The sequence below is a fragment of the Streptomyces sp. NPDC008092 genome, assembly GCF_042957285.1.
Classification (GTDB): domain Bacteria; phylum Actinomycetota; class Actinomycetes; order Streptomycetales; family Streptomycetaceae; genus Streptomyces.
In genome coordinates this window covers 337,155-385,828 of sequence record NZ_JBIBHY010000011.1, presented here as the reverse complement: position 1 = coordinate 385,828, position 48,674 = coordinate 337,155, and the positions used below count along the sequence as shown (strand labels likewise).

The window sequence follows — 48,674 nt, the reverse complement described above, 5'->3', positions numbered from 1 at the left end:
CCGAATAGTCCTTCATCGCCATCGGCGGTCTTCTCGCTTCCTCCGGATCAAGCAGATCCAGTATCAGCGTGTCCACCACTCAGGGGGAGGCTCCATCTTCCGAAGTTCGGCCTGCGCCTCGGGGCGGAAGACGGTTCGGTACTCACTCACCGCGCGCCAGCGTCTCCCTCATGATGTGCTCGATCGGGATGCCGGGTGCGGGGTTGGCCATGCGCTCGTCGATGATGCGGTTGATCTCGCGCTCTTCCCACTCCTGGTATTTGCGTAGCACCTCGATGGACACGACGGCGGCGACTTCCTTGCCCCGGCGCGTGATCACTGTGGGCACGTCGTCGCGGTCTGCGCGCTCCACGACCTCTGCCAAGTGTGCGCGCACGTCGCGGATGGACTCTATGGGCAGTGGTAGCGTCATGCATCCAAGCGTACCGGGTGTGCCATGTGTACACAATGGGGTCGTGTCGTGGTAGGTCACTCGACGGGGCTGTGCGTGCTGGATGAACGCGGACCGTGCTGGATCGGTGCTGGATATGGACCTCGGAAGCGTCGTTTCCGCAGGTGGAAGCGCTGCATGGAACGTTCCGCTTCAACGTGTGATCCATTCGTCACCGCGCGCCAGATTTTGCGCCAAGTGCGCAGACCAGAAGGGGCCGAGTTCCGGTGAGCCCGGCCCCTTTGCTGTTCCCGAGCCGATGTGGTGCTGGCTTCTAGTTGCCCTGCGGTGGGGTGAGCTTGTCGAGATCCAGGCTGATCTCGAAAGGCACGGGGCGCTTCAGGGTGCCCCGGAAGATGCCCGCGGGTGCGTAGGCACCGGTCGGTTCGTCGAGTTCGTAGGCGTGCACGACAGGGGCGCCGCCTTCGTCCTCGATGCACCAGTGGTGCGGGATGCCTGCCTCCGCGTATTTACGGAGCTTGACCGTGCGGTCCCGGTGCGCGGACTCGGGTGAGACGACTTCGATGACGAGTCGTACCTCGTTCGGCGCGAACCAGGTTCGGTCACCGTCTTAGTCGGCGGTTGTCACCAGCAGGTCCGGCTCGGGCCGATTTCGCTCGTCCAGTTTTACGGTCATCCCGCGGCCGACCCTGACATCGCCGGGCGCCTGCTCCATGAGGGCGACGGTGAGCATGGTGACGAGGTGGCCGTGCCGCCACCTCTGCGGCGACATCATGAAGACGAGGGCCCCGTCGATCAGCTCGGTGTGGCGGGGTGCCTCGGGGAGGCGGTCCAGGTCATCCGCGAGCCAGCCTTCCTCGCGCGGAGGGCGCATCCAGTCGGGCAGTGCGGTCATGGCTGAACCGTGGCCACTCGGCATGCCCGGACCACGAGATGGCCGACGCCTGGCCGCCTTGTCCGCAGGACCGTGTGCACGGGACCCGCCGCCCTACCGCCCTTCCCGCGCGGAGCGGCCGAGACCAGACAGGACTCGAACCTGCTGGCCCACCTGGTCATGGTCGACGCGATCGCCGTCCCGCGCGGCAGTTCGCGCGTGGACCTGTGCCGGCTCGATCGGCTGGCTGTTCGGAATCCCGCCTGAGGCATGGTGAACCGGACCCGTTTCGCGGGGGCCGGGCGGGCGCCTGTCTCGTCCACTGTCCGGGCGGCGTCCAGAGCGGCCCAGCCGCCGGAGGAGGACGGCGGCGGTGCGGGGGTGCGTCCGGCAGGGCGATCCGGTCCAGGTCGCCCGCTTCGATGCCGAGTTCCAGTGTGCTGGTCGAGACGATCACACAGTCCCGTGTCCCGTCCCTCCCAGCGCACCGACGCCGTCCGGCCGGGCGATGCGGTTCAGCGTCACGGAAAGCCCGCTGGACACGCGGACAGGTACATCACTGGTGCGCACGCCGCGCCAGGACAAACCGTCAGACCGGGTACCCGTCCGGCACGCGTCGGTCGCCAATCCCTGGAGCGTGCCTCCGGGAACCGGTATCAGCCCGGATGCGGCGGCGGGCGCCACCTGTGCCAAGTGCGCAACTTCTTGGCAGGCTGACTCATCGTCGATTACTCCCAGTGCAACGTTCGGGCCACGGTGTCGAACAGCTCCACCATCTGGTCCGCGAGCGGATCGACCGGAGTGGAGAAGTTCAGCATCAACCACCGCTCGCTCGCCGGAATCGGTACGTAGTAAGTGAGAGTCGTCGTAGGCATGGTGTTGCCGAGCTGCGCCTGGGGGTCCGCATCCTCCCTGCGCCGGGACCGCACCGCTTTGCCGGCTGCCGGAAGCTGTGCCACACCGACGTCGTCGTACCTGCCCTGGCCACTTCCGGCCAGGTGCTCCGCGAGCTCCTCGGCGTCGGAGGTGCGCGGCCACTCGTCCGGCGCCGGGACGCTGACCAGCAATGAGGAGGCGAGCGGCACCGGTCCCACGGAGAGCGTGGACAGGTACAGCTCGGTTCCCCCGACCTTGTAGGCGTCCTTCGCCTTCCGCTGGATGTCCCGCATGAGCTGCTTCTTGAGGTGCGGCGCATTGTCCACGCCGCGGAACGTCAGATCCGCGAGGGCCACGATGGCACGGTCACGGTCGTCCGGCGGATCGAGCGGGAGCTGGAACCAGCCGTCCGGCACGATGACGCGGTAGTCCTTGGGCGGCGAGGAGAACTGCTCTGCTGTCTTCATGCGGCCCCTCCGTCGGCCGGGGCCGTCGAGCCCCCTGTGGAGAGCAGAGTGATCCGCATGGAGCGAACGGCCTCGTCGGCCAGCTCCGTGATCTCCTCGGTGCGGGCGATCTTCTCCCAGGTCACCGTGACAACGACCAGGGTCTCCATGCGGGGCGGGAAGACGGCGTAGCGAACGAACTCGGTCAGCTTCCGGCCGAACCCGAGCCTGCGCTTCACCTCCAGCATGGACTGGACCCGGACCGCCGGTCCGGCGGGCAGATCGAGACGGGTGATCTGCGGCTCACCGGTGACCCGGGCATTCCCCCACTCCAGCAGCAGGGGGGTGACCTCCTCGGCGGTGGGCCGGGGGACGCCCTCATCGCCGTAGCCGTCGACCATGAGGTCGGCGAGTGCCTCCCCCGTCTCCGCGTAGTAAGCCGCCGCGAGGACCGGTACATCGTCGTTCAGGTCCATGGCCCGTTCGACCATGTCGTCGAAGACCGCGCTTTTCTCGATCTCCAGGCCGAGCGGATCGAGGCGATTCACCGTCTCTGTGGCCAGGGCCTTGGCTTCGGCCTTCGTGCCTTCCTGGAGCGTCAGGTCGATCCAGCCCGGTTGGAATTCGAAGGTGCACTCGAAGGTTTCGGCCAGCGGGGCGCCCTCGTTCGATGTCGTCAAGTCTCTCCCTTTCGGCGAAGCATGGTCGTCCGCTCAGCCCAGGAGCGGGTCGAGGTTTCCGTCCAGGCCCATTCCGCCCAGCGTAATGCCGGCCCCGACGACCGACATGCGGCTGGCAGTCCGCGAGATCCGATTCAATGCGTTGGTGTCGAATTGTCCACCCAGAGCCGCCGTTCCCATTTTGACCGACTTGAGGTCGGACGCCACACCCGGATCGGCCATGGAGAAGGACTTGGGAATTCCCTTGAGCAGGCTTCCTCCGCCCCGCGCGCGAAACTCGCTCCAAGCCTGGTTGTAGTTCCCGTTTCCGGGCTTCAGGGCCTTGAGGTTGTCACTCCAGGCCCCCTTGGAGAACGGCTCGGTGAAAGGCTCCTTGAGAGACTTCCAGACATCGCCCTTGTCCAACTTGAACTGCTTTCCGGACAGTCGCCGAATGTTCTTGTTGGCCCGACTGATCTGGCGGGCGGTACGAGCACTGCCAGCTGTTCCCAGCCTGCCCAGCGCACCCTTGGCGAACTTTCCGGCAATCTTGGAGAAGCCCTTGCCGACCCCCATCATCAGGAACCCGAGGGCGGCCATGCCCAGGTCCATCCACTCCGCGTTTCCCTGCAGCACCTCGACGAAGGTCGCAATGAAGTTGATGAGGGTCGCGATCATCGCAATGGCGCCCAGGACGCCGGCCAGTGCTTGCCCGATCACCGGGATCCAGCCGACAACGAGGGACAAGATTCCGCAGACTGTGGCAACCCAGGATGTGATGTCCGCAATGTCCTTGACCAGTGTGTCCCAGAAACCATCCTTCAGGGAGTCATGGTTGATGATCGCGTCGACGGAGTCGGCGGCGCGCTTGGCCGCGTCATCGCGGATCTTCTTGGCCTCGCTGATTTTCGCGCGGGCAGCCTCGATCTCGTCCCTGGCAGCGTCCCGCCTCGCCTCGTAGTCCTTACGGTCCTTGGCTACGTCTTCTTTCTTACGCCCCTTGTCGGACAGGCCGTCCAGCGTTTTCTGCGCGGCTCCCTTGCGCTCCTCGGCATCCTGGGCATCCGTCAGGGCAGCGCCGGCGATCTCCTGGGCGCGGTTCAGATCCGAGGCGTAGTTCCGGGGACTGGCGTGCAGCTTGTCCTCGTAGCCACCGCCCACTTCGACGACCGCGGAGCCGATTGCTGTCGCCGCGGTGTCGTACCGCTTGAGGGCGGCCTCCAGTTTCTTGACGTTTCCTCTCGCCTTCTCGCGGAACTCCTTGCCCGCTTTGCTGTCCCAGGCGTCGACCTCGGCAACCGCCTTCAGATTTCTGATCTGACGCTCAAGCTCGTCCGCCGTCTTGCGCAGAGTCCTGCCCAACGACGCCAACCGGTCAGGGTCTCCGGGAATCGGATCGCTCTCCGCCACCGGATGCCAGTCGCGTGGCCTTCCTCCCACGGCCTACTTCCCCTTCTCCTTCGGGTCCTGAGAACCCCGGATGGCCTCTGCCAGCTGATGATCGATGTCTTCGTAAGCCTTCGCAGCCGCCTTCGCGATACTCGCCAGCGCGTCGACTTCCCCGGTCAGCTTCTCTCTGCTGATCTCCCAGTTGTCGGCGAAGTCCTTGAACTTGTCGGCGAGATGCTCATTGCCGAAGTCGTCGGAGTAGTCGTCGAGTTTCCCGATCCCGTCAAACGCCCCCTTGATGCTGCTCAGTCCCTTGCCCATGCTCTCGATCACGTCGAGATCAAGCCGTTGGTGATCGCCTTCGCCGGCCACAGCGCCCCCAAGATGTCGATCCACCGGCCTCATGGCCGATGACGCAGAACCGATGTGGTGTGTCAGGACGCGCGTCTTGTCGCACCCTTGGTGAGGTCCTCGATGGACTCGTCGTACCTGGCGCACGCCGTCGATCGCCGCCCGGCCTCCCCGTCCGCATGAGCAAAGAGCTTAGGGGTGGGCTACTGGGATGACCCACGCTCCGACGCCGGGACGGACGGCGGTCCTGACAGCCCGTACCGGTCTGCGAAGGGCTCAGGGGGCCATGAAGTGGAGGAACACCTCGGTGCCCTCCCGGAGGAGGAGGTGCGCGAGCGCACACTGACGGCGAGCGCGCCGCCGCCTGGCAACGAATCCCGGCCGCTCAACGGACTTTGAGCTTCACCCTCAAGGTGCGCCGGACCCCGTCGCCAGTGCGGACCCCGCGGCTGTCAGGACCGTTCGGGTCTGGAGTGCCACCTGGTGGTGGACGGGTGTCGGGCGCAGTCGCAGGGTCTTCTCGAAGTCCGTGCACCAGGTGGTGAAGAGGTCGTCCAGGTCGCGGTGCAGGTCCGGGGCGGCGGGGTGGTCCGCTGCCGTCAGCAGCCGCAGCAGGAGACCCGCGGCGCGCAGCGGCTGGCGCCGGGCCACGATGTCCAGGGCGCAGACCTGGGCCGTCGTCACCCCCCGTGGATCGTCGGCCGCCTGGCGGGCGAGGGGTTCCCAGGAGTCGGCGACCAGGTCGTAGAGGCCGCCGGCCATCCATTCCAGGACGCGGCGGGGCGGGCTGTCCTGCGCAGGCGGCAGGAAGGCGCGGGCCCTGTCGAGGACGGCGGTCACCTGACGTCCGCCGTGCCGTACCAGGCCGGCCAGGTCGCGCAGCGCGGCGGCGGCCTCCGGGTGCGGGGACAGGTCGGCGGCCAGGTCGCTCGCCCACATCGGCACTTCGACGATCGCGGTGACGCCGCCGTACCGCTGCGGGGCGCACCAGGTGGACAGGCCGATCTTCTCGGACCCGGCCGCCAGGCGGGCCGTGCTCTGCGGCGGCGGCAGTACGTAGATCCCGGGGCCGGGGTTCTCCCAGTACAGGGCGTCGAACGTGCCGCGCTGGACCGGGATGCCGAGTTCCGTGGCGGAGGTCCGGAAGGGGACGGCGAGTCCGGGGAGGGCGTCGGTCAGCTGGACCCAGCTGCCGCCCGCCTCGACGCCGTGCAGGGAGCACTGGAGGAACGGCCTCAGCTCGTCGATCACATCGAACAGTGCCTGGCTCTCGGGGAGCCCGCCCGACTCAAGCGGCGCCCACTCCGGCTGTTCCGCCGCGACCGGGCGGTAGGCGGTGCGGTAGTAGTCGTACACGGAGGGGGCGGGCCCCGCCGTGGCCTCCTCAAGCCCCTGGCTCAGCGCGGCGCCGTCCGGGTCGAGGCACAGGACGAAGTTCCAGGTGACGACGCCGGTGTCGGTCGCCGGGGACGGACGGTCGCCGCGTGCCACCCGCTCCGCCAGGGCGAGTGCGGTCGTGCCGCCGACCGGCTCGTCGGGGTGCGGCCGGGCGACCACCAGGACGTGGCGCGGCCCGTGCCCCACGGACAGCATCTCGATCGGGCGGCCCGCGCGGGACGTCCCGATCCGGCGCAGCCGAGCGGTTCCCGGGTATCGGGACACCAACTGCCGCGCCGAGTCGGTGACTTCTGCGACCGTGAGGTACCGGTCCATCATCCGCGTCTGGTCACGAGCCGCCGTTGCCACCGCTGTCGCCCGTGGTCTCCTTCTTGTCGAGCGGCCGTATCTCGATCTTGTTCGCCATGTCGTGTCCTCCTGTCACCGGCTGTGGTCCGCCGTGGTCGAGGTGCTCTTGTCAGAGTTGGCTCGTCCGACAACTCTTGTCAACGTCCGTTTGTGCGCGGGTAGTTGGGACTGATGAGATTGGCGCGAAGATGACGGTGCGCACCATGCGACGGCCTCGGATCAAGCCGGAACACCGGGCCTACCGGACCGTCGACGGCCATGTCCGGATCGGGAGCGTCGTCCACGGCATCGGCGCCGAGATCCTGGATCCCGACGGCTGGGTGTGGACGCTGGTCGAGGCCATGGACGGGACGCGGGACACCGCGGACGTCGTCGCCGAGGTGTCCCGCCGCCACCCGGAACTGCGGTTGCCGGAACCGGACGTCGTCCAGGCGATGACGGACCTGGCCATGGCCGGGCACGTGGAGGACGCCGGTGCCGCACCGCCCGCGGAGCTGTCCGCGCGGGAACGCGAACGCTACGGCAGGGGCATGGCTCTGCTGCGCTGGATGGACCGGCGGCCCAGGGAGAGCGCCTGGGAGCCGCAGCTCCGGCTGCGCCGGGCCCAGGTGCTGCTGGTCGGCGTCGGCGGCACCGGCGGAGCCGCCGCACGGGACCTGGTGGCCTCCGGGGTGGGGCGGCTGCACTGCGTCGAACCGGACGTCGTCGAACTGTCCAACCTCAACCGGCAGACCCTCTTCCGCGAGCGCGACCTCGGTACGCCCAAGATCGACGCAGCCCTGACGGCTCTGCGCGCCCTGAACTCGGACACGACGGTCACCGGCGAGCGCCGCGAGGTACGCGGCCCGGCGGACCTCGAAGACCTGCTGGCCGGTGCCGCCGGCGAGCAGGTCCACGGTTCGGCCGGAGGTCCGAGGTACGACGTCCTCCTCCTGGCCGCCGACCGGCCCGCGGTGATCCGCAGATGGGCCAACCAGGTCTGCCTGGCCACCGGCACGTCGTGGGCCGAAGCCGGTTACCGCGGTCCGCTGGTGAGCGTCGGGGTCTTCACGCCCGGCCGGGGCGCGTGCTGGGAGTGTCTGCGCAGCGCCGAGATCGAACGGCGCGACCTGCGGCTGGCGCCCGGCCAGGACGAGGAGGTCGCCTCGCCCCGCATGCCGTGGAATCCGGTCAACGCCGTGACCGCGGGCCTGTCCGGCAGCCTGCTGGCCCATGCCGCGCTCATGCTGCTGTGCGGGATCCCGCCGATCGAACCCGGATACCGGTCCGGCCTCAACCTCATGATGCCCGGCGACCCGGTCATGCAACGCTCGGAGCGCCGCCCCGACTGCCCCGCCTGTGGGACGACCGGGATCGCAGGGATCGCAGGGATCGCAGGGGTCGCAGGGGCTGCCGGGGCTGCCGGGGCTGCCGGGACCACAAGGGAAGCAGAGGCAGCCGCGGCAGCCGCGGCAGCCGCGGCAGCAGAGGCAGCCGGGGGCCTCCCGTGACGGACACCGCGGCGCGGGACCCGTTGCCGGTCGAGCCGTCGGCCCGTGTCCTGCTGCACGACCTGGGGATGCGGCAGGACCGGGACGAGTGGATCGTCGGCCGCATGGCCACCCGGACCTTCGTCGCCCTGCCGACCGTCGGCGCACGTGCGGTGGAACTGCTGGGCGAGGGGCTGACCGTGACCCGCACCGCGGAGATCCTGCGGGCCGAGACCGGTGCGGAACTCGACATCGCGGACTTCGTCAGGGACCTGGCCGCCCTGGGGTTCGTGGCAAGGATCGGGGACCGCCCGGTCCCGGACACCGACCCGCCGCGCGCGTCCCTTCCGCGGCTGCGTCCCCACCACGTCCGGTACGCCCTGCACCCGGCGCTGCCCGTCCTCGTCGGAGTACTGCTGCTGGCCGCCGGTGCCGTCCTGACCCGCCGCCCCGACCTGCTCCCCGGCTACCGCGACCTGCTGTGGAGCCCGCACGGCAGCCTGGTCCTGCTCACCGGGGCGGCCGCGGGCTGGACGCTGGTGCTGGCCCATGAACTGGCGCACCTGGTCACCGCCCGCGCAGCGGGTGTGCCGGGGAGGATACGGCTGGGCACCCGGCTCCAGTTCCTCGTCATGCAGACCGACATCAGCGGCATCGAGCTGGCACCCCGCCGGCACCGGCTGACGGCCTACCTGGTCGGCATCGCCCTCAACCTGTCCGTCGCGTCGGCCGTGGTCCTGGCCCTCGCCCGCACGGACACCGCGACGACGGCCCACCGGCTGCTGGCCGCGTTGCTGCTGCTGGCGCTGTTGCCGCTGCCCTTCCAGTTCATGGTGTTCACCCGCACCGACCTGTACTTCGTCCTCCAGGACCTCACGGGCTGCCGTGATCTGTACGGCGACGGACTCGCCTACGCCCGGTACGTGTTCCGGTGGAGGAGGCGGTGGAGGAGGCGGAGGCGAGGGCCGGGCGGCGGTGCCGCCGGTGACCCGAGCGCACGGCTGCCCGCGCACGAGCGCCGGGCCGTCCGCCTCTACAGCGTCGTCCTCGTGGCCGGGACGGTGGCCTGCCTGGCGTTCATGGCGGCCGTCACCCTGCCCGCCGACGTCACCCTGCTGCTCCGCGCGGTGCGCGGACTGGGACCGGGCCACGGCCTCGCGGGCAACGCCGACTCGGCGGCGGTACTGGTCGTCCTGGGCGGCGTCAACGTCCTGTGGCTGGTCACCTGGTGGCGCAACCACCGCGCGCGCCGTCCCGGACGGTCCCGAACGGGCTGACGGCAGCAGCCAGCCGTCGCCGAGGGCAGGGAGACGCCCGACGCCGAGGGCAGCAGCCAGCCGACGCCGAGGGCAGGGAGACGCCCGACGCCGACGGCAGCAGCCAGCCGACGCCGAGGGCAGGGAGACGCCCGACGCCGACGGCAGCAGCCAGCCGACGGCAGCAGCCAGCCGACGCCGGCAGCCAGCCGACGCCGACGCCGGCAGCCAGCCGACGCCGACGCCGGCAGCCAGCCGACCCCGACGGCAGCAGACCGCCGACATCCGGCCCGCCCCGCCCCCTACCCCGACTCCCGCACCCGCAGCTCCGCCCCCACCTTCAGCTGGTCGGCGGGCAGCGGGTCGCTGTCGGTCAGGAGGCGGGCCGCCTGTTCGACGGCGAGTGCGCCGAGGCGGCGGGTGTCCAGGGCCACCGTGGTCAGCGGGGGGTCGACGAGCGTACCCAGCTGCAGACCGTCGAAGCCGACCACCGCGAGGTCCCGGGGGACCTGCCGGCCCATCCGGCGCGCGGCGCGCAGCGCGCCTATGGCGATGATGTCGTTGAAGGTGAACACGGCGGTGAGGTCCGGGTGCCCGGCGAGGAGTTCCTGGAGCGCGCTCTCGCCGCCCTCGACGCTCTGGTCGGCGCGGGCCACGGCGCCCGAGTCCAGCCCGCACGCGGACATCGCGGCGTCGAACCACCTGTGCCGGATGCTCGGTTCGGACCGTTCGGCATGTTCGAGCATGCCGATGTGCCGGTGTCCCGCCGCGGTCAGATGGCTGATCGCCGCGTGCACGCCGCTCTCGCCGTCGATCCGGATCGAGCTGAACCGCTGGGTGCGGTGCTCGCGGTCGATGAGCACCACGGGGAGTCCCCGGGTCAGCCTGTCGATCTCGTCCTCGGGCAGGCTGAGGTAGCCCACGACGGCGTCGACCTGGGAGGCGATCACCTCCAGCGTGCCCCGCTCCTCCTCGGTCCGGTCGCCGGTGTCGTAGACGACGACATGCCAGCCGCGGTCCCGGGCCGCCTCCAGCGCGGCCGCGGCGACCTCGGTGAAGAACGGGTTGAGCAGGTCGGGGATCACCAGGCCGACACTTATGGTGTCCTGCCGGACGAGCCCCCGGGCGAACCGGGACGGGCGGTAGCCGAGCGCCAGGGCGGTGTCGAGGACACGCTGCTTGGTGGAGACGCCGATCTCGCCCTTGTCGTTGAGCGCCCGCGACACGGTCTGCCGGGACACGCCCGCGGCCTGGGCCACATCGTCGATCGTGACCCTACGGGGTCCGGTCCCCGACGACGCCATCACTCACCTCCGCGTAATTGCCGACGCGCCAGCGTCGCAGGGACACCGAGTATGCCCCGATGCGTAGAAACCTTGACACTCTGGCGTTCGGAAGCCCACACTCCCAATCACTTCCCGTTACCGCTCCCGTGAGCGCTCACGTTACCGCTCACGGAACCCAATTCCAACCAGAAGGCATCCGCCTCCAGGTGTCAACGTCGACCCGCCTGGGCCCGTAACCAGGCGTTCTCTGGAACGGAAGATATGAGAAGCACAGCCACGCGCACCCGCCTCGCCGCAGCAGCCGCGACCGCAGGCATCGTCGTACTCGCCGGGTGTTCCTCGTCCGGCTCGTCGGACAAGGCGTCCGCCGCCTCCTGCGAGCCCGCGAAGGGCAAGGTCACCCTCCAGTACTGGAACACCGTTCCGGGCATGGACCAGGTCGTCGACCTGTGGAACAAGCAGCATCCGAACGTCCAGGTCGAGACGAAGAACATCTCCAACGACCAGTACGGCACCCTCGGCAACGCCCTCAAGGCGAACAAGGCCCCGGACCTCGCCCAGGTCGGCTACGACGAACTCCCGAACCTGCGCACCCAGAGCGCCTTCGTGGACGCCTCCGCCTGCAAGGCGGCCACCGCGGCCGAGTCGAAGTTCGTGCCCTGGACCTGGTCGCAGACCAGCTTCGGCGGCACCGGCGTCTTCGCGATCCCGCAGGACACCGGCCCGATGGCGCTCTACGTCCGCAGCGACCTGTTCAAGAAGTACAACGTTGCCGTGCCCACCACCTGGGACGAGTACGCGACGGCCGCCGAGAAGCTGCACAAGGCGGACCCGTCCCTCGACATCACGTTCTTCGACCCGAACAACGCCGAGTGGTTCAACGGGCTCCTCTGGCAGAACGACGCCAAGATGTACGGCTACTCCGGCGACAAGTGGCAGGTCAGCGTCGACTCGGCGCAGAGCAAGCAGGTCGCCGACTACTGGCAGAAGCTGATCTCCGAGAAGGTCGTGCGCACCGACCTCGCCCACGGCTCGACCCAGATGTACGCGGCGTACCAGAAGGACCAGCTCGCCACCTACGTCGGCGCCGCCTGGGGCTACAGCATGTTCCGCGACAACCTGCCCAAGCAGGCCGGGAAGTGGACGATCGTCCCGATGCCGACGTGGGGTTCGAACGGCTCCTCCGGCGACTGGGGCGGCTCGACCGTCGCGTTCATGAAGGGCAGCAAGCACCTCTACGAGTCGGTCGAGTTCAACACCTGGCTGAACACCGACCCGGACGCCCTGGCGCTGGAGAACAAGCTCGGCGGTCTCTACCCGGCGGCCACCGCGGGGCTCGACCTGCCCGCGCTGAAGCAGGGCGTGCCGTACTACAACAACCAGAAGATCTTCGACGTCTTCGCGGACGCCTCCAAGAAGATCGACACCAGCTTCGCCTGGGGCCCCACGCAGAAGACCGTGAACCTGGCGCTCCAGGACGCGATGGCCAAGGCCGCGGCCGGCAGCGGGACCCTCGACGACGCGCTCGCGACCGCCCAGGCCGCCGCGCTGAAGTCGATGAAGGACCAGGCGATCCCGGCGACGGCGGGCAAGTGACCGCGGTATGACCGACCTCGCAACCCGCTCGGCCGGCGTGCGAACCACGCCCGGAGGCCGCCGCCGCCCGAACGGCGGCGGCCCCCGGGCGGCCACCGTCGCCGCCTTCGTGACCCCGTTCTTCCTGCCGTTCCTGCTCTTCTACCTGGTGCCGGTCGGCTACGCCCTCTGGCAGAGCTTCCGCGTCGTACGCCGCTCCGGCGGCCAGTACGGGACGTCGTACACGACGTTCGGCGGCTTCGAGCAGTACGGGCAGGTGCTCCAGAACCACGAGTTCTGGTCCAGCATCGGCCGCATAGGGCTGTTCGGCATCGTGCAGGTGCCGGTCATGCTGTTCGTGGCCCTGATCATCGCGCTGCTCCTCGACACGCCCCTGCTGCGGGCCAAGGGGTTCTTCCGCATCGTCGCGTTCATGCCGTACGCGGTACCCGGTGTGATCGCCGCGATCATGTGGTCGTACCTCTACTCGCCCCAGCTCAGCCCGGTCGTCGACCTGCTGAACGGCATCGGGCTGCACCCCGACTTCCTCGGCCCGGGTGCCGTCCTCTGGTCGGCCGCGAACGTCTCGACCTGGCTGTGGACCGGCTACAACATGCTGATCATGTTCTCGGCGCTGCAGTCGATCCCGCAGGAGCTCTACGAGGCCGCGAAGCTCGACGGCGCCTCCAACTGGACGATCGCCTGGCGGGTCAAGGTGCCGATCATCGCCCCGTCGATCGTGCTGACCACCGTCTTCTCGATCATCGGCACGCTGCAGCTGTACGCCGAGCCGGCCGTGCTGCGGCAGATCTCGTCGAACATCTCCAGCACGTTCACGCCGAACATGCTGGCCTACACGGTGGCCTCCGGGAACAACTACCAGCAGGCCGCGGCCATCTCGGTGGTCATCGCCGTCATCACCTTCGTCTTGAGCTTCGGGTTCATGCGACTGACCTCGAAGAAGGCCGGACTGTGAACAAACCGACCACCGACCGCGAGAGCCGGGTCAGCCGTACGGCCGCCATGGGGCTGATGCTGCTCCTGGCCGTCTACTTCCTGCTCCCGGTGTACTTCCTGGTCGTCGCGGCGACCAAGCCGCAGGGCGACCTCGCCGCCACCAACGGGCTGGCGTTCTCGCACTTCAACCTGTTCGACAACCTGCACACCCTGTTCACCCGCAGCGACGGCATCTTCGGCCGCTGGGCCCTCAACACCGTCCTGTACGCGGTGCTGGGCGCGGCCGTGGGCACCCTGATCTCCGCGCTGTGCGGCTACGCCCTCGCCAAGTTCCAGTTCCGCGGCCGGGAGTTCCTGTTCTCCGTCATCCTCGGCGGCGTCCTGGTGCCCACCACCGCGCTCGCCCTGCCGCTGTTCCTGCTGTTCTCGGCGACCGGGCTCGTCAACACCTACCTCGCGGTGTTCCTGCCCAGCATCGTCAGCCCGTTCGGCGTCTACCTCGCGCGGATCTTCGCCAACGCCTCCGTGCCGCAGGAGCTGATCGAGTCGGCGCGGCTGGACGGCGCCGGCGAGTTCCGGACCTTCTTCTCGGTGGCGTTCCGGCTGATGACCCCGGCCCTGGTCACCATCTTCCTGTTCCAGTTCGTGGCCATCTGGAACAACTTCTTCCTGCCGATGGTGATGCTGCAGAAGGAGTCCCTCTTCCCGATCACCCTCGGCCTGTACGAGTGGAACGGCCAGACCGCCCGCTCCCCGCTGCTGCAGGAGTCCATCATCACCGGCTCACTGGTGTCGATCCTGCCGGTGATCGTCGTCTTCATCCTCCTCCAGCGGTTCTGGCGCACCGGCCTCTCCGCCGGCTCGCTCAAGTGACCCCCCACGCACGGCCCCCCGCACGGCCCCACGCACAGAAGGTGTTCCCCACCATGCCCAACCCGGCTGTCTTCGTGCCCCACTTCCACTGGGACCGGGAGTGGTACGAGCCGTTCCAGGTGTTCCGGCACCGGCTCGTCACCGCCCTCGACACCGTGCTGGAGACGGCCGAGGCCGACCCGGACTTCCGGTTCACCGTCGACGGGCAGATGGCCGCCGTCGAGGACTACCTGGAGATGCGGCCCGAGAACCGCGAGCGGGTCGCGGCCCTGGTCCGGGAGGGCCGGCTGGCCGTCGGGCCGTGGCTGATCCTGCTCGACGAGTTCCTCTGCTCCGGCGAGACCATCGTCCGCAACCTCCAGATGGGCTGGGCGGCCGCCGAACGCCTCGGCGGGGCCATGCCGATCGGCTACCTGCCGGACATGTTCGGCCACGTCGCGCAGATGCCGCAGATCCTGGCCCGGGCCGGCATCGAGCACGCGGCGCTGTGGCGCGGGGTGCCCGGCACGGTCGACGGGCACGCCTTCCGCTGGCGCGCGCCCGACGGCTCCGAGGTGCGCACCGAGTTCCTCTTCGACGGCTACGACAACGGTCTCGACGTCCTGCTGGTACCGGACCGGATCCGGCACGCGCTCGGCGAGTACGCCGGGATGACGGCGGAGCGGTGGGGCGGCGACCCGGTCCTCGCCATGGCCGGCACCGACCACAACGCGCCCGACCCGCTCCTCGGGGAGTGGCTGCGGAAGGCCTCCGGCGAGGAGCGGCCGATCACCGTCGCCACCCTCGACGAGTACATCCTGGGGCACGCCCGGGACGAGGTGACCGCCGTCGTCACCGGTGAGCTGCGCAGTCACGTACGGGGCAACATCCTGCCGGGCGTGCTCTCCGTGCGGCTCGGGCTCAAGCAGCGGATGGCCGCCGCCGAGCGGACCGTCGACCACGCCGAGCGGATGAACGCCCTGTGGTCCGGCCGCGACGACTCCGCCTTCCTCGCCCTCGCCTGGCACAAGATCATCGAGTCCACCGCGCACGACTCCGTGGTCGGCTCCGGCACCGACGAGACCTGCGACCAGGTCGCGGCCCGCCTCGCCGAGGCCGCCCAGGCCGCCCGCGCCGTCCGGGACGCGGCCCTCGCCGAGCCCGCCGCCGGGGTGCCCGCCGACGCCTACCTGGTCGCCAACCCGCTGCCGGCGCCGCGGACCGCACTGGTCGAGGTCGACGTCGTCGCCGCCCCGGAAGGAAGCACGCTGGTCGCGACCACCGCCGACGGCACGACCCACCCCGTACAGCCGGTCTCCCAGGCCCCCACCGTCCTCAGCGACGAGCGGCTCGACGCCTCCCAGCTGGAGCGGGTGCTGCGCCGCATCCACCGCCGCGAGCTGTTCGGCCTGTTGATCAACGGCTACGAACTCACCCCGCACTCCCTGGTCTTCCACCTCGCCGAGGTCCCGGACGGCCCCTTCGACCTGATGACCCTGCGCGGCGAGGTCGCCGCCGCGGCCGCCGCGCACCCGGGGGAGTGGCGGGTGCGGACCCTCGCCCAGGCCCGGGCCACCGCGCTGGTGGCCGTACCCGTCCCCGCCGCCGGACTCGCCGCCTTCCGGGTCGGGGCGGCCGGCCTGCCCGCCGCCCCGGCGATGCAGGGCGCGACGGCGACGGCGGACCGCCTCTCCAACGGCCTGGTCGAGGTCGCCGTCACCGCCGACGGCACCCTGGACGTGACCGGCGTCGACGGCACCGTCCTGTCCGGCGTCGGCCGCCTGGTGGACGGCGGCGACCGCGGCGACAGCTACAACTACGCCCCGCCGGGCCATGACGTCCTGGTGTCCGAGCCGACCGGTGTCGCGGTCGAACTCCTCGAAAGCGGCCCGCTGCGGGCCCGGTTGCGCGTCACCCGCGTCTACGAGTGGCCGGAGGCGCTCGCCGACGGCGACCGGGACCGGCGCGGCGGCCGTACCGTCCCGACCCCCGTGGACATGCTGGTGGAGGTCCGTGCGGGCGAGCCCTTCGTCCGGATCTCCACCACGTTCCTGAACCGGTCCGCCGACCACCGGCTGCGCCTGCACGTCCCGCTGCCCCTGCCCGTCACCTCGTCCGCGTCCGCCGGGCAGTTCGCCGTCACCGAGCGCGGCCTGACCGCCGAGGGCGGCTGGGGCGAGTACCCGCTCCCGACCTTCCCCGCGAGCACCTTCGTGTCGGCGGGCCCGGCCACCGTCCTGCTCGACCACTCCGCCGAGTACGAACTCGTCGACGACGGCTCCGCCCTCGCCCTCACCCTGCTGCGCGCCATCGGCTCCATCAGCGTCAACATCCACCCCCTGCGCGACGAGCCCGCCGCGAGCGAGATCCCGGCGCCCGGCGCCCAGGACCTCGGCATGCGCGTCGAGAACCGGTTCGCCGTGCTGCCCTGGGCGTCCGGCTGGCAGGGCGCCAACGCGGTCGCCCTCGCCGACGAGTTCCGCGGCGACGCCCTCGTCACCCGCGGCACGGCGCCCGCCGGCGGCCCGCTGCCCGCGGACGCGGCCGGCGTGCAGGTCGAGGGCCGGGACGTGCACGTGTCCGGCATCCGCCGGATCACCGACGCGGAACACGGGCCCGGCACCGAACTCCGGCTGGTGGCGATGCGGGACACCGCGACGGCCGTCCGCGTGACCGGCGCCTTCACCGAGGCCACCACGGTCGACCTGCTCGGCCGGCCGATCGGCGCCGAACCGGTGCGCGACGGGCTCGAACTCGACCTCGGTCCCTGGGAGATCCGCACGGTGGTGCTCCGCGGGTAGGCCGCGATCCGCTGTCTGCGGCGCCGTCGTGGCTGGTCGCGCAGTTCCCCGCGCCCCTTCGGGGCGCTGCCACCCCCCCGTCTTGAAGAAAGTTGTGACGCCTTGTCCTCCGAGCCCACCGCGTACGTATCGGACCCCACTCCCTGGCACGGCGCCCTGCGCCCGGCCCGCTCCTGGCTGCACTCCGACGCCCCGTCCCTGTCGCTGAACGGCGACTGGCGCTTCCGGCTGTCGCCCACGGCGGCCGTGGTGCCGGACTTCGCCGCAGAGGACTTCGACGACCGGGTCTGGGACAGCATGCCGGTGCCCGCGCACTGGGTGCTGGAGGGCGACGGCGCCCACGGCCGGCCGGCGTACACGAACATCCAGTTCCCGTTCCCGATCGACCCGCCGCACGTCCCCGACGAGAACCCCACCGGCGACTACCGCCGCCACTTCGAGCTGCCCGCCGGCTGGCCGGACGCCGAACGCGTGCTGCTCCGGTTCGACGGCGTGGAGTCGCTGTTCAAGGTCTGGGTCAACGGCGTCGAGATCGGCAGCGCGAGCGGCAGCCGGCTGGCCCACGAGTTCGACGTGACCTCTGCCGTGCGCCCCGGCGACAACGTCGTCGCCGTCCGCGTGCACCAGTGGTCGGCCGCCAGCTACCTGGAGGACCAGGACCAGTGGTGGCTGCCCGGCATCTTCCGGGACGTCACCCTGCTCGCCCGCCCGGCCGGGGGCATCGAGGACGTCTGGCTGCGCACCGGGTACGACAACGGGCGCGGGCGCGTCGAGACGGAGCTCACCGCCGATCCGGCCGCGTTCCCGGTCACCCTGCGCATCCCCGAACTGGGCGTGGAACAGGTCTGGGAGACGGCGGCCGACGTGGCGCCCGTCGACGTCCCGGAGGTGGCGCCGTGGTCGGCCGAGCTGCCCCGGCTCTACGAGGTGACCGTGTCCTCGGCCGCGGAGAGCATCGCCCTGCGGGCCGGGTTCCGCACCATCGAGATCCGCGGCGACCAGTTCCTGGTCAACGGCCACAAGGTCGTCTTCCACGGCATGAACCGGCACGAGGCCCACCCCGAGCGCGGCCGGGTCTTCGACGAGGCGCACGCCCGCGCGGACCTGGCCCGGATGAAGCGGTTCAACGTGAACGCCATCCGCACCAGCCACTACCCGCCGCACCCCCGGCTGCTCGACCTCGCCGACGAACTCGGCTTCTGGGTCGTCCTGGAGTGCGACCTGGAGACGCACGGCTTCGACAAGGTCGGCTGGACCGGCAACCCGACCGACGACCCGGCCTGGCGCGCGGCCTGCCTGGACCGCATCGAGCGCACCGTCGAACGGGACAAGAACCACCCCGGCGTCGTGATGTGGTCGCTCGGCAACGAGGCCGGCACCGGAGCCAACCTCGCCGCCATGTCCGCCTGGGTGCACGCCCGCGACCCCGAGCGCCCCGTCCACTACGAGGGCGACTACACCGGCGACTACACCGACGTCTACTCCCGGATGTACGCGACGGTGCCGGAGACCGAGCAGATCGGCACCGACGGCTCCACCGCGCCGCTGCTCGGCTGCACCCCCGCCCAGGGCGCCCGGCAGCGCACCAAGCCGTTCCTGCTCTGCGAGTACGCCCACGCCATGGGCAACGGCCCGGGCGCCCTCGACCAGTACGAGGAACTGGTCCACCGCCACCCGCGGCTGCACGGCGGCTTCGTCTGGGAGTGGCGCGACCACGGCATCCTCGCCACCGCCCCCGACGGGACCCCGTACTACGCCTACGGCGGCGACTTCGGGGAGGTCGTGCACGACGGCAACTTCGTGATGGACGGGATGGTGCTCAGCGACGACGTGCCGACGCCCGGCCTGCACGAGTTCAAGGCGGTCGTCCAGCCGGTGCGGTTCGCCTTCGACGGCGACAAGCTCGACATCACCAACCTGCGGCACTCGGCCGACACCTCCGACCTGCGGTTCCGCTGGCGCGTCGAGTTCGACGGCATCCCCGTGGAAGCGGGGGAGCTGGAGACACCCCTGCTCGCGGCGGGCGAGTCGGGACGGGTGCCGCTGCCCGCGACCGCGGTGGCCGCGGACGCCGAGACCTGGCTGACCGTCGAGGCGGTGCTGGCGACGGAGACCGCCTGGGCCCCCGCGGGCCACGAGGTCGCCACCGCCCAGCTGGACCGCTCGGTACGGCGGCCGGTGCCCGCCGTCCGCCCCCGGTCCGGCTGGCGGCCCGGCGAGGGGACCCGCACGCTCGGCATCGCCGAGTTCACCGGCGGATCCCTCACCCGGCTCGCCGGGCGGCCCGTGACCGGGCCGCGGCTGGAACTGTTCCGCGCCCCGACCGACAACGACGAGGGCACCGCCGACCGGCTGGAGGGCAGCGACGCCAGCGCCGAAGGGGTCTCCAGCGCCGAACTGTGGCGCCGGGACGGACTCGACCGGCTCGTCGCCCGCCGGATCGGCGTGGAGCAGACCACGGACGCCCTGCGCACCGTCGACCGGGTCTCCGCCGCGGACTCCGCGCTCTCCGTGATGGTGGAGTCGGTCTGGTCGGTCGAGGACGGCGGACTGGAACTGCGCGTGGAGATCGAGCCCGCGCGCGGCTGGGCCACGGTGTGGCCGCGGATCGGGGTGCACTTCGAACTCCCCGACGGCACCGCCCCCGTGGACGGCGCCGAGTGGTTCGGCCTCGGCCCGCTGGAGTCCTACCCCGACAGCCTCCGCGCGGCCCGCACCGGCCGGTTCTCGGCAGGCGTCCGGGACCTCTCGGTGGACTACGCGCGCCCCCAGGAGACCGGCCACCGCTCCCGACTCCGCCGGCTCACGCTGACCAGCGGCGGCACCGAGGTGCTCCACGTCGACGCCCTCCCCGACACCCGCGGTCGGCGCCCCGGCTTCACCCTCGCCCGCCACACCCCGCAGCAACTCGCCCGGGCCGCCCACCCCTTCGAACTCCCGGAGTCCGCCACCAGCCACCTCATCGTCGACGCGGCCCAGCACGGCCTCGGCTCCCGCGCCTGCGGGCCGGACGTGTGGCCGGAGTTCGCCCTGCGCCCCGAGGCCCGCACGATCAGGCTCCGCTTCACCACGGGGGCCTGAGCCACCGGACCCGACAGCTCTTTCACAGTCCGTACCCACGCCGTCCACGGCCGGGAGGTGGACGGTCACCGGCCATGAAGTTATCCACCGGTACCCCACGGATCCTGGTCGTGGACGACGAGAAGGACCTGACCGACCTGCTGGTGACCGTGCTGCGGGCCGAGGGCTGGCGGACCGAGCCGGCGCCGGACGGCGCGACGGCGGTGCGGGCGGCCCGCGGCTTCCGGCCCGACGCGGTCGTCCTGGACCGCGGACTGCCCGACCTGGAGGGCCTGGAGGTGCTGCGGCGCCTCCGGGCCTACCGCCCGGACCTCCCCGTGCTGTTCCTGACCGCCCGGGAGAGCGTCGAGGACCGGGTCGCCGGCCTGTGCGCGGGCGCCGACGACTACGTGCCCAAGCCGTTCGACCTCGACGAGGTCGTGGTCCGGCTGCGCGCCCTGCTGCGCCGCTGCGACGCGTTGCGGCCGGACGCCTCGCTGCTCGTCGTCGACGACCTGACCCTCGACGAGGAGACCCGGCAGGTGCACCGGGCCGGCACCCCGGTCCGGCTCACCGCCCGCGAGTTCGAGCTGCTGCGCTACCTGATGCGGCACACCGGCCGGGTCCTCGGCCGGGCCGAACTCCTCGACAACGTCTGGGCCGGCGAGGCCGACCGCCACCTGAGCATCGTCGAGAGCTACGTCAGCTACCTGCGCCGCAAGATCGAGCGCGACCGTTCCGTCCTCATCCACACCGTGCGTGGCGTCGGCTACCTGATGAAGCCCGCCGAAGCGAAGCGATGAGACGCGGCCCGCGCCGCCCGCGGAGCCTGCGCTCCCGGATGATCCTCTCCAGCAGCCTGCTGCTGGCCGCGCTCTCCGTCGTGATCATCGCCATCACCGGGCTGACCATGCGGACCTACCTGATGACCGGACTGGACCAGCGCCTCGACGCCCTCGCCGAGCACTCGTCGGCCGCCCGCGGCCAGATCGGCGCCCCGACCAGCGGACTGCCCTACCTCAGGGCGTTCGGGGTCCCGGCGGGCACCATCGGCGTCTCCGTGGCCGGCCGGCACGGCTCGGGCACCGTCCGGCACGCGGCGGTCGTGACCCGCTCCGGCGAGCTGACCGCCCCGACCGCGGGGCAGCGGCGGCTCCTCGCCACCGTCGAGGCCGACGGCCATCACCACACCCTGGACCTGCCCGGCCGCGGCACCTACCGGGTCAAGGCCGTCCGCGCCGACACCCGGAACACCGAGATCACCGTCGTCACCGCGCTGTCGGTCCGGCCGGTGGACCGGATGCTCGGCCGGCTGCTGGCCGTCGAGTCGGCGATCGCGGCCGCCGCCCTCGCCGTCGCCGCGCTGATCGCCGCCACCGTGATCGGCCGTCAGCTACGGCCCCTGCAGCGCGTCGCCGCCACCGCCACCCGCATCTCCCGCGAACCCCTCGGACACGGCGCGGTCCGCGCCCTGGAACGGGTGCCGGACGCCGACCCCGCCACCGAGACCGGCCGGCTCGCCGAGGCCGTCAACCGGCTCCTCGGCCACGTCGAGAACGCCCTCGCCGACCGCTACGCCACCGAACTGCGCATGCGGGACTTCCTCGCCGACGCCGGCCACGAGCTGCGCACCCCGCTCGCCTCCGTCGCGGGACACCTCCAGCTGGTGCGGCGGGCCCCGAAGCAGGCGGCCCCGCAGGCCGAGTACGCGCTGGGCCGCATGGAGTCCGGCATCGGGCGGATGCGCACCCTCGTCGAGGACCTGCTGCTCCTCGCCCGCCTGGACACCGGCCGCCCGCTGGCCCGCGAGGAGGTCGGGCTCGGTCCGCTGCTCGCCGAGGCGGTGGCCGACGCCCGTGCGGCCGGACCCGGCCACCGCTGGGAGTTCCTGATGCCGGGCAACCTGGTGCTGGTCGAGGGCGACCCGGACCGCCTCCACCAGGTCGTCGCCAACCTCCTCGCCAACGCCCGCACCCACACCCCGCCCGGTACCAAGGTCACCGTCACCGTCCGGACCACCGACGACCAGGCGCTGATCCGGGTCGCCGACGACGGGCCCGGCATCCCGCCCGACCTGCTGCCCCGCATCTTCGAACGCTTCGCCCGCGGCGACGCCTCCCGCTCCCGCGCCACCGGCAGCAGCGGCCTCGGCCTCGCCATCGTCGCCGCCGTCTCCGCCGCCCACGGCGGCTCCGCCGAGGCCAGCAGCGAACCGGGCCGCACGGTCTTCACGGTACGGCTGCCGAGGTGCCCGGCGTACGCCGGTGAGGTGAACCCGCCGCGGAAACCCATTGGACGCGAACTCCCTTACGGATGAGGCTGGTTGGCTGTACCGGCAGCGGAGAGCGGCAAGGAGACGGGACATGTCGAGGATCTGGCTCATCACCGGCGCGAGCAGCGGCTTCGGCCGGGCGCTCGCCGAGGCCGCGCTCGCCGCGGGCGACACCGTGGTCGGGGCGGCCCGGCGCCCCGAGGCACTGGCGGAGCTGGCCGCCGCCCACCCCGGCCGGGTGGACCCGGTCCGCCTGGACGTCACGGACACGGCGGCGATCGGGCCGGCCGTGCAGGACGTGATCGCCCGCCACGGCCGGATCGACGTCCTGGTCAACAACGCGGGCCGCACGCACGTCGGCGCCTTCGAGGAGACCACCGACGCCGAACTGCGCGACCTCTTCGACCTGCACGTGTTCGGCCCGGCCGCGCTGGTCCGGGCGGTGCTGCCGCACCTGCGCGCGCGGCGCTCGGGAGCCGTCGTCCAGATGAGCAGCATGGGCGGGCAGATGTCCTTCGCCGGCTTCTCCGCCTACAGCGGCACCAAGTTCGCGCTGGAGGGCATGTCCGAGGGGCTCGCCGACGAGGTGAAGGAGTTCGGGATCAAGGTGCTGATCGTGGAGCCGGGCGCCTTCCGCACCGCGCTCTTCGACACGAGCCGGGCCGGGGCCAGCTCCGACACCGGCGTCTACGCCAAGGTCGCCGAGACCCGCGGCTTCGTCGAGGGCGGCGACGGCAGCCAGCCCGGCGACCCGGCCAAGGCGGCCGCCCTGATCCTGGCCGCCCTGGACGCCGAGGAGACCCCGCTGCACCTCCCCCTGGGCGACGACGCGGTGACCGCCGTACTGACCCAACTGGACGTCGTACGCTCCGACATCGCCGCCTGGGAGAAGCGCACGCGGGCCACGGACTTCGACTAGGCGCTCCGCGGGGTGCGCCGTCGTCCGTCCGCGGGCGCGCGGGGGCCGGCCGCGCAGTTCCCCGCGCCCCTGAAAAACAGGGGGCTGCACGAGCCCCTTCAGGGGCGCGGGGAACTGCGCGAGCAACCCCCACGCAGCCGCAGACGGACGACGGCGCATCGCGGCCCCTACGGCTCGCCCACGACCGCCGGCTCCGTCACCCACCCCGCCGCCAGCACCAGCCGCGTCTCCCGGTGCACGGCGAGAAAGCCGAACGGCCGGTCGAAGGCGGCCCGCACCACCGTCGACTCGTGCCGGTACCGCGGCGGCTCGCCGCCCGGCGCCGCCACCACGGCGGTGACCGCGGCGGCCCGGAAGCCCAGCGGCCCGAACTCCGCGACCGCGGACTGCCCGGCCGCCCCGATGGCCAGTGGCGCGGCGCAGATCCCGGGGAAGTGCCCCTCGCGGGCGTCCGCGGCCGTGGTGAGTCCGAACAGCCCGTGGAGCTGGAGCAGATCGTGGTTGGCGCGGACCGTGAAGCCCGGGGTGGTCACATCGAGCCGGACCGGGTCCGGCTCGACCGACGGCTGCCGCTCCACGACCACACCCGGCCCGGCGGGCCCGTAGGGGAGCTGTCCGCCGGTCGTCACCGGCAGGGCCCGCTCCAGGACGCCGATGCCGGTGTGCAGCACCTGCCCCGGAGCCATCCCCTCCGCGCCGAGCACCAGATGCACGTCGAGACCGTTGTCGCCGAGGATCTTCACCGTGGTGACGGTCCCGTCCGGCCCGGCGGCCACCCCGATCCGGTCCGGCCGGACACTGCTGCGGTGCAGTCCGGCCAGGTCCCGCCCCTGCCAGGGCCCGGCGCCGGGCCGCAGCACCGTCTCCCGGAACGGGTGCTGCCAGTCCGTGCGCAGCGCCAGCGCGGTCGCCAGCACCATCCGGGCGCCCTCGGCCAACTGGACCGGCAGCCGCTCGACCAGCCCCTCCGTGCGCTTCGCCGCCCACGCGTCCAGCGCCTCCCGGGAGGCCGCGGGATCGGCGCCGAGCACCCCGTGCGCGTCGGCCGGCAGCCCCGCCGCCCACGGCCCGCGCAGCTCCAGCGCCCCGTCGGTCCACAGCCCCAGAGCCGCGCCGACGCCCGGCATCGAGTCGAGCCCCGTGAGTAACTCCCGTGCACCGGCGGCAGCTTGATCGGCTTGCCTGCCCACGGCCCGGGTCAGCTCGTCCCGGGCCGGGCCGGCGGCACCGTCGGCGAGGAGGGCCAGCAGCGGCCAGACACCGGCGGCCGAGAAGACCGTGCCCTGTCTGGTCTGCCGCGCCCAGCGTGCGGTGAGCGCGTTGACGGCGCCGACGGTCTCGTTCATTCGTCGTCCTCCCAGGGGTACTCGGGCAGGGGCAGGGGATCCGTGACCCAGCCCGCCGCAAGGACGAGCCGGGAGTGCCGGTGCAGGGCGAGGAAGCCGAAGGGGCGGTGGTCCGCCAGGAGGCCCGGCGCGCGGTCGGCGCTATCACCGCGCACGGCCGCCTTCCCCACCCTCATTCCGCCCCCGTTCACGGCGCGCTTACGATGCGCGCAGTCGTACGTCAGTTCAGTCGTCCGTTTCCGCGCGGCCCGACGCCCCCTCAGGAGCACGGTACCGGTGTCCATACCTCCGCCCCCCGGCCCCCACCAGCCACAAGGGCCCTACCCACCGCCCCAGTCGGGCCTGCCGCAGTACCCGCAGGCGGCGTACGGGCAGCAGCCGCCGTACCCGGGGGCGTACCAGCCCTGGGGGCAGGGCTACGGCTCCTACGTCCCGCAGCCGCCCGTCAACGGGCTCGCCATCGCCTCCCTCGTGCTCGGGCTGCTGTGCTGCCTGCCGGGGGTGGGGCTGGTGCTGGGGCTGGTCGGGCTGGGGCAGATCCGCAGGCGCGGGGAGCGCGGCAGGGCGATGGCGGTGACCGGGTCGGTGCTCTCCGGACTCGGGCTGGCGCTGTGGGTGCTGGTGCTGGCCACCGGCGGGGCGGCGGATTTCTGGGAGGGCGTCAAGGAGGGCGCGAGCGGCAGCTCCAGCCTCTCCCTCGCCACCGGCGACTGCTTCGACACCCCCGACGGCACGCTCACCGGCGACCTGGTCTCCGACGTCGACGTCGTGGACTGCGCGAAGGCGCACGACGGCGAGGTCTTCGCCACCTACAGGCTCAAGGGCTCGGACTACCCCGGCGACGACAGCGTCGGCGACTCCGCCGACCGGCGCTGCTACGCCCTGGAGGACGGCTACGCGATGGACGGCTGGGCGGTCCCCGGCGACGTCGACGTGTACTACTTCACGCCCAGCGAGGACAGTTGGGGGTACGGCGACCGGGAGGTGGCCTGCGTCTTCGGCAGCACGACCGAGGGCAAAACCCTGACCGGCTCGCTGCGCAACGACGAGAGCGTGCTGGACGCCGACCAGATCGCCTACCTCGGTGCCGCGCACGTCCTCAACACCGCCCTCGGCACCGTCCCCGAGGCCGAGTACGTCGAGGACGACCTGCCCGGCTACCGGCAGTGGGCGGACCGGGTGACCACGGCCCTCGGCAAGCAGACCGCGCTGCTGCGCGCGCACGACTGGGCCCCGGACGCGAAGCAGCCGGTGCACGACCTGGTCGCGGACCTCGACCGGGCGAAGGCGGAGTGGGCGAAGGCCGCGCAGGCCACGGACGCGGACACGTACTACGCCCATTACGACAAGGGTTCGGCACTGCTCGACCCGAAGCGGGCCGTCACCGCCCGCAAGGCTCTGGGCCTCGCCACGACCCCGCCCTCGTACGACGACGGGGGCGGCGGCTCCGGCAGCGGAGGAAGTGGCTCCGGCGTGGAGGTGTGATCGCGGCTATAGCGGGGAGAAAGTGCCTGCGTAAAGCATCCCCGGGCCACATGTCATCACATCGAGTGATTCTCTGGCCTTTGCTTGCACGGCTCAACCCACGGTTGCCACGCTGTTGCTGTCTGTACAACCTGATGGGAGCGGCCAGTGACTTTCGGTGAGCAGCCGGCGTATCTGCGTGTCGCGGGTGATCTCCGCAAGAAGATCGTCGACGGTTCGCTGCCGCCCCACACCCGGCTGCCCTCGCAGGCCCGCATCCGCGAGGAGTACGGCGTCTCGGACACGGTGGCCCTGGAGGCCCGCAAGGTGCTGATGGCCGAGGGGCTGGTCGAGGGCCGGTCCGGCTCCGGGACCTATGTGCGCGAGCGGCCCGTGCCCCGGCGGGTGGCCCGCTCCGGGTACCGCCCGGCCGGCGGCGCCACCCCGTTCCGGCAGGAGCAGTCCGACGCGGCGGCGCGCGGCACCTGGGAGTCCAGCAGCGAGCAGACCGGGGCGGGCGCCGCGATCGCCGACCGGCTCGGCATCCACGTCGGCGACCGTGTGATGTGCACCCGGTACCTGTTCCGGGACGCGGGCGAGCCGATGATGCTCTCCACCTCCTGGGAGCCCCTGGCCGTCACCGGCCGCACCCCCGTGATGCTGCCCGAGGAGGGCCCGCTCGGCGGGATGGGCGTGGTCGAGCGGATGCGCGCCATCGACGTCGTCGTGGACAACGTGACGGAGGAGGTCGGCGCCCGCCCCGGCCTCGCCGAGGAACTGCTCACCCTGGGCGGGGTCCCCGGCCATGTCGTCCTGGTGATCCAGCGGACGTACTACGCCTCCGGCCGCCCGGTGGAGACCGCCGACGTCGTCATCCCGGCCGACCGCTACCGGGCCTCCTACCATCTGCCGGTGCGGTAGCGGGCGTACCACCTCTTCGTGAAGTAGCGCACACCCTTGCGATGGTTGACGCCTTCACGATCTGGGTCCGGACCCGGGCCCGCCGTTGGGATCCGGCCGTTCTCCCAGGTGGCCCGGCTGCCCTCGCCATGCCCGCGACCCGAAGTGCGGGGCGCGCGAACGGCGCATTCGTTGTCGTGCGCCCCCACCGTTCTGGCTGGTTGCGTACCTCTTTGTGAAAAGGCGTATTCGCTGCGTAAAGGTTAGGCGTACGCTCGGGCATATGCGGAGTGCGGTTTCCTTAGCGGGGCGGGGATGGACGGGAGCCGGGAGATGCGGAGGGGCGCGATGACGGAAGGCACGGTCTCTCTCCCCTGGCTCGTCATACGGCAGGACGACAACGGCAATCGCTACCGCGTCGGCCGGTACGCGACCCGGGCCGAGGCGCAGAAGATCGCCGACAGTCTCGACGACCGCGGGCACAAGCAGCTCTACTGGGTCGAGCGCATCGGCCACAGCAACGGCAACGGGGACGGCGGCACCCGTAACTGAGCCTCCCGTAGGCTCCGGCCCATGAGCGAACGGATCGTGGTGGTCGGAGCCGCCCTGCTCGACGCGGGCCGCCTCCTCGCGGCCCGCCGCAGCGCACCCCCGGAGCTGGCCGGCCGCTGGGAGCTGCCCGGCGGCAAGGTCGAGCCGGGCGAGACCCCCGAGCACGCCCTCGTCCGCGAGCTGCACGAGGAGTTGGGCGTCGAGGCGGAGACGCTGACACGGGTGCCGGGGGAGTGGCCGCTGCGCGAGCCGTACGTCCTCCAGGTGTGGACCGCCCGCCTCCACCCCGGCTCCCCCCGGCCCAAGCCCCTTCAGGACCACGACGGGCTGAGATGGCTGGCGCCGGAGGAGATCTGGGACGTGAACTGGCTGGACCAGGACGTGCCCGCGGTGCGTGAGGCGGCCGCGATGGCAGGTTGGAGGGGGCAGGGGCGAAGCCCCGCCTCCTCCAGGGGCGCGGGGAACTGCGCGACAAGCCCCCATGACGCCGCACCCGCCCGACAACCGCACCCCCCGAGCTCCTAGGCGCACGGCCCCCCCCGGCGTAAGCCGTTCGCACCACAGTGCGCCCTCTGCCGCGGTACTGCCCCCCGGTAATCGGGTATGTGCCCATTAACCCCACGAAACCGGACAGTGCCGGACTCGCAGCCAGGGGAAGCGACTGGGAAGTGATCGGTGTGATCGACACCGAAGGTGACACCGTCGAGTGGACCTTTCCCGCGGAACCGGGCGCCGTGCGCACCGCCCGGACCGCGGTCCGAGACCAATTGCGCGGCTGGGGCCTGGACGGCCTCGCCGACCTCGCCGCCCTGCTGGTCAGCGAGTTGGTCACCAACTCGCTGCGGCATGCCACCGGCCCCATCGGCGTACGCCTCGTCCGCCCCCCGGAACCCCGCGACACCCTGCGCGTCGAGGTCTCCGACCCGCTCCCGGACCCGCCGCGCGAGCGCGCCGCCAGCCCCGACGACGAGAGCGGCCGCGGCCTCCAGCTGGTCGCGGGCTCCTCGCGCAGCTGGGGCACCCGTCCGGGAGACAACGGCAAGACGGTCTGGTTCGAGCTCGCCGTACCAGGGTGAACGGGGTGAACGGGGTGTACACGCAGTGCTACGGCGTCCACCCGCGGGAGTGGCCGATCAACACGTGCCGGAGTACGTGATTCGACGGCGTGTTCCCTGGTTAGAAGACTGGAAGTGTTGTCACGGTCCGGTCCGGAAATCGTCGGGACCGTGCTGTGATCGTGAACACCGTGTCAGGCGGCGCCGTAGTGCTGGATACTGCGGGCAGCCGCACCCGGTGACCGGTGCCGGACGCGGTGAGCTGGAGGGGACGGTTCGCGTGAGCGAGATACCAGCTAAGGCCACGGAGTCCGAGGACCCGTCGGACGGCGCGAGGGCGGGGACCGCGGTGACAGCCGCGGCCCCTGGCGACGCCATGTGGCAGAGCAGCCCGCCCGGCTCGATCTACGACTACATCAAGGTCGCCTCGTTCTCCATCGGCGCCGGCGGCCTGGTGGACCAGTGGAGCCTGCGCGCCGAGCAGATCTTCGGCATCCCCGCCGAGCGCGCCGTCGGCATGGACCCCATCGAGGCGTTCGTCGACCCGGACCTGCGCGAGCGCGGCCAGCGGAAGATGGCCGAGATCCTGGACGGGCGGGAGTGGACCGGCGTGGTCCCGTTCCGGATGCCCGGCGCGGCGGACGGCGAGCGCGGCGAGGAGGGCATCGCCGAGGTCTACGTCATGCCCACCCGCACCGCCGAGGGCGAGAACGCGGCCGTGTGCATCGTGGTCGACGTCCGCACCCTGCGCAGCATCGAGACCGACCTCGCGGCCTCGCAGTCGATATTCGGTCAATCTCCGTTCGGCTTCCTGCTGATCGACACCGACCTGCGGATCCGCCGCGCCAACGTGCGGTTCTCCTCCATCTTCGGCGGCAGCCCCGACGACCACCGCGGCAAGGGCGTCCACGACTACCTCCCGCGCTCCGAGGCCGAGCGGGTGGCGGCCACCCTGCGCCGGGTCCTGGAGACCGGCAACTCCATCACCGACATGCACGTCACGGGCTTCGTGCCGGGCTCCGAGGAACGCCGGCACTGGTCCATCAACCTCTACCGGGTGCACAGCGGCACCGGCCGCCCCATCGGCATCGCCTGGCTCGGCCTGGACATCACCGCCCGCCGCGCCGCCGCCCGCGAGGCCGCCGCCGCCCGGCGCAACCTCGCCCTCCTCAACGAGGCCGGTGCCCGCATCGGCAACTCCCTCGACCTGGAGACCACCGCCCGCGAACTCCTCGACGTGGTCGTCCCCGGCTTCTGCGACCTCGCCACCGTCGACCTCTACCAGGGGCTGCTGGCCGGCGACGAGACCCCGCCCGGACTCGCCGACGGCAGCGCCGAACTGCGCCGGGTCGCCTTCGCCAGCGCGGTCTCCGACGCCCCCTTCGTGGGCGGCGGCGTGCCGGTGGCGGTCGGCGCGGTCCACCACTACCCCTTCAACTCCCCGTGCGCGGACGCCCTGCGCACCGCACGCCCGCAGCACGTGCCGGCGGCGGAGGGCGGCCTCGTCCAGTCCACGCTGGCCGTGCCGATGGTCGCCCACGACACGGTCGTCGGCCTCGCCCAGTTCGCCCGCACCAAGGGCAGCGAGCCGTTCGGCGACCGTGACCGGGACCTCGCCGTGGAGCTGGCCGCCCGCGCCGCCGTCTGCATCGACAACGCCCGCCTCTACCGGCGCGAGCACGAACGCGCGTTGATACTGCAGCGGTCCCTGCTCCCGCCCGGCGACCCCGAGGCCTCGGGGCTCGACATCGCCTGCCGCTACCTGCCGGGCAACGCGGCCACCGAGGTCGGCGGCGACTGGTTCGACGTCATAGAACTCCCCGGCCACCGCACGGCGCTGGTGGTGGGGGACGTCATGGGCCGGGGTCTACGCGCGGCGGTCGCGATGGGTGAACTCCGCACCGCGGTCCGCACGCTGGCCCTGCTCGACCTCGAACCGGCCGAGGTGCTCTCCGCGCTGGACGAGATCGCCCGCGGCCTCGGCACCCCCGGCGGGGTCCAGCAGGCCACCCGCACGGCCCGCCAGCCCCGCGACGCCGACCTCTCCGAGGTCTACCTCGCCACCTGTGTGTACGCCGTCTACGACTCCGTCACCAGGCGCTGTACGTTCGCCAACGCCGGCCATCTGCCACCGGTCCTCGTGGAACCGGGCGAGGCCGCCCTGATGCTCGACGTGCCGCCCGGCATGCCGCTCGGCGTCGGCGGCGAGCCCTTCGAGGAGGTCGAGGTCGAACTCCCCGAGGGCGCGCTGCTGGCGCTCTACACCGACGGCCTGGTCGAGTCCCGCGACCATCCCCTCGACGAGGGCCTCCAGGCCTTCGTGGGTGCCCTCACGGACCCCGCACAGCCCCTGGAGGACGTCTGCGACCACGTCCTCAACACCCTCGACACGCACCACGGCGAGGACGACATCGCGCTGCTGATGGCACGTGTACAGGGCCTGCCGGCCGAGTCGGTCGGCGACTGGACGCTGCCGCGCGAGCCGCGCAGCGTGGGCCGCGCCCGCGAGTACGCACGCGGCCAGCTGCTCACGTGGGACCTGGAGCCGCTGGTCGACACGACGGAGCTCCTGGTCAGCGAACTGGTCACCAACGCGCTGCGGTACGGCGAGGGCGAGATAAGGCTTCGCCTCCTCCTCGACCGGACCCTGGTCTGCGAGGTCTGGGACTCCGGCCTGGTCCAGCCGAGGCGCCGCCGGGCGCGGGACACCGACGAGGGCGGGCGCGGACTGCAGCTGGTCGGCCTGCTCAGCGCGGCGTGGGGCTCACGCCGGACGCCGCGTGGCAAGACGGTGTGGTTCGAACTCCCGCTACCGGACGGGGAGACGGGCCTGACGGACCCTGCGGAGGCGTTGCTCAGCCTGTTCTGAGAAGGCGCGTGGTCACAGTGCGGCGCCGTGGGGGCCGGTCGCGCAGTTCCCCGCGCCCCTGAAAGCAGGGGGTTGCGCGAGCGCCCCTTCAGGGGCGCGGGGAACTGCGCGACCAGCCACGACGCATCCGCAGTCGCCCGGCGGCCGGTCGTGGCACCCCCGTGGGCGTCAGCCCAAGCGACCCCGACTCTCCGGCCCCCCGAAGGCCACCACCGGCCCCCCGTCCCCCTCCTCACCCAGCAGCACACCCCCGAGCACCGCCCCGGCCACCCCGCTCCCGTGCGCGGCGCCCTCCCCGGTGAACGGGTTCCCGTGCGCCCGCACATCCCGCTCCGCCAGCTCCCGCGCCCGCCGCGCCAGCCTGTCGGCGTCCGCGGGCGCAGCCCGCCCCGCCGCGGCCAGCAGCGCCCGCGCCTCCGCCCCCACCGCCGCCCGGTGCGTCCCCACGAAGTCCTCCGCCGCCCCCAGCGCACTGCGCGCCACCAGGTCCGCCCCCGCCGAGATCACCCCGGACCGCCCGCCCCCCGTCGCCTCCACCGCCCGCACGACCCGGCGCAGGGCGTCCAGCGAGTCGTACGGCCCGCCGGTCACCTCTCCCCGCACTCCGGCCAGCACCGCATCGGCGTGCGCCAGCCGCGGCGGCAGCGCCGTCCCCCGCAGCCCCGCCAGCTCCGCCTCGGCGCCCGTGAGAGCGGCCGGCAGCAGCCCCGCCGCCGCCCGCAGCTCCTCCGCCAGCCGTTCCACCCCGGCCAGCAGCACCCCGGCCTGGGCCACGGCCCCCTCGGCGGCCCGTATCCCCCGCCGGAACCCGTCGCCGTCGCCCGAATCGGCGTCCTGGCGGGCCCGGTTGAGCCGTGAGGTCGCGAACACCAGCCGGTCCTTGGCCTGTTCGACGTGACCGACGACGGAGGCGACCGCGGCCGCCCCGTACCGCTCACCCGCCCCGGCCAGTGCCGCCGTCACCCCGCCGGTCCGCCCCGCCAGCTGCCGGAACCGCCCCTCGGCCACGGCCAGCGCATCCCCCGCGTCCCACGCGGCGTCGAACCCCGCCGCCTCCGCGTCCAGTTGCCGTCCCGCCTCCGCGCACCGCCCGACCACGCCCACCAGCGCCTGACGCCGGGCGGCGGCGTCCTCCGGCACCCCCTCCTCGTACCGCCGCCATATCGCGAACGCGGCCGTCAGCTCGGTCTCGGCCGCCCGCAGGGCCCGTACGGCGGCCGCGGCACCGGCGACGTACCCGAGGGCCTCCCGGCTGGTGCGGACGCAGTCGTCGGCGAGGACCAGGGAGGCCCGGGCCTGCCGTTCGGCATCGGCGGGCGACGGCGCCGGCGGGGCGGGGGAGAGGATGCCCGGCGTGGTGCGCGAGCGGGCCCGCCGCGTCCGGCGTACGTAGCCGTAGCCGCCCAGTGCGCCGGCCGCCGCCACGGCGACGAGCGGCAGGACGTAGTCGGTCGCCGACACCCCGTCCGCCGCCTGGGCCGCGGAGACCGTCGCGGCGCCCGCCGCGGGAACCGGATCTTGAGTGACGCTCGTCATCACCGGCAACACCAGCCAGACCGCCCCGGCCACCCCGCCCAGCACCGCATGCCCCACCCGCACGGCTATGTGCCCCGTGGCATGCCTCGGCCGACCCCGGATCAAGGATGACGTCACATTTCGGAGCGTATGGGCAGCCAGTCGGCTTCGCGACCGGGGCGGAGACGGCCGGGGGACACCGAGAAAAGGGGGACCGAACATGGAACGGAGCCCGAACCCGGAGAGGGACCCAGCAACCACCGACAGACCGAACCCCACCCAGGCGCCACCCCAGGCCGCCCACACACCGACACCCCCGCCGAACCCACCCACCCCCGGGCCGCCACCCGCGCAGGGGCCGCCCGGCCGCGAAAGCCGCACGGGCCGGGCGGGTGGGAAAGCGAAAGTCGGCAGATGGACGCTACGCGTCCTCCTCGTGCTGCTGCTCCCCCTCCTCATCGCCGAGACCGCCCTCCGCATCAACTACGCCGGCGACCCGAAGGCCGGTACCTACAGCCGGAACCGGGACGCCCTCTGGCTCGGTCACGCGTGGGTCGACGGTCGTAGGACCGACGCCGACGTCACCGCCCTCGCCGCCCGGCTCGCGGATACCGGCATTCGCGACCTCTACGTCCATGCCGGACCGCTGGAACACAACGGCACGCTGCCCAAATCGGCCTATCCCAAGGCCCGTTGGCTGATAACAGCCGTGCATCGAAAACTCCCCGGCGTCCGGGTGCAGGCCTGGCTCGGGGACGAGGTCGCGCCCGAGAAGCCGGATGCCATGCACCTGGAGAAGAAGGAGACGCGGGACGCCGTCGTCGCGTCCGCCCGGCAGGTCGTCGGCGCCGGGTTCGACGGGGTCCACTTCGACCTGGAGCCCCTGCACTCCGGCGACCGCAACTACCTCGCCCTCCTCGACGCCCTGCGCCCCGCCACCCCGCTGCTCTCCGTCGCCGCACACCAGATCGATCCGCTCCCGGCCTTTCACTCCTTCTGGGGTACCGTCACCGGGCATCCGAAATGGTGGTCACAGGAATATTTCGGGCAGGTCGCCCGTCGGGTGGACCAGATCGCGGTGATGTCGTACGACACCATGCAGCCCCTGCAGAGCCTGTACGGCGGGTACGTCGCGCAGCAGACGAGCCTCGCGCTGGAGGTCACACCGGCGGACACCGATCTCCTCATGGGGCTGCCCTTCTACCGCGAGAACCGGTTCGGGCACTGGGCGCACGCCGAGACCGTGCCGGCGGCCGTGCGCGGGGTTCGGCTGGGACTGTCACGGACGGACCCGGATCGCGCTACCTTCGGCGTCGCCCTGTACGTCGACTTCGCCGCCACCGAGGATGACTGGACCTCTTATCGGAAGGACTGGGTCCGTACGCCATGACCATCGCTCGTGCCCACCTCACCCGTGACGACCTCGCGTCGCTCTCCCGCGAGGCCCTCGGCCGTGCTCCCGCGGCCGTCACCCGGCTGCGCGGAGGGAGCAAGAAAGGCGTCTACCGGCTCGCCCTCGACAACGGCCGCAGCGCGATCGCGTACGTCTGGTCCCCGGAGGAGGACTACTGGGGGCCCGCCGACGCCGACATCCGCGACCCCTTCGCACACGCCTCGGGTCTCGGCCTGTTCCTGTCCGCCCACGACCTGCTGACCGAACTCGGCGTGCGCACCCCGCGCCTGCTGTTCGCCGACGAGGACGCCCAGCACCTGTCCTCCTTCGCCGCCGTCGTCGAGGACGTCCGCGGCGGCAGCCTGGAGCTGCTGCTGCGCAGCGACCCGGGCGCCGCGAGGGTGCCGCTGGCCCGGCTGGCGGGGACGCTCGGCGTGCTCCGCGAGCACGTCTCCGCCGGGTACGGCAAGGCCGCCCTGGTGGAGGAGGGCGGGAAGCCGCTCGGCAGCTCCTGCGAACAGGTCGTCGCGGACCGCGCGATGCGCGACATCGCGGAGGTGGCCGAGCGGGACCACCGGGTGCGCGAGGCACGGCAGGCGCTGGCCGAGCGCGTGCACGAGCTGTACGACGCGGTCGAACCGCGCGACCACGCCTCCCTCGTGCACGGCGAACTCGGCCCGGACCACGTCCTGGTGACCGAGGAGGGCGATCCCGCGCTCATCGACATCGAAGGCCTGATGTACTTCGACGCCGAATGGGAGCACGCCTTCCTCCAGCTCCGCTTCGGGCCCGCCTACGACGTGCTGCGCACCGCCGACCTGGACGAGGACCGCATGGCGCTGTACCGGCTGGCGATGCACCTCAACCTCGTCGCGGGCCCCCTGCGGCTGCTGGACGGCGACTTCCCGGAGCGCGAGCCGATGCGGGACATCGCCGAGTCCAACCTGCGGCAGGTGCTCAGCCTCCTGCGGGGCGCCTCCTGATCTTCGAGCCGAGCCACACCAGCGGGTCGTACTTGCGGTCGACGGCCCGCTCCTTCAGGGGGATCAGGGCGTTGTCCGTGATGTGGATGCCCTCCGGGCAGACCTCCGTGCAGCACTTGGTGATGTTGCAGTAGCCGAGGCCGTGTTCGTCCTGGGCCGTGCGCTTGCGGTCCAGGCCGGAGGCGTCCGCCGCGTCCAGCGGGTGCATGTCCAGTTCGGCGACCCGCATGAGGAACCGCGGCCCGGCGAAGGCCGGCTTGTTCTCCTCGTGGTCACGGACGACATGGCAGGTGTCCTGGCACAGGAAGCACTCGATGCACTTGCGGAACTCCTGCGAGCGGTCCACGTCCTCCTGGTACATGCGGTACTCGCCGGGGCCGAGGCCGTCCGGCGGTACGAAGGACGGGACCTCCCTGGCCTTCTGGTAGTTGAAGCCGACGTCCGTGACGAGATCGCGGATCACCGGGAAGGCGCGCAGCGGGGTGACCGTGATGGTCTCGTCCGGTTCGAAGACGGACATCCGGGTCATGCACATCAGGCGCGGGCGGCCGTTGATCTCCGCCGAGCACGAACCGCACTTGCCCGCCTTGCAGTTCCAGCGGACGGCCAGGTCGGCGGCCTGGGTGGCCTGGATGCGGTGGATGATGTCGAGGACCACCTCGCCGTCGTTCACCTCGACCTTGAAGTCCTCCAGGCCGCCGCCCTCGACGTCGCCCCGCCACACCCGGAAGTGGGCCGTGTAGCCGCTCATTCGTACAGCTCCTCTTCGGCGAGGTACTTGACCAGCTCCTCCTTCTCGAAGAGGGCGAGCAGGTCGGCTCGGACGGGGTCGGTGGTCTCACGGGTGAGGTCGATCTGGCCGCGCTCCGGGTCGGTGGCGGCGAGCCCGCCGGTGGGGTCGGCCAGCCGGCAGAGCAGGTTGACGGGGCGCCACCGGCGGTCCATGACCGGGTGGTCCTCGCGGGTGTGGCCGCCGCGCGACTCGGTGCGCTCCAGCGCGGCGCGGGCCACGCACTCGCTGACCAGCAGCATGTTCCTGAGGTCCAGGGCGAGGTGCCAGCCCGGGTTGAACTGCCGGTGCCCCTCCACCCCGGCCCGGCGCGCCCGCACCCGCAGCTCGGCGAGCTTCTCCAGGGCCTGCTCCATCTCGCCCTCCCGGCGGATGATGCCGACCAGGTCGTTCATGGACTGCTGGAGCGCCTGGTGCAGGGTGTACGGGTTCTCCGGCGGGCCGGAGTCCGGTTCCTGGCCCTCCGCGGAGAAGGGCCGCAGCGCCTCGGCCGCCGCCGCGTCGATCTGCTCGTCGTCCACTTCCGGCCGCTCGTCCTGGTCGGCCGCGTGGTCGGCCGCGTGCCAGCCCGCCCGGCGCCCGAACACCAGCAGGTCGGAGAGCGAGTTGCCGCCGAGCCGGTTGGAGCCGTGCATGCCGCCGGCCACCTCACCGGCCGCGAACAGCCCCGGCACCCCGCGGGCGGCGGCCGTGTCGGAGTCGACGGCGACCCCGCCCATCACGTAGTGGCAGGTCGGCCCGACCTCCATCGCCTCCGCCGTGATGTCGACGTCCGCCAGCTCCTTGAACTGGTGGTACATGGACGGCAGCCGGCGCCGGATCACCTCGGCCGGCATCCGGGTCGACACGTCCAGGAAGACCCCGCCGTGCGGGGAGCCGCGGCCCGCCTTCACCTCGGAGTTGATCGCGCGGGCCACCTCGTCGCGGGGGAGCAGCTCCGGGGGACGCCGGTTGTGGTCCGGGTCCTCGTACCAGCGGTCGCCCTCCTCCTCCGACTCGGCGTACTTCTCCTTGAAGACGTCCGGGACGTAGTCGAACATGAACCGCTTGCCCTCGGAGTTCCTGAGCACCCCGCCGTCGCCGCGCACCGACTCGGTGACCAGGATCCCCTTCACCGACGGCGGCCAGACCATGCCGGTCGGGTGGAACTGCACGAACTCCATGTTCAGCAGGGGCGCCCCGGCCAGCAGGGCGAGCGCGTGCCCGTCACCCGTGTACTCCCACGAGTTCGACGTCACCTTGAACGACTTGCCGATGCCCCCGGTCGCGATGACGACGGAGGGCGCCTCCAGGACGAAGAAACGGCCGGTCTCCCGCTCGTACGCGAAGACGCCCGACACCCGGTTGCCGTCCTTGAGGATCCGGGTGACCGTGCACTCCTGGAAGACCTTGAGCCGGGACTCGTAGTCGCCGGTCTCCTTCTTGTCCTCCTGCTGGAGCGAGACGATCTTCTGCTGGAGGGTCCGGATCAGTTCGAGCCCCGTGCGGTCGCCCACGTGCGCGAGGCGCGGGTACTCGTGGCCGCCGAAGTTGCGCTGGGAGATCTTCCCGTCCTTGGTGCGGTCGAAGAGGGCGCCCCAGGTCTCCAGCTCCCAGACCCGGTCCGGGGCCTCCTTGGCGTGCAGCTCGGCCATCCGCCACTGGTTGAGGAACTTGCCGCCGCGCAGGGTGTCGCGGAAGTGCACCTGCCAGTTGTCGTGCTCGTTGACGTTGGCCATGGCCGCCGCGATGCCGCCCTCGGCCATCACCGTGTGCGCCTTGCCGAACAGCGACTTGCAGATCACCGCCGTACGGGCGCCGCGCTCCCGTGCCTCGATCGCGGCCCGCAGGCCCGCGCCGCCGGCCCCGATCACGACGACGTCCCACTCCTGCCGGTCCACCACGGGCATCAGAAAAACCTCGGATCGTCGAAGACACCGGACGCGAGCAGGTAGACGTAGAAGTCGGCGAGCGCCACGCTCACCAACGACGCCCAGGCGAGCTGCATGTGGCGGGCGTTGAGCTTGCCCACGAACTGCCAGGCCTTGTAGCGCACGGGGTGTTTGGAGAAGTGCTTGAGCTTGCCGCCGACGATGTGCCGGCAGGAGTGGCAGGACAGCGTGTACGCCCAGATCAGCACGATGTTCACCAGGAAGACCAGGGTGCCGAGGCCCATGTGGCCCCAGTTCTCGTGCGTGTCCCGGAACGACAGGACCGTGTCGTAGGTCAGCACGCCGGCGACCAGCAGGGCGAAGTAGAAGAAGTACCGGTGGACGTTCTGCAGGATCAGCGGGAAGCGGGTCTCGCCGGTGTACTTCGCGTGCGGCTCGGCCACCGCGCAGGCGGGCGGGGACGCCCAGAAGCTGCGGTAGTACGCCTTGCGGTAGTAGTAGCAGGTCAGCCGGAAGCCCAGCGGGAAGATCAGGATGATGATCGCCGGGGAGACCGCCCACCAGCTGCCGAAGAGGTCGGCGTTCGGGCCGGACGGCATGACCTTGCAGTTCTCGGCCAGACACGGCGAGTAGAACGGCGAGACGTACGGCGCCGAGTAGTAGTGCGCGTTCGAGAAGGCCCGCCACGTCGAGTAGACGACGAACGCGAACAGACCGGCCGCGGTGACGGCGGGCGCCAGCCACCAGCGGTCGGTCCGCAGGTGCGGGGCGGAGATCGCGGCGCGCGTACCGGTGTGTACGCCGCCGCTGTTCGGATGTGGTTCCGTACCAGTGGCCAAGGGGATGACTCCGGTCGGTTCGGGGGTCGGGGCCTGCGGGCGGGCGCTCCTAGGGGGCGCGCCGGTCGCGGGCGCCGAGACCCTCGTCGTCCGTGTCCGTCCACAGGTTGATGTCGTACGGGTCGTCGGAGATGGTCACGAGCTCGGGGCGCTTGCTCGGGGCGCCGGTGTGGGCCGCCTCCCGCAGCAGTGCCACGCTCTCGCGCAGGTGATCGGCGTCGGCGCGGACGCGGCGCATCTCCAGTCCGCCGCTCCCGAGCTGCTGCTCCAGGCGGCCGACGGACCGGTTCAGGTCTTCTAGGCAACGCTGGACTGACGTCAGGTCGTCGTGCACGGACATGACGTGACCTCACTTCCGCGGACTTCGATGTCCAAGGCGGCAACGTTCATGCGCCTGCGAGTGTTGCGCGTCACACCTGCCGATGTGAAGCCATGTGCAGCGATTGGCGGATTGCGCGCCTCCGTCGCACGCCCGCACGCGCTCTGTTCACGCCGGGATTGCGCCGCACGGGTGGGGTTTGACGGCCCCGGCCGCCGTGTCGTCCCCGGCCGACGGACCCCGTCCATTTCAGTGGGGTCCGTACTTCTGAGTACATGTGATCAACTCCAAAATACCCCCAAATGTGAACAGATCGCACCCAAGGGGCCTCCCGGAGGTAAGCAGAGATGTCTCACCAGGACGTCAGCCACAGCGCCCCTTCAGGGGCGCGGGGCGTCGTTGAATTTGCGGCTTCCGCCGCGTGGGCGCGACCAGCCACGACGGCGCCGCACCCGAACGACGGCAGCACCTCCCGGCGCCACCAGCGGACCGTCACCCGAGCCGTCGGCTTCCTCGCCGCAGGCGCCCTCGCCGTGCCCCTCCTCGCCGGCTGCGGCTCCGACGACGAGGCGAGCAAGCCCCTGGCCGGGCAGGACATCCTGCCGGTCGCCCGGGACGCGGTCGCCGAGGGCGGCACCCTGAAGCTGGCCGTGGACGCCGTACCGGAGACCCTCAACACCTTCCAGGCCGACGCCGACGCCGGCACCACCCGGGTCGCCCAGGCCGTCCTGCCGTCGATGTTCACCATCGACGCCACCGGGAAGCCGGTCCGCAACCCCGACTACCTGGAGTCCGCGAAGGTCATCGAGACCGAGCCCCGCCAGGTCGTCCTCTACAAGCTCGACCAGCAGGCCGTCTGGAGCGACGGCCGGGAGATCGGCGCCGCCGACTTCGCCGCCCAGTGGCGCGCCCTGTCCGGCAAGGACTCCGCCTACTGGACCGCCCGCAACGCCGGCTACGACCGCATCGCCCAGATCGAGCGCGGCGCCAACGACCTGGAGGTCCGGGTCACCTTCGACCGGCCGTACGCCGACTGGAAATCGCTGTTCTCGCCGCTGTACCCGAAGGACGTCATGGGCACCCCGGACGCCTTCAACGACGGCGCCCGGCGCAAGCTCACCGTCACCGCGGGTCCCTTCCGGGTCGACAAGGTCGACACCGCCAGGAAGGACGTGGTCCTCACCCGCAACCCGCGCTGGTGGGGACGCCCGGCCAAGCTCGACGAGATCGACCTGCACGCCGTGGACCGCGACAAGCGGGCCTCCGCGCTCGCCGCCGGCACCGTCGACGTCGCCGACATCGACGCCGCCGAGGCCGACCGGATCACCCTCGCCGGCCGCGAGAAGGGCACCGGCCTGCCGCTGCAGGGCGCCGGGAAGACCTCGGCCAAGAAGCTGCGGTCCTGGGCGCTGACCCTCGGCATGGACGAGGAGAAGCTGCCGAAGGGGCCGAAGAAGCTCCGCAGGAGCGTCGCGAAGTGGCTGGAGCAGCAGCACGAGCTGCGCGACTTCGGCGTCCGCAGGTCGCTGGAGCCCGCCTACACCCAGCTCGCCCTCAACGGCTCCGAGGGCCCGCTCGCCGACGAGCGGGTGCGCCGGGCCGTCGCCCGCGCCCTGGACCGCAAGGCGCTCGCCAAGCTGGTCCTCACCCCGCTGGGACTGCCCGCGGTGCCGGTCGGCAGCCACGTCGCCCTGTCCGGTCAGGCCGCCTACACCGACGGCAGCGGGGCGATCGGCGGCCTCGACACCCACGAGGCGCAGGCGCTGCTCGCCGACGCGGGCTGGGTGGTCGGCGGACCGGTCAAGGCCGGCGGCAAGGCGGCCGGCGCGGAGGACCAGAAGAAGGGCGACAAGAAGAAGGACGGCAGCGAGCAGGGCGACGAGTCGGACGGCGGGCACGACGGGCAGTACATCGTCGGCGAGGACGACAAGGCCTACGACAAGGACACCCGCGACCACCAGAAGGACCACGCGCACGGGGCGCCCGGGGCCTACGCGCCGAAGGGCACGGCGGCGCCCAGGGGCGCCGGGGCGCCGGCCGGGCCGCTGGCCAAGGACGGGAAGGCCCTCTCGCTGCGGTTCGTGCTGCCCTCGGGGCCGGGCTCGGAGACCCTCCAGGCGGTCGCCGGCCAGATCTCGCAGATGCTGGACCGGGTGGGCATCGCGACCGAGATCCAGAAGGTCTCGGACGACAGCTACTTCAAGGACCACATCGCGGCCGGGCAGTACGACCTCGCGCTGTACTCGTGGCCGTCGTCCGCGTTCCCGGCGACGGACGCGCGGCCGATCTACGCGAAGCCGGTGGTGGCGGCCGACGGCTCGCTGAACGTCGAGCAGAACTACACACGGGTCGGCACCGACCAGGTGGACCAGCTCTTCGACCAGGCGCTGGGCACCCTGGACGAGGACGAGGCGGACGGGCTGCTGCGCAAGGCGGACTCCAGGATCTGGGCGTCGGCGGGGTCGCTGCCGCTGTACCAGCGGCCGCAGCTCGTGGCCGCCCGGAAGGACCTGGTGAACGTGGGCGCCTTCGGCTTCCAGACCCCGGTCTACCAGGACATGGGCTTCCTGAAGAAGGGGGCGAACGCCTCGCCGAGCCCGAGCGGGAGGTAGGGCGGGGGCGGCCCGGCGAGCCCCTGCTGGAGAGTGCACGTACCATGGGGTGAGGCCGTGGCGTGTTCAGCCCGGCAGGGTCCGCGTAACACAGACGTACGCGCAGGCCCCTTCCTCACACTCCGGGAGTACGCCGCACTATGGCCACGCGCCACGACATCCGCAATGTCGCCATCGTCGCCCACGTCGACCACGGCAAGACGACCATCGTCGACGGCATGCTGAAGCAGGCCGGCGCGTTCGCAGCGCACCAGCTCGAAGGCGTCGACGACCGCATGATGGACTCGAACGACCTGGAGCGTGAGAAGGGCATCACGATCCTGGCCAAGAACACGGCGGTGAAGTACCACCCCAAGGACGGGGGGGACGTCATCACGATCAACATCATCGACACCCCCGGCCACGCCGACTTCGGCGGCGAGGTCGAGCGCGGCCTGTCGATGGTCGACGGTGTGGTCCTCCTCGTCGACGCCTCCGAGGGCCCGCTGCCGCAGACCCGGTTCGTGCTGCGCAAGGCGCTCCAGCAGCGCCTGCCCGTCATCCTGTGCATCAACAAGACGGACCGCCCGGACTCGCGCATCGACGAGGTCGTCAACGAGACGTACGACCTCTTCCTCGACCTGGACGCGGACGAGGAGCAGATCGAGTTCCCGATCGTCTACGCCTGCGGCCGCGACGGCATCGCCTCGCTGACCAAGCCGGAGAACGGCACGGTCCCGGCCGACTCCACCAGCCTGGAGCCGTTCTTCTCCACGATCCTGGAGCACATCCCGGCCCCGACCTACGACGAGGACGCCCCGCTCCAGGCCCACGTCACCAACCTGGACGCCGACAACTTCCTCGGCCGTATCGCCCTCCTCCGGGTCGAGCAGGGCGAGCTGCGCAAGGGCCAGACCGTCACGTGGATCAAGCGTGACGGCACGATGTCCAACGTGCGCATCACCGAGCTGCTGATGACCGAGGCGCTGACCCGCAAGCCCGCCGAGAAGGCGGGCCCCGGTGACATCTGTGCCGTCGCCGGTATCCCGGACATCATGATCGGCGAGACCCTCGCCGACACCGAGAACCCGATCCCGCTGCCGCTGATCACGGTGGACGAGCCGGCGATCTCCATGACCATCGGCACCAACACCTCGCCGCTGGTCGGCCGTGGCGGCACCGGCAAGGGCGCGGACAACAAGGCGGCCGTCAAGGACCGCAAGGTCACCGCCCGCCAGGTCAAGGACCGCCTCGACCGCGAACTGATCGGTAACGTCAGCCTCCGGGTCCTGGACACCGAGCGCCCCGACGCCTGGGAGGTGCAGGGCCGCGGTGAGCTGGCGCTGGCCATCCTGGTCGAGCAGATGCGCCGCGAGGGCTTCGAGCTGACCATCGGCAAGCCCCAGGTGGTCACCAAGGACGTCGACGGCAAGACGTACGAGCCCGTCGAGCGCATGACGATCGACGTGCCCGAGGAGCACATGGGCGCCGTCACCCAGCTCATGGGTGTCCGCAAGGGCCGGATGGACAACATGTCGAACCACGGCTCCGGCTGGGTCCGCATGGAGTTCGTGGTGCCGTCGCGCGGTCTCATCGGCTTCCGGACCGAGTTCCTGACCCAGACCCGTGGCACCGGCATCGGTCACTCCATCCACGAGGGCTTCGAGCCCTGGTTCGGCACCCTGCAGACCCGTAACAACGGCTCGCTGGTCGCCGACCGCTCCGGAGCCGTCACCGCCTTCGCGATGACGAACCTCCAGGAGCGCGGTGTGCTGTTCACGGACCCCGGCACCGAGGTGTACGAGGGCATGATCGTCGGTGAGAACTCCCGCTCCGACGACATGGACGTGAACATCACCAAGGAGAAGAAGCTCACCAACATGCGGTCTTCGTCGGCCGACTCGTTCGAGGCGATCGTGCCGCCGCGCAAGCTGTCGCTGGAGCAGTCGCTGGAGTTCTGCCGTGACGACGAGTGCGTCGAGGTGACCCCGGAGGCCGTTCGCATCCGCAAGGTGAACCTGGACGCCCGCGAGCGGGCCCGCGCCGCCAGCCGCGCCAAGCACGGCTGATCGGGCCTGATCGCCGGACACTTGAGCCCGGGTGCCCCCATGATGGGGGTACCCGGGTTTTTTGCAACCCGATTTCGAATGGGCGCGACTCGGCCAATCCTGGACCCGTGTCCGAAATGCGGAGATCCACGCCCGATAGCCATGTAACAAGTCCGTTTCGCGGCCTTCTCCCGTCGAACGCTTTGTCCATTTTTCGGAAGAACTACGCGCCAGCTGTGACTGAATTGAGATTTAAAGACAGTGGTCGGCACCTGGCTCATGGCAGATAGTTAGCCGCGTAGCGCTCGGGTCAATGGGTCTCGCGCTGTGGGGACAGCGCCCGACTCACGAGCACCAGGGGGTGTCTGGCCCTCCGTCAGGGGTGTCGGAGGGTGTGGACGGAAGCCTCCTGTCGGTGAACACGTGAAGTCATGAGGAGAAGTCCCATGTGCAGTGTCACAGGCACCAGGTGGGTTCTGGTTCCGTCGCCCGCTCCGGCCGTTCCGGCCGTCGCGTCCGACTGTCCTTGTTCGTCCGGCGGTTGGTCCTGAGACAGCGGCCGGCCGGGTAGCGCCGCCGCTCGCCTACGCGCGTCCGGCTGCGGTATTCCCGCTCGCCGCGGGGCGCTCTGACGCCTCATCGGATCATGCCGCGGCGGCCGTGTCCCTGTGCCGGCCGCCGGTTCGGCACACCCACACCTGTGAATTGGACGAACTGTGACAAGTCCTACGGACATTGAGGGCGGCGGAAGGTCGGTCGTCGTGGACGGCGGACCGGAGCCCGACACGAAGACCGGAACGGCGACGGTCGAGGGCCGGTCGCCGGGCCAGCTGATGTGGATCCGCTTCAAGCGCGACCGCACCGGTGTCATCTCGGCGTTCGTCGTGGCCTTCTTCTTCCTCGTCGCGGCGGCGGCCCCGCTGATCTCCAAGCTGTACGGCAAGGACCCGTACACGATCTACGCCGACGAACGCCCGGAACTCTTCGACAGCGCGGGTGTGCCGGTGCAGCCCAACGGCGGCATCAGCAGCGAGTTCTGGTTCGGTCTCGAACCGGGCAACGGCTACGACGTGTTCACCAAGCTGATCTACGGCATCCGGACCTCGCTGCTGATCTCCCTGGCGGTCACCGTCGCGGTCGTCGTCACCGGGATCCTCCTCGGTGTCACGGCGGGCTACCTCGGCGGCAAGACCGACTTCATGATCGGCCGGGTCATCGACTTCCTGCTGGCCTTCCCCTCGCAGCTGTTCTTCATCGCCAGCATGCCGGTCGTGGTCTCACTGTTCGTCAGCCCGCGCGACGAGACGCCGACCTACGTACGCGTGGTCGCCCTGATCGTCGTCCAGTGGGTGCTCGGCTGGATGAGCCTCGCCCGCATCCTGCGCGGTACGACACTCGCCCTGCGGGAACGGGAGTTCATCGAGGCGGCCAAGGTGAGCGGCGCCTCGCCCTGGCGGATCATCCGCAGGGAGATCCTGCCGAACGTGGTGACACCGCTGCTCGTGCAGGCCACGTACATCCTCCCCAGCTTCGTGACGATCGAGGCCGGTCTCTCGTTCCTCGGTGTCGGCATCGTCGAGCCCACCCCCGACTGGGGCCAGATGTTCTCCAAGGCCTCGACCGAGCTCGTCCTGCAGAACGACATCACGTACATGTTCTTCCCCGGCGTCTCGATGGTCGTCTTCGTCGTCGCCTTCAACCTGCTCGGGGACTCGGTCCGGGACGCCTTCGATCCCAAGACGGCGCGCTGACCGACAGTTGGTGGGCGTCCTCGCCCGGATACCGCACGGCCATTTCCTTCGCACCGGCGTACACACAGATGGGTGGAGACTTCAGTGATGAGTAGGGGCGGACGCCATGCATACGCCGCTTTGTCGATATTCGCGGCGGGGGCACTCGTGCTCAGCGGCTGCAGCAAAGGCGGCAGCAACGCCAGCGACAACGAGAAGAAGGACCAGCAGAACGCCAAGCGGCAGCAGGCCTCGATCAAGTTCGGTGACGCGGCTGACTCGACAGGTCCCGCGGCCGCCGTGCCGGGCGCGAAGACCGGCGGCACCCTGGAAGTGCTGCAGCGCGACTCGTACGCGCACCTCGACCCGGGGCAGATCTACGTCTCCGACGAGGGCTCGCTCGCCACACTGATCCACAGAGGTCTCACCGGGTACAAGTCCACCAACGACAAGGGCAGCGGGCACGAGGTCGTCGGCGACCTGGCCACCGACTCCGGTACCACCACGGACGGCGGCAAGACCTGGAAGTACACGCTCAAGGACGGCATCAAGTTCTCGGACGGGACGCCGATCACGTCCGCGGACTTCCGCCAGACCTTCGAGCGGCTCTTCGCGTCCTTCATCAACCAGGGCCCGACGTACCTCCAGCAGTGGCTGGCCGACACCAACGGTGCCGACTACCGCAAGCTGCTCCCGGACGGCCCCTACAAGGGCAAGCACCTGCCGGACAGCATCCTGGAGACGCCCGACAGCAAAACCATCATCTTCCACTTCAAGACGGCGCACCCGGACCTGCCGTACGCGCTCGCCATGGCCGGCTACGACGTCGTGTCCAAGAAGGGCGACACGAAGGAGAAGTACGACAAGGCCCCGGTGACGAGCGGCCCGTACAAGATCCAGTCGTTCAAGTCCGGCAAGTCGATGGTGCTGGTCAAGAACACCAACTGGGACCCGAAGACGGACCCGATCCGCAACCAGTACGTGGACCAGATGAACTTCACGTTCAACGTCCAGTACGAGGACTCCACCAAGGCCCTCCTGGCCGACACCGGCGCCGACCAGACCGGCATCAGCTTCAACAACTCGGTGGACGCCGGCAACATCACCAAGGTGCTCGGCGGCGACGCGACCGTGAAGGCCCGTACGGTCGCCGGCTACCAGCCCTACGTCGGCCAGATCAACATCAACCAGTCCCACGCGGCGCTCAAGGACAAGGCGGTCCGTCAGGCCATCGCCTACGCCCTGCCGATCACCCCGATCATCCGCGCGTTCGGCGGCAGCGCCGCCGCCGAGGTGGCCGGCGGCTACATCAGCCCGACCGTCAGCGGCTACGACGCCTCCTTCGACCCGTGGGGCAAGAAGAAGAACCCGGGCGGTGACGCGGCCAAGGCCAAGGCGCTGCTGAAGAAGGCCGGCAAGCTCGGTCTGAAGCTGACCTACGGCTACCAGAACACGCCCGAGGGCCAGCAGTACTCCACCGCCATCGCCGCGGCCCTGGAGAAGGCCGGCTTCAACGTGCAGCGGCAGGACATCCCGGCCGAGACCTACTACGACCAGGTCGGCAAGGTCGACAACAACTACGACATCTACGCCTCCGCCTGGGGCGCCGACTGGCCGTCCGCCTCGACCGTGATCCCGCCGCTGTTCGACGGCCGCGCGATCGCCGACGGCTCGCCGAACTACTCGCACGTCAACGACCCGAAGGTCAACGCGGACATCGACGCCGCGAACAAGATCACCGACCCGGTCAAGTCGGCGGCCGCGTGGGAGGCGATCGACCAGTACCTGGTCAAGGACGTCATCAACGCCGTTCCCACCATCGACTACAAGCAGGTCCAGATCGCCGGTTCCAAGGTCGGCGGCATGGTCTACGACGACGTGATCGGCGGCATCGACCCGCGTCGCCTGTACATCAAGTAACCCCATCCGCCAGCCCGGTACCCGGTGCGTGAGCCCCTCGGGGCGACACCGCACCGGGTACCGCCCGGCCCGCCGACGTCAGAAAGCCCCCTCGCATGCTGCGCTTCCTCGTCCGCCGGATCCTCGGTGCCGTCGTCATCCTCTTCTTGTTGAGCATCGTGACGTTCCTGCTGTTCTTCGGGATGCCACGCGACCCGGCCCTGCTGATGTGCGGCAAGACGTGCAATCCGACCAGCCTCGCCAACATCCACCATGTGCTCGGCCTCGACAAGTCGATCCCCGAGCAGTACTGGATCTTCCTGCACAACCTGATCCTGGGGAGCGACAAGTTCGCCCAGGGCCCCTGCCCCGCCCCCTGCTTCGGGTACTCGTACCACACCAACGACCAGGTCTGGGCGACCATGATGGACCGTCTGCCCACCACGCTCTCGCTGACCCTGGGCGCCTCCGTGGTCTTCCTGTTCGTGGGTCTGGGCACCGGCATGCTCGCCGCGTGGAAGCGGGGGACCCTGCTCGACAAGACGGTCACCGCCGGCTCGATGGTGATCAGTTCGATGCAGATCTACTTCCTGGGCCCGCTGGCGCTCGCCGCGCTGGTCTACCAGTCCCACATCTTCGACAAGCCCGCCTACAACGACTTCACCGCGAACCCGGTCACCTGGTTCACCGGGCTGATCATCCCGTGGGTGGTGCTGTCCACGATCTTCGCCTCGCAGTACACCCGTATGGCGCGCTCGTCGATGATCGAGCAGCTCCAGGAGGAACACGTACGCACCGCCCGCGCCAAGGGCATGTCCCGCAGATACGTCTTCTTCCGCTACGCCTGGCGTGGCTCGCTCATCCCGATCGTCACCATCTTCGGTATCGACCTCGGGGCACTGCTCGGCGGTGCCATCATCACGGAGTACACCTTCGGACTGCCCGGCCTCGGGCGCCTCGCGGTGGAATCCGTGCAGTTCAGCGATCTGCCGCTGCTGCTCGGCGTCATGCTGTTCTCCGCCTCCATGATCCTGCTGTTCAACATCCTCGTCGACGCGTGCTACGCGTTCATCGACCCGCGCGTCCGGCTGTCCTAGGCCGGGCAGGAGGAGAACCGTCGTGACCACTCTGACCAAGGACGCCGGCGCCCCCGGGCCGGCCGACACGGGTGCCTTCCTCTCGGTGCGGGACCTGCACGTCAGCTTCAAGACCGAGGACGGCATCGTGAAGGCCGTGGACGGGCTGTCGTTCGACGTGGAGCGAGGCAGGACACTCGGCATCGTCGGCGAGTCGGGCTCCGGGAAGTCGGTCACCAACCTGACCGTCCTCGG

38 protein-coding genes and 2 pseudogenes (1 of these 40 only partly in view) are annotated in these 48,674 nt (G+C 71.1%); 24 read left to right on the top strand and 16 right to left on the bottom strand.

What is annotated here, in order from left to right; genetic code table 11:
- Positions 1-142: 142 nt before the first annotated feature.
- The 8 genes and pseudogenes from ACFZB3_RS33755 to ACFZB3_RS33720 form a co-directional block, all read right to left on the bottom strand.
- Entirely contained in the window at positions 143-412 is a 270-nt protein-coding gene (locus tag ACFZB3_RS33755; protein WP_391382146.1) for a type II toxin-antitoxin system prevent-host-death family antitoxin, read from the bottom strand.
- 292 nt (positions 413-704) lie between these two features.
- Positions 705-1,286 (bottom strand): annotated as a pseudogene (locus ACFZB3_RS33750) (Uma2 family endonuclease).
- A gap of 291 nt (positions 1,287-1,577) precedes the next feature.
- Positions 1,578-1,731, bottom strand: a pseudogene (locus tag ACFZB3_RS33745) (helicase-related protein); the annotation flags it as partial.
- Between the two features lie 262 nt (positions 1,732-1,993).
- Complete coding sequence (locus ACFZB3_RS33740; RefSeq protein ID WP_391382144.1) at positions 1,994-2,608, bottom strand: hypothetical protein; 615 nt, start codon at positions 2,606-2,608, stop codon at positions 1,994-1,996.
- A complete protein-coding gene (locus ACFZB3_RS33735; RefSeq protein ID WP_391382142.1) occupies positions 2,605-3,267 on the bottom strand; it encodes a hypothetical protein in 663 nt (220 codons plus the stop codon). The genes ACFZB3_RS33740 and ACFZB3_RS33735 overlap by 4 nt, the downstream gene beginning before the upstream one ends.
- Before the next feature lie 33 nt (positions 3,268-3,300).
- A complete protein-coding gene (locus tag ACFZB3_RS33730) occupies positions 3,301-4,656 on the bottom strand; it encodes a hypothetical protein (protein WP_391382140.1) in 1,356 nt (451 codons plus the stop codon).
- A 33-nt stretch (positions 4,657-4,689) separates the two neighbouring features.
- A complete protein-coding gene (locus tag ACFZB3_RS33725) occupies positions 4,690-4,968 on the bottom strand; it encodes a hypothetical protein (protein ID WP_391382138.1) in 279 nt (92 codons plus the stop codon).
- Between the two features lie 426 nt (positions 4,969-5,394).
- Positions 5,395-6,699: a M14 family zinc carboxypeptidase gene (locus tag ACFZB3_RS33720; protein WP_391382189.1), complete on the bottom strand. Its 1,305-nt coding sequence runs from the start codon at positions 6,697-6,699 to the stop codon at positions 5,395-5,397.
- Between the two features lie 221 nt (positions 6,700-6,920).
- Between ACFZB3_RS33720 and ACFZB3_RS33715 the strand changes: the two genes are divergently transcribed.
- Together ACFZB3_RS33715 and ACFZB3_RS33710 are read left to right on the top strand one after the other, a co-directional pair.
- Positions 6,921-8,222 (top strand): ThiF family adenylyltransferase, encoded by a 1,302-nt coding sequence (locus ACFZB3_RS33715; protein WP_391382136.1) that lies wholly within the window; start codon positions 6,921-6,923, stop codon positions 8,220-8,222.
- A complete protein-coding gene (locus tag ACFZB3_RS33710) occupies positions 8,219-9,478 on the top strand; it encodes a hypothetical protein (protein ID WP_391382134.1) in 1,260 nt (419 codons plus the stop codon). Before ACFZB3_RS33715 ends, ACFZB3_RS33710 begins: the two co-directional genes overlap by 4 nt.
- Before the next feature lie 281 nt (positions 9,479-9,759).
- On the opposite strand, the gene ACFZB3_RS33705 is transcribed toward ACFZB3_RS33710, so the two are convergent.
- Positions 9,760-10,761 (bottom strand): substrate-binding domain-containing protein, encoded by a 1,002-nt coding sequence (locus ACFZB3_RS33705; RefSeq protein ID WP_391382131.1) that lies wholly within the window; start codon positions 10,759-10,761, stop codon positions 9,760-9,762.
- A gap of 243 nt (positions 10,762-11,004) precedes the next feature.
- On the opposite strand from ACFZB3_RS33705, the gene ACFZB3_RS33700 reads away from it, so the two are divergent.
- The 8 genes from ACFZB3_RS33700 to ACFZB3_RS33665 all read left to right on the top strand — a co-directional run bounded on the left by ACFZB3_RS33700 (position 11,005) and on the right by ACFZB3_RS33665 (position 23,179).
- On the top strand, positions 11,005-12,339 hold the full coding sequence (locus ACFZB3_RS33700) for an ABC transporter substrate-binding protein (RefSeq protein WP_391382129.1): 1,335 nt from the start codon (positions 11,005-11,007) through the stop codon (positions 12,337-12,339).
- A 7-nt stretch (positions 12,340-12,346) separates the two neighbouring features.
- Positions 12,347-13,294: a sugar ABC transporter permease gene (locus ACFZB3_RS33695; protein ID WP_351711253.1), complete on the top strand. Its 948-nt coding sequence runs from the start codon at positions 12,347-12,349 to the stop codon at positions 13,292-13,294.
- Between the two features lie 47 nt (positions 13,295-13,341).
- Complete coding sequence (locus ACFZB3_RS33690; RefSeq protein ID WP_391382187.1) at positions 13,342-14,148, top strand: ABC transporter permease subunit; 807 nt, start codon at positions 13,342-13,344, stop codon at positions 14,146-14,148.
- A 53-nt stretch (positions 14,149-14,201) separates the two neighbouring features.
- Positions 14,202-16,928 carry an alpha-mannosidase gene (locus ACFZB3_RS33685; RefSeq protein ID WP_391382127.1) on the top strand — a complete coding sequence of 909 codons (2,727 nt, stop codon included), beginning with the start codon at positions 14,202-14,204 and terminating at the stop codon, positions 16,926-16,928.
- A gap of 102 nt (positions 16,929-17,030) precedes the next feature.
- Positions 17,031-20,009, top strand: coding sequence for a glycoside hydrolase family 2 TIM barrel-domain containing protein (locus ACFZB3_RS33680; RefSeq protein WP_391382125.1), 2,979 nt, complete (start codon positions 17,031-17,033; stop codon positions 20,007-20,009).
- Between the two features lie 74 nt (positions 20,010-20,083).
- A complete protein-coding gene (locus tag ACFZB3_RS33675; protein WP_391382123.1) occupies positions 20,084-20,791 on the top strand; it encodes a response regulator in 708 nt (235 codons plus the stop codon).
- On the top strand, positions 20,788-22,305 hold the full coding sequence (locus ACFZB3_RS33670; RefSeq protein WP_391382121.1) for an ATP-binding protein: 1,518 nt from the start codon (positions 20,788-20,790) through the stop codon (positions 22,303-22,305). Before ACFZB3_RS33675 ends, ACFZB3_RS33670 begins: the two co-directional genes overlap by 4 nt.
- Before the next feature lie 46 nt (positions 22,306-22,351).
- Positions 22,352-23,179, top strand: a complete 828-nt coding sequence (locus tag ACFZB3_RS33665; protein ID WP_391382119.1) for an oxidoreductase — start codon at positions 22,352-22,354, stop codon at positions 23,177-23,179.
- Positions 23,180-23,346: 167 nt separating this feature from the next.
- Here ACFZB3_RS33665 and ACFZB3_RS33660 read toward each other — a convergent pair whose 3' ends face one another.
- Together ACFZB3_RS33660 and ACFZB3_RS33655 are read right to left on the bottom strand one after the other, a co-directional pair.
- Complete coding sequence (locus tag ACFZB3_RS33660; RefSeq protein ID WP_391382117.1) at positions 23,347-24,525, bottom strand: serpin family protein; 1,179 nt, start codon at positions 24,523-24,525, stop codon at positions 23,347-23,349.
- The gene (locus ACFZB3_RS33655; RefSeq protein ID WP_391382115.1) at positions 24,522-24,680 is read right to left on the bottom strand and encodes a hypothetical protein; all 159 of its coding nucleotides are present in this window, start codon (positions 24,678-24,680) and stop codon (positions 24,522-24,524) included. The genes ACFZB3_RS33660 and ACFZB3_RS33655 overlap by 4 nt, the downstream gene beginning before the upstream one ends.
- A 121-nt stretch (positions 24,681-24,801) precedes the next feature.
- On the opposite strand from ACFZB3_RS33655, the gene ACFZB3_RS33650 reads away from it, so the two are divergent.
- From ACFZB3_RS33650 to ACFZB3_RS33625, 6 genes are all read left to right on the top strand, one after another.
- The gene (locus ACFZB3_RS33650; RefSeq protein WP_391382113.1) at positions 24,802-26,010 is read left to right on the top strand and encodes a DUF4190 domain-containing protein; all 1,209 of its coding nucleotides are present in this window, start codon (positions 24,802-24,804) and stop codon (positions 26,008-26,010) included.
- 147 nt (positions 26,011-26,157) lie between these two features.
- Positions 26,158-26,910, top strand: a complete 753-nt coding sequence (locus ACFZB3_RS33645) for a GntR family transcriptional regulator (protein WP_294005575.1) — start codon at positions 26,158-26,160, stop codon at positions 26,908-26,910.
- Between the two features lie 327 nt (positions 26,911-27,237).
- Positions 27,238-27,441 (top strand): SPOR domain-containing protein, encoded by a 204-nt coding sequence (locus ACFZB3_RS33640; protein ID WP_351711233.1) that lies wholly within the window; start codon positions 27,238-27,240, stop codon positions 27,439-27,441.
- Between the two features lie 21 nt (positions 27,442-27,462).
- A complete protein-coding gene (locus tag ACFZB3_RS33635) occupies positions 27,463-27,966 on the top strand; it encodes an NUDIX domain-containing protein (RefSeq protein ID WP_391382110.1) in 504 nt (167 codons plus the stop codon).
- Positions 27,967-28,046: 80 nt separating this feature from the next.
- A complete protein-coding gene (locus ACFZB3_RS33630) occupies positions 28,047-28,517 on the top strand; it encodes an ATP-binding protein (protein ID WP_391382107.1) in 471 nt (156 codons plus the stop codon).
- A 259-nt stretch (positions 28,518-28,776) separates the two neighbouring features.
- The gene (locus ACFZB3_RS33625) at positions 28,777-31,365 is read left to right on the top strand and encodes a SpoIIE family protein phosphatase (protein ID WP_391382105.1); all 2,589 of its coding nucleotides are present in this window, start codon (positions 28,777-28,779) and stop codon (positions 31,363-31,365) included.
- 168 nt (positions 31,366-31,533) lie between these two features.
- Here the strand turns inward: ACFZB3_RS33625 and ACFZB3_RS33620 are convergent, their stop codons facing one another.
- Positions 31,534-33,018, bottom strand: a complete 1,485-nt coding sequence (locus ACFZB3_RS33620; RefSeq protein WP_391382102.1) for a hypothetical protein — start codon at positions 33,016-33,018, stop codon at positions 31,534-31,536.
- A gap of 82 nt (positions 33,019-33,100) precedes the next feature.
- On the opposite strand from ACFZB3_RS33620, the gene ACFZB3_RS33615 reads away from it, so the two are divergent.
- Positions 33,101-34,270 (top strand): hypothetical protein, encoded by a 1,170-nt coding sequence (locus tag ACFZB3_RS33615; protein ID WP_391382100.1) that lies wholly within the window; start codon positions 33,101-33,103, stop codon positions 34,268-34,270.
- Positions 34,267-35,256, top strand: coding sequence for a phosphotransferase family protein (locus tag ACFZB3_RS33610; RefSeq protein ID WP_391382099.1), 990 nt, complete (start codon positions 34,267-34,269; stop codon positions 35,254-35,256). Before ACFZB3_RS33615 ends, ACFZB3_RS33610 begins: the two co-directional genes overlap by 4 nt.
- Here the strand turns inward: ACFZB3_RS33610 and ACFZB3_RS33605 are convergent.
- Genes ACFZB3_RS33605 through ACFZB3_RS33590 form a run of 4 tightly spaced genes read right to left on the bottom strand, consistent with a single transcriptional unit; the run spans position 35,231 to position 39,096 of the window.
- Entirely contained in the window at positions 35,231-36,007 is a 777-nt protein-coding gene (locus ACFZB3_RS33605) for a succinate dehydrogenase/fumarate reductase iron-sulfur subunit (protein ID WP_391382097.1), read from the bottom strand. The two genes, ACFZB3_RS33610 and ACFZB3_RS33605, sit on opposite strands and share 26 nt — an antisense overlap.
- Entirely contained in the window at positions 36,004-37,935 is a 1,932-nt protein-coding gene (locus tag ACFZB3_RS33600) for a fumarate reductase/succinate dehydrogenase flavoprotein subunit (protein WP_391382095.1), read from the bottom strand. Before ACFZB3_RS33600 ends, ACFZB3_RS33605 begins: the two co-directional genes overlap by 4 nt.
- Positions 37,935-38,756 carry a hypothetical protein gene (locus tag ACFZB3_RS33595; RefSeq protein WP_391382093.1) on the bottom strand — a complete coding sequence of 274 codons (822 nt, stop codon included), beginning with the start codon at positions 38,754-38,756 and terminating at the stop codon, positions 37,935-37,937. The genes ACFZB3_RS33600 and ACFZB3_RS33595 overlap by 1 nt, the downstream gene beginning before the upstream one ends.
- A 49-nt stretch (positions 38,757-38,805) precedes the next feature.
- Entirely contained in the window at positions 38,806-39,096 is a 291-nt protein-coding gene (locus tag ACFZB3_RS33590) for a hypothetical protein (protein WP_391382091.1), read from the bottom strand.
- Positions 39,097-39,422: 326 nt separating this feature from the next.
- Here ACFZB3_RS33590 and ACFZB3_RS33585 point away from each other — a divergent pair, with 326 nt between their 5' ends.
- The 6 genes from ACFZB3_RS33585 to ACFZB3_RS33560 form a co-directional block, all read left to right on the top strand.
- Positions 39,423-41,687, top strand: coding sequence for an ABC transporter substrate-binding protein (locus ACFZB3_RS33585; protein ID WP_391382089.1), 2,265 nt, complete (start codon positions 39,423-39,425; stop codon positions 41,685-41,687).
- A gap of 140 nt (positions 41,688-41,827) precedes the next feature.
- The gene (gene typA / locus ACFZB3_RS33580; protein ID WP_391382086.1) at positions 41,828-43,735 is read left to right on the top strand and encodes a translational GTPase TypA; all 1,908 of its coding nucleotides are present in this window, start codon (positions 41,828-41,830) and stop codon (positions 43,733-43,735) included.
- Between the two features lie 695 nt (positions 43,736-44,430).
- Positions 44,431-45,465, top strand: a complete 1,035-nt coding sequence (locus tag ACFZB3_RS33575; protein WP_391382084.1) for an ABC transporter permease subunit — start codon at positions 44,431-44,433, stop codon at positions 45,463-45,465.
- A gap of 87 nt (positions 45,466-45,552) precedes the next feature.
- Positions 45,553-47,364, top strand: coding sequence for an ABC transporter substrate-binding protein (locus ACFZB3_RS33570; protein ID WP_391382082.1), 1,812 nt, complete (start codon positions 45,553-45,555; stop codon positions 47,362-47,364).
- Positions 47,365-47,459: 95 nt separating this feature from the next.
- Positions 47,460-48,440, top strand: a complete 981-nt coding sequence (locus ACFZB3_RS33565; protein ID WP_391382080.1) for an ABC transporter permease subunit — start codon at positions 47,460-47,462, stop codon at positions 48,438-48,440.
- A gap of 22 nt (positions 48,441-48,462) precedes the next feature.
- Positions 48,463-48,674, top strand: the beginning of a protein-coding gene (locus tag ACFZB3_RS33560) for an oligopeptide/dipeptide ABC transporter ATP-binding protein (RefSeq protein WP_391382078.1). It continues 853 nt past the right edge of the window; 212 of the gene's 1,065 nt are visible here — the first part of the coding sequence; the start codon lies at positions 48,463-48,465; its stop codon lies beyond the right edge, outside the window.

What these genes read in the sequence shown, in the direction of transcription:
- ACFZB3_RS33755 (WP_391382146.1), bottom strand. Translation starts at nt 412, where the DNA reads ATGACGCTACCACTGCCCATAGAGTCCATCCGCGACGTGCGCGCACAC.
- ACFZB3_RS33715 (WP_391382136.1), top strand. Translation starts at nt 6,921, where the DNA reads ATGACGGTGCGCACCATGCGACGGCCTCGGATCAAGCCGGAACACCGG.
- ACFZB3_RS33695 (WP_351711253.1), top strand. Translation starts at nt 12,347, where the DNA reads ATGACCGACCTCGCAACCCGCTCGGCCGGCGTGCGAACCACGCCCGGA.
- ACFZB3_RS33600 (WP_391382095.1), bottom strand. Translation starts at nt 37,935, where the DNA reads ATGCCCGTGGTGGACCGGCAGGAGTGGGACGTCGTCGTGATCGGGGCC.
- ACFZB3_RS33585 (WP_391382089.1), top strand. Translation starts at nt 39,423, where the DNA reads ATGTCTCACCAGGACGTCAGCCACAGCGCCCCTTCAGGGGCGCGGGGC.
- ACFZB3_RS33685 (WP_391382127.1), top strand. Translation starts at nt 14,202, where the DNA reads ATGCCCAACCCGGCTGTCTTCGTGCCCCACTTCCACTGGGACCGGGAG.
- ACFZB3_RS33610 (WP_391382099.1), top strand. Translation starts at nt 34,267, where the DNA reads ATGACCATCGCTCGTGCCCACCTCACCCGTGACGACCTCGCGTCGCTC.
- ACFZB3_RS33670 (WP_391382121.1), top strand. Translation starts at nt 20,788, where the DNA reads ATGAGACGCGGCCCGCGCCGCCCGCGGAGCCTGCGCTCCCGGATGATC.
- ACFZB3_RS33675 (WP_391382123.1), top strand. Translation starts at nt 20,084, where the DNA reads ATGAAGTTATCCACCGGTACCCCACGGATCCTGGTCGTGGACGACGAG.
- ACFZB3_RS33635 (WP_391382110.1), top strand. Translation starts at nt 27,463, where the DNA reads ATGAGCGAACGGATCGTGGTGGTCGGAGCCGCCCTGCTCGACGCGGGC.
- ACFZB3_RS33640 (WP_351711233.1), top strand. Translation starts at nt 27,238, where the DNA reads ATGACGGAAGGCACGGTCTCTCTCCCCTGGCTCGTCATACGGCAGGAC.
- ACFZB3_RS33690 (WP_391382187.1), top strand. Translation starts at nt 13,342, where the DNA reads ATGGGGCTGATGCTGCTCCTGGCCGTCTACTTCCTGCTCCCGGTGTAC.
- ACFZB3_RS33705 (WP_391382131.1), bottom strand. Translation starts at nt 10,761, where the DNA reads ATGGCGTCGTCGGGGACCGGACCCCGTAGGGTCACGATCGACGATGTG.
- ACFZB3_RS33700 (WP_391382129.1), top strand. Translation starts at nt 11,005, where the DNA reads ATGAGAAGCACAGCCACGCGCACCCGCCTCGCCGCAGCAGCCGCGACC.
- ACFZB3_RS33660 (WP_391382117.1), bottom strand. Translation starts at nt 24,525, where the DNA reads ATGAACGAGACCGTCGGCGCCGTCAACGCGCTCACCGCACGCTGGGCG.
- ACFZB3_RS33665 (WP_391382119.1), top strand. Translation starts at nt 22,352, where the DNA reads ATGTCGAGGATCTGGCTCATCACCGGCGCGAGCAGCGGCTTCGGCCGG.
- ACFZB3_RS33590 (WP_391382091.1), bottom strand. Translation starts at nt 39,096, where the DNA reads ATGTCCGTGCACGACGACCTGACGTCAGTCCAGCGTTGCCTAGAAGAC.
- ACFZB3_RS33615 (WP_391382100.1), top strand. Translation starts at nt 33,101, where the DNA reads ATGGAACGGAGCCCGAACCCGGAGAGGGACCCAGCAACCACCGACAGA.
- typA (WP_391382086.1), top strand. Translation starts at nt 41,828, where the DNA reads ATGGCCACGCGCCACGACATCCGCAATGTCGCCATCGTCGCCCACGTC.
- ACFZB3_RS33605 (WP_391382097.1), bottom strand. Translation starts at nt 36,007, where the DNA reads ATGAGCGGCTACACGGCCCACTTCCGGGTGTGGCGGGGCGACGTCGAG.
- ACFZB3_RS33720 (WP_391382189.1), bottom strand. Translation starts at nt 6,699, where the DNA reads ATGGACCGGTACCTCACGGTCGCAGAAGTCACCGACTCGGCGCGGCAG.
- ACFZB3_RS33570 (WP_391382082.1), top strand. Translation starts at nt 45,553, where the DNA reads ATGAGTAGGGGCGGACGCCATGCATACGCCGCTTTGTCGATATTCGCG.
- ACFZB3_RS33565 (WP_391382080.1), top strand. Translation starts at nt 47,460, where the DNA reads ATGCTGCGCTTCCTCGTCCGCCGGATCCTCGGTGCCGTCGTCATCCTC.
- ACFZB3_RS33740 (WP_391382144.1), bottom strand. Translation starts at nt 2,608, where the DNA reads ATGAAGACAGCAGAGCAGTTCTCCTCGCCGCCCAAGGACTACCGCGTC.